The following is a 57,671-nucleotide window of genomic DNA, read 5'->3' as shown; positions in this document are numbered from 1 at the left end:
TAATGGGCATTGACATAGCTGATAATCAGTGCCTTGATATTCTCAGGAATGTCGTTTTCGTAGGCATCATCGTCGTAGTCGAAGTCATCTTCACCATCATCGATATATGTATTGATCCACTCACCCTTGTAGGAGAAGATCAGAACACGGTGTGCCGTGCCGTCGAGGATATCCACTTCGATGTAACCATCTTCCAGCTCATACTCCAAGACGATAGCATTGGGATAGTTGGCGTCAAGATAGGTTTTGATATTGGCCAGAGCGGTAGCCGATATGAGTGGACTCACGTACTGCGCTGTAGAGTTGTGATGTGGTTCCGTAATGGTTTTGATCAGTACACCGGCCGGAGTATAGTATAATTCCACGTCTAGTTCGCCTCTTTCCGCTTCGATCACGTAGAAGGTGGTGGTGCCGTCACGCTCTACCATATCGATATCTTCGACCACCCACTGAGCATAAGAACTTGCCTCGAACGCAGTGCGAACGGGTTGAGGTAAAGCACTATAGGGAATATCTATTTCGGTGTATCGCCACTTTGTGGCAAGGAACCATGCCTCTGACGGGGAGCCATTATTGATGAATTCAGCTACAAGATATTCGTCTTCTTTCTCCCACCTTACGTTTTGGGCATTGGGGTACATAGTCGCCAGTATGCGAGCCTCTTCTGCTTCGGGACTGAGCTGGCTGTTATCTTCTTTGTTACATGCAGTGAAAATACCTGCACAGAGTACCAGAGGTACAGACCATTTGAACAGTTTCATTTCTTTAAGTTTTTTGATTCTTACTTTATTATTAATCGTGGAAGCCTTTGAATACTCCTTTGAGGGAGAAGATCAGCTCCAAACCATTATTTAATTCTATCTCATAATCTCTGTTGTCGCGATCGATCTGAACAATGTAGGTGCCGGGATGTTGGGCCTCTACATGGTGTCGGATAGGAGTCGGTACGAGTTGTATGGGTACTCGGGAGTACTTGCAGTCGATCTCTTTCCACTCGCCTCGTCGGTCGAACTCGATCTTATTGCCGTCATTGAACACTACGTCATAGGACTTGCTGAACCAGTCGTTGTCCATCTTCACGTACGACACTTTGGCTCCCTCAAAGTGCTTGGCTATGATAGTCTGTGCTTTCTGTGGGATGCGGGTGAGTGCTACCACTTTGTCATTGCTGGCCCATGCACTTGAGAGTGTCAGCATGAGCATGAGCAGAAAAATTTTCGATTTGTTTGTCATCGTTATGTGCTATTTATGATTGTTTGCGTACAACAAATAACTGCACCGATGCTGAAATAAAACTGAAATTCTGATTTTTTTTCGGAATGTGAGAAAAAAAGAAGAATACTACAGCTCTCTACCCTTGCTTCCTGATGGAAAAGAGATGCAAACCTTCATCGAATGTATAAGAAAGATCGAGGGAGTAGGTTTGGCAAATGGATCGAGCAATGGATAGCCCGAGACCGGAAGAATGCTCTTGTGAGAAATCATGGTAGAAGCGTTCGAATATAACCCCTTCATCCAAAGGTGTATCCTTGCCCGTGTTGGCTATAGCGCAGACCTCAGCAGAGAGCGATATGCTGATTCGCCCCTCATGCGCAATGTTGTGTACATAGGCATTTTTCAGCAGATTGCTCAGCAACACTTTGGCCAACGTGGGATTCATCTCCAGCGTCATGGGGCCTTTTTCCTGCCATACCACGGTGACAGCACGATCGGCAAAGACCGTGTCGTATTCTTCTACGAGCGTATGCAATAGATCGCTTATGCTGATGGATTCTATCTCCGTAAACTGGCGGTTCTCGATCTTACTGAAGAGAAGCAGCGTTTTGTTGAGTTGTACGATGTGGTTGATGGACTGAATGGCCTTGTAGACGAGCTCGAGTTGCTGTTCACTGAGGTGAGGATCTTGCAGCAAGAGCTCGAGTTTGTTGCGGCTGATGGTCAATGGCGTTTGTAGTTCATGAGAAGCGTGGGAGATGAATTCCCGTTGACGCTCGAAGACTTCCACGTTATGGCGGGCGGTGTGCTGCATGACTTCATTGAGCCTGCGGAATTCGACTATGTCCGTTTTGCCGAGCGTGAGTTCGTTCAAGGGTTTATCTACGCGGAAGTGGCTTAACCAGTCCAATAGTTTATATAGCGAGCGGAAACTGCGTGATACGATCCAAGTGGTCACACCGATAGTGACGGCCAGCAGTAGCATGAAGAGATAGACGACAGATTGCAGGAGAGTCCCTTGCAAATCGGTTTTTTCGAATGTAGGAATGGATACTTTGAGTTCGTAAAAACTGCCATTGCCATCGCTGAACACGGTGCGCATTGTTCTGCACGGCTCCAATTCACGTCGTGCTTTCACATAGACCATTTCGTCGTAGTACTTGTCAGCTCCGAACTCCAATGCTTCCCGGAGGGTGATCTTACGGATGGAATAGGTGTTGTTGAGGTCGCTCTCGGGTGTAGGGAGCGGGTTGTCCGAAAGAAAATTGCGGATGATGTGCTCGGAGTAGTTTTCGAGCGAATCGTTGGTCTCGTCGTGGATCTCATCGACGATAACAAAGTAGAAGGCCACTACCCATACGGTAAAGACCGTCAGGAAGACAGCAGAGAGGCGCAGGATGATTCGCGTGGAGAGCTTCAACGGCTTTCCTCCTCTTTTTCTGTCAGTTTATAGCCAAACCCGTAGACGGATTTAATCTCTATAGAAGCACCCGCATCGTTCATCTGTTTACGAAGATTCTTGATCTGAGCATAGATAAAATCGTAATTATCGGCTTGGTCGATGTAGTCGCCCCACACAGCTTCGGCCAGGGCGGCTTTGTCGACCAGACGATCGGGGCGCGTCATCAGGTGATGCAGGATGTCATACTCTTTGCGCTTGAGCTCCAAAAGGCGATCCTCCACTCGTACTTCAAATTTATCCGGCGTCAGACACACGTTGCCCAAACGAATCTGCATGGCTCCGTTCGCCATCTTGCGCCGGATAAGCCCCTTGATGCGTGCGTTCAGTTCCAAGAGGTGAAAAGGCTTGGCCAGATAGTCGTCAGCTCCCAGTTCGATCCCCTGCACTTTGTCTTCGACGGCATCCTTGGCAGAGATGATAATGAGATTCTCTGTCTTGCCACACTTCTTCAGTTCTTCGAGGAGTGTGAGACCATTACCATCGGGCAACATGATGTCCAGCAGGATACAATCATAATCGTAGAGCATGATTTTTTCCAGCCCGTCATTCAACGTTCCGGCTACTTCTACGACATAACGCTCTTGCCGCAAAAACTCTTGTAGGGTCTCCCGCAATTCAAGCTCATCTTCGATAATCAGAATCTTCATCGTCTATAAAGTGCGAATTGATAGATCAAAGATAACACTCAGAAACTGAAATATTCTTGAAAAGTTCTTTTTATGATCATCGACATGCAATTCTTCTTTTTTAGGGGCCAAAAAAGTTTTCAACATCGAAGGTCTATGTGGATTTATTTAGATTCATTCCAAATAAGCGGTCTTTTGATGGTCGCTTGGGCTGTAAAACAAGATTGAAAATCGGCCTTCCCGTGCCGGATGACAATAATTGGAGAGTTAGGATATAACATTTATAAATATCACTTCTGATCTTTATAAAAATCGATTGTAACCTTTACGATATTGGAGTGCAAGATTATAAAGATGAGAAGTGAAAAAGCTAATTGTTTTGAGGGGTGAAAGCCCGGCTGAGAGTAATAAAAAAGAAGCACCCGTCGAGTTCGGCCACGAACTCGACGGGTGCCTGATGCTTTTTGCTACTTCTCTCGGGGGTGCTTATCTCATTCTATTCATAGTCAGAGAATGGGGTAAGGTCGGATACCGTGCCACTATATATCGAAAGAAAAAGGAGAAGAGCGGGAAGATTTCCGCTGTCCTTGTACATGAGTCTGTTGTTCATCATTGTTTTTGTTTACTGCATATTACTTTTAGCCCTTGTCTGTGCGCTCTGATATTCAGTCGTTTACATAGTGCAGAGCTCCTTGTCGATATGCAAAGGTAACAAAAAGGGGACTCGTCCTATCCTCCTTTGTGTGGTTGCTCCGATCCCGACCCATGATGTTTTTTGCTGTGGAAGGGAGATTGTGATGCTCTTTAGAGGAGCCTGGCTACATAATAGGAATTCAAGATACTAGCAAGATACTAGCAAGATACTAGTGAACAGTGTCTTCGCGTTAGGGTAAATATCAGCTATTTGCTGAAGTATGTGTATTTTAGCGAGCCATATTGGCGGTTAGACAATGGGGTGGAATGCCTTTTTCTGTCCCATGGCATACAAGAAAGACAGACTAGCATGACGATAAATAGATTGCGCTACATCCTTATTTCCCTATTCTTGTGCCTGGCTTGGTATGGACAGGCACAGGTGTCGTTTACGGTGCAAGCTCCGACAAGCGTGGCGATGGGAGAGCAGTTCCGAGTGAGCTTCACGCTCAAGAATGCCACCGGTACCGACTTCAAAGCTCCGGCGATGAGCGACTTCGATGTCCTCTTTGGCCCCGCCACTGCGAGGAGCTCCTCTACCTCGGTCATCAATGGCAAAACGACTTCGACGACCGCCGTCACCTACACTTATACACTTATGCCCAAGGGGACGGGCTCTTTCCGCATCGGGGAAGCTTCGATCCGAGCCAATGATCGTAACTATACGACCAAATCTGCTACCATCAAGGTGTTGCCTGCCGATAAGAAGGCTTCCGGGAAGGGGCAGGGAGCCTCTCCAACGACACGAGTGGATGCTAATAGCCTCTTCGTTCGCGCCATCATCAACAAAACAAGGGTGTACGAGCAGGAAGCCGTTTTGGTCACTTACAAACTCTATACGTTGCATCCCAATCTGCAATTCGAGCAGGTTAAATTCCCCGAATACGAAGGTTTTATTTCGCAAGATGTGGAAGATGATGCGGAGAAACAATACGCTCTGGAGAATTACAACGGGCGGAACTATCAGACGGCAGTCCTCCGGCAGTCACTTCTCTTCCCACAGAAGAGCGGTCGGCTGACGATACCCTCGGGGCACTTCCAAGTAGTCGTAGCCGTGCGTAGGGAGATTGCCGACATAGACGACTTTTTCAACCTGCAGCCCTACGAGAATGTGCGACGTACACTCACGACCAGTCCCGTTAACATTGATGTTACACCTCTGCCCGATCCCAAACCGGAAGGATTCGACGGAGCTGTCGGGAGTTATCGCATCTCGGCCTCTTTCGGCGCGCAACAAGCCAAGACCAATGAGGCTCTCACGCTCAAAGTAACCATCCATGGCAGCGGTAATATCAAGTTGATGGGCGACCCCAAGGTGCGTTTCCCCGACAGCTTCGAACAGTACGATCCCAAGGCTGAGAGCAGTCTGCGGGTGACGACTTCGGGAGCGGATGGCGAACGCACCATCGAGTTCTATGTAGTGCCGCGGCAGACGGGGCGCTTCTCCATTCCCGCATTTGGCATCACTTATTTCGATCCTGCTTCTCGTTCCTATAAGACTGCTTCCACACAAGCCTTTACCGTACAAGTGGCCAAGGGCAAAGGCGAATCGGCTACGATGAGCGGCAGCGGTCCTGACGGAATCAGGATGTTGGGGCAGGATATAAACTATCTGAAGACTGCTCACACGCATGCTACAACGGGTGTTGCCTCCTTTGCATTCTCGTTTCTTTATTGGGGCATTTATTTGCTACTCTTCCTCCTTGCCATTCTGCTACTCTTCCTCTATCGTCGTCGTATGAAGATGATAGCCGACGAAGCCGGTATGCGTTGGCGGAAGGCCAATCGGGTGGCGACCAAGCGTCTGCGACAGGCAGCCGCATATAAACAATCGAGCCGAGGCGACTTGTTCTACGAAGAAGTGCTGCGAGCCGTATGGGGTTATTTGGGCGACAAGCTGGGAATTGCAGTCTCGGAACTGAACAAAAACAATGTGGCAGACCGCTTGATGCAGATGGACGGCATCGCTCAGCCGTTGGTGGATGAGTTGCTCGGTGTGATAGAAACTTGTGAGTTTGCCCGCTATGCGCCCGACAGTAACGAACATGCTGCCATGGACGCTGTCTATGAGCGCGTATGCAGTATTATCGAACAGATTGATAACTCAAAATCACCGAAACGATGAAGGTACTTACACGACAGTTGATATCCGTTTGGACGCTCGTCCTGCTGTTGCCCTTGGGCGAGACCTTGTCTACACAGGCGCAGCAACCCGACACATCCGTTCGCCGTTCGGTATTCCTGCCCGTTGATTCGTCCGCGGCGCGATCCGAGGGAGGAGAAATTACTGTAGCCGATTCACTCCCTGCTGTACCGAAGCTGTCCGAGGAAGAGATTCGCAAACTGTACGGAGCCAAGCAATACGGCCGAGCCGCTGCTGCCTACGAACGTCTCTTAGAGGAGACGGCCGAGCCGGATGCTTCGTTGCTATACAATCTGGGCTGCTGTTATTATAAGAGTGGAGAGGTGGCTTCGTCCATTCTTATGTTCGAGCGGGCGCACCGATTAGCTCCTGACGACAGAGACATTCGTGCCAATCTGGAGATGGCACGCCTGAAGACCATCGACAAGATAACTGATAACGAAAGCATCGCCGCCAAGCTGTGGCGACAGGTGTGCTATGCCTTGTCGTTGAAGATGCTGGTGGTGCTGGGCATACTCAGCTTCTTACTTCTGCTGGGCAATGTGCTGCTCTTCCTGCTCGGTGGCAATAGGACGCTCAGGCGAGGAGGCTTCTATGCAGCCTGGGTGGGGCTTTTTCTTGCCATCCTCTTCAATCTGGCTGCTTATAACCGCAAGGCCGATTTCCAAGACGATAGCTATTGTATTATGATGGCGGCGCAAGCCAACGTGAAGAGCTCTCCCGACGAAGACGGGACGACGCTATTTGAACTTCACGAGGGCACGCGTGTTAAGATTACAGGGGAGGCCATCGGCGACTGGTATCCCATTGAGCTGGCCGATGGCAAGGAGGGGTGGCTGCCTGCGGCCGTCCTTACACGCATTAATGCGCCCGTGTCGCAGGTCGATTATTGTAGCTGAGTATATGTTTTTGGAACACCTATTGGTCGTAGAGAGGGAGCTTTTCCTTGCGCTCAACGGCATACATCATCCTTTTCTCGATGCCTTTTTCTTCCTGATCTCCGCCAAGTGGCCGTGGGTCATCATGGCCGTGGTTTTTCTCTTCTTCCTCTTTTATAAAAAGCCGCCGAAGGAAGCTGCTTTTATTCTCGGGGCGGTACTACTGAGCGTTCTCATCTGTGATCAGCTCTCTTCATCCTTTTTCAAACCCGTCTTTACGCGTTTTCGTCCCACGCATCATCCGGAGTTTATGGACTACGTGAAGACGGTCTATGGCTATCGGGGAGGAAAATATGGATTTATCTCGGGGCATACGATCAACTACGTGTCGTTGGCTGTCCTCACTTCACTCATATTCCGCAATAAATTCTATACTTGGACAATCTTTAGTACAGTAGCCCTCGTGATGTATAGCCGCATTTATATAGGCGTGCACTTCATTACCGATGTGATACCGGCTCTTGTATTCGGCCTATTGATCGGTTATCTTGTCTATCGGGTCTATATATGGGCGCGAGTCAAATGGATGAAACCTCCGTTTGCTGCCGATCCGGCAGCTGTGTATGCCGGTGATTCGATTCGGTTGTGGACGTATAGCCTGATCGGCTTTGTTGTGGCTTTGCTTATCTCCTCTCGTCAGATGATGGAGATCCTGTACCACTACGTTTTTCTCAACTTCTGAGAAAAACGCTCTCGACTAATTTTCGAGGAAGTGCTGTAGTGCGTCCGTGGTGATATCCTGATGGATCTCTCCGCGGAAAGCGAAGGATATCTTGCCGCGCTCTTCGCTGATGATGATAACCTTGGCATCTGTCTCCTGTGAGAGACCGAGTGCTGAGCGATGCCGTAGCCCCAAATCCTTATTCAAATCTGTATTGTTTGCCACCGGTAGGATGCAGCCGGCAGCAATGATGTTGTTGTCGGCGATGATCATGGCACCGTCATGAAGCGGACTATTCTTGAAGAAGATGTTCTCGATCAGTCGGGCATTCACCTCGGAACGAAACACCTCGCCCGTATGTGCAAAGGTGGTCAGATCCATCCCCTGCTGGATAACAATGAGGGCGCCGCTCTTCTTGCGCGCCATGTTCATGCAAGCGAGCATCAGAGGAGCGATGATGCGGCGTTCGTTTTGCAGTTCTTGTTCGCGCTTTCCCTTGTTGATGAGGCGTGCGATCGAACGCCACCTGCGAGTGGAGCCGATGGCGGTGAGCATCTTACGCAGCTCGCCTTGGAAGAGAATCACCAAGACGAAGAATCCTAAGCTGACAAACTGATTGAGAATAGCCCCCATCAGACGTAGCTGGAATATCTGCGAAACGACAACCCAGAGGACAAAGAAAGTGAGGATACCGGAGAATAGTGCCTTGCTGCCCGAGTGCTTGAACGTGGTATAAATCGTATAGATCAGCGTGGCGACGAGCAAGATGTCGATTATATCCTTTAGGGTAAATTGTAGGAACATACGCTTGTTTGGATTGAGGGGTGAATGAATCTGATACTGTATCTGTCTATCCTTTCTCTATCTGAAGGCCCCGAGCTTCTCGGCTATGCTGCATACTTCCACGGCAGCACGGACGTCGTGTACTCGCAGTATGTCCGCTCCGTGCAGGACGCTGTACATATTTAATGCAGTGGTACCGTTGAGTGCTTCTTCGGGTGTGGTGCCGAAGAGTTTGTATATCATGCTTTTGCGTGAGATGCCAACCAAGATGGGGAACTCTAACTCTCCGAATGCCTCTTCTTGACGGGAGAGTAGCTCGTAGTTCTGCTCCAATGTCTTACTGAAGCCATAGCCCGGATCGAGAATAATGTCGTGCAGCCCCAGTTCTCTCAATTGCCCCACGCGCTCCACGAAGTAGTCCAGAATATCCACGGCAATATCCGTGTAAGACGTAAGGCTCTGCATCGTGGCGGGTGTGCCTCGCATATGCATCAGGATATAGGGCACCTGCAGGGCGGCAACCGTCTGGTACATATCGGCATCAAGTTGCCCGCCCGAAATGTCGTTGATGATGGCCACGCCGTATTCTTCTACGCACATCTTGGCTACATCGGCACGGAAGGTGTCGATAGAGACGGGTACTTCGGCAAACTCATCTCGCAGTAATTGCAGTGCAGGACGCAGTCGTTCCATCTCCTCTTGGGCAGATATGTTCTCCGCGTTTGGACGTGATGAATAGGCCCCTACATCGATCAGAGTCCCTCCTTCTTCCACGATCTCTCGGGCGCGTGTTCGTATGCTGTCCGTGTCGGATAGGCGGCTGCCGGAATAGAAAGAGTCGGGCGTGATATTCATGATCCCCATAACGGCGGGTTTCTCCAGCGAGAAGAGCCTGCCACTGAGGTTGAGCGTCTTGCGTTTCATCAGTGTTGTAGACTGTATTTCTTCGATATTACCCCCCAAAAATAACCAATTCAGACCAAAACACCCTAAATGTGGACGCGTGCATCGTTAGAGATACCTCCTTAAGTCCTCTCCCTGCTACCAAATATGCAGATGCTGTTTATGTCACACACTCTCCCTCATGGACGAATGATCAGAATAATTTTCATCGAATTTTCATTGAATTTGCATAGAAAAGGGGCTAAAAAGGGGCTATTCGGGTTCCAAATGGTATAAAAAAGAGAATGAAAAAAGGGAGCCAGACGTATCTAACTCCCTGATTTTCAGTTTGTCGGGGTAGCGGGATTCGAACCCACGACCCCCTGCTCCCAAAGCAGGTGCGCTAACCGGACTGCGCTACACCCCGTGAAATCTGCCCTTGGGCGATTCCGTCGGCAAAAGTAGCATTTTTTTATTATCACGCAAATGCTTCTGTTTTCTCTCTCGCTCGAAAGCCTCATGTAAGCTGACGAAAGGGTAGGGAACCTCTGTCAAGTAGGTAATGTATGGGCTGGGCCACTTTTGTGAGAATAGAGGGGTAAAAAGTTTGTCGGTATGGAAAAATGTCTTTTCTTTGCAGTCACAACCCGCAATGGTTCGTTGGCCGAGTGGTTAGGCAACGGTCTGCAAAACCGTCTACGGCGGTTCGAGTCCGCCACGAACCTCTATCATTTTTCACAGTGGAGTCTCCCCATGTCGCAAGGCGTGGGGAGATTTTTTTGCAACATGGGTAAATGGATAGCAATGTAGATATGATCTGATTTTGCAAGTGATGGAAGTCGGAGCAGAGATTAAGATCGTGCCATCTCCCTGACTACAGCTAAGATTCGCTAACTTTGCAGCCTAAAACAGAACAAAATAAGTATGAGTACCTATACGGACGAGATCAATTCGAGGCGCACCTTCGCCATCATCAGTCACCCCGACGCCGGTAAAACGACGTTGACCGAGAAGCTGCTCCTTTTCGGGGGGGCTATTCATGTGGCAGGAGCTGTCAAGAGCAATAAGATCAAGAAGACAGCGACGAGCGACTGGATGGAGATAGAGCGGCAGCGCGGTATCTCGGTGGCTACGTCTGTTATGGGATTCAATTACAGGGACTACAAGATCAATATCCTCGACACGCCCGGCCACCAGGATTTTGCCGAGGATACATTCCGCACACTTACGGCTGTCGATAGTGTTATCATCGTTATCGACAGTGCCAAAGGGGTGGAGGTGCAGACGCGTAAGCTGATGGAAGTGTGCCGTATGCGCAAGACTCCTGTCATTGTCTTCATCAATAAGTTGGACCGTGAGGGGCAGGACCCCTTCGACTTGCTGGATGAGGTGGAAGAGGAATTGCAGATTCGTGTGCGACCCCTCTCATGGCCCATTGATATGGGACAACGTTTCAAAGGGGTATATAATATATACGAACAGGGACTCAACCTCTTTACGCCCGATAAGCAACGTATCACGGAGAGCGTGGCTTTCGATGATCTCAGTTCGCCGGAGCTGGAGAACTATATGAGCAAGGCGCAGGCCGAGAAGCTACGTGCCGATATTGAATTGATAGACGGTGTGTACCAGCCCTTCGACAAGGAGGAGTATCTGGCAGGACAGCTTGCGCCGGTCTTCTTCGGATCGGCATTGAACAACTTCGGTGTACAGGAGCTGCTCAACTGTTTCGTGGAGATAGCCCCATCGCCTCGTCCCATAGCCGCTGTGGAGCGTGCGGTTGATCCGCATGAAGAGGGATTCACGGGCTTTGTCTTTAAGATACATGCCAATATGGATCCCAACCACCGCAGTTGTATTGCCTTTGTCAAGATCTGCTCCGGACGCTTCGAACGCAATGTCAACTATAAGCATATCCGTCTGGGCAAGCAGTTCCGCTTCAGCAGCCCTACGGCCTTCATGGCGCAGCGTAAGGAGACGGTGGACGAAGCCTTTGCGGGTGATATTATCGGTCTGCCAGACACGGGCAACTTCCGGATCGGTGACACGCTGACATCGGGAGAGGAACTCCACTTCCGCGGCCTGCCGAGTTTCTCGCCGGAGCTCTTCAAATACATAGAAAATCAGGATCCGATGAAAGCCAAGCAGCTGGCCAAGGGCATCGACCAACTCATGGGAGAGGGTGTCGCTCAGCTCTTCACCAATCAGTTCAACGGACGTAAGATCATCGGTACGGTGGGGCAGCTCCAGTTCGAAGTGATTCAGTACCGTCTTTTGCATGAGTATGGGGCTCAGTGTCGTTGGGAGCCTATCAGCTTGTACAAAGCTTGCTGGATAGAGAGCGACAAACCCGAGGCTTTGGAGGCCTTCAAGAAGCGCAAGTCGCAGTATATTGCCAAGGATATTGAAGGGCGGGATGTCTATCTGGCCGATTCGGGCTATGTGCTCAGCATGGCGCAGCAGGATTTCCCCGACATCCGCTTCCACTTCACTTCCGAGTTTTGACACATATAAATAAAGCCCCCGATGGAATCCACTACACGACGCAAACTTTTGGCTCATGCCATATCGTCCTTTATCTTAGGACTCATCGTCTATCTCTTGCTCAGCCTGCTGTATTGGGTGGATGTACTGCCTCATCAGAAATATGCCCTTTGGATGGCCGTGGCTTTCGGAGGGGTCGCCTTTGCCCGCGGACTCCTCTCAATGAGCAAAGGGAAATCCGATAAGTCGGACCAAGGTTGAGCCTATCGAGGGTGGGCAGTGGTCATGAAGTAGAAGAAGATGACGGGACTACCTTTCTGGACAGGACAGATCATTTACGACGTATTGGTCAGTCTCATTCTCCTGCAGTTCGGAGCATTGGGGGTGGTCGCTGCGCGTATTCCGCACTTCTTTGCTCGTCTGCTTAGCGCAGTCTTCTATGGGCGGGAGCGCGTCTTCCTTGTGCGCATGCCTCGTTACATCGGTCGGCGCCTTTTTGTCCTCATCGGTCGCATCCAAAGTATGCTCCTTCTTTCCATTTCCTGCTACCTTGTCTTGGATGATGAGGGGCAGCTGATGACACTGGGGCTGTGGGAGAGTTTGTTCTTTCTCGCCCTCTTGTTCCTCTTCTTCTGTTTCTTCTTTTGGCTGTGGCGGCTCTTCTACGCGCTGTGGGGCTATCTCTTCTCGGATTATGACACGAGACGATTGTGGCGAGGTAGTTATACGTTGTTAGAATGGTTATGGGGTATTGCTCTCTTTCCCGTTGCAGTCATATATCTTTATGCCCCACAACTTTCGTGGTTCATGTACCTGTTGCCCGTGATATTTGTCCTTTGGCGATTGATCATTATTATCAAAACGCTACGTCCGTTGCCTGTCAAAAAAATAGGTTTTTTCCACGTTTCTTTATACCTTTGCGCCCACGAAATTTTGCCGTTGGTTTACATGATGGCATTATTGGAATGGTCTGTAAACAATAAAGAAATAATGGCTATATGGCAGTAAAAGTAAAGAAGATACTCATCTCGCAGCCACAACCCGTAGCGGGTAAGTCGCCTTATTATGATATTGCACAGAAGCATGGCGTTGAAGTCGTGTTCCGTCCTTTTATTCAAGTGGAGTCGGTCAGTACACGAGAATTTCGCAATCAGAAAGTAAACATCCTGGATCATACGGCCATCATCTTTACCGCTCGTACGGCCATCGATCATTTTTTCAGTCTGTGTGAAGAGTTGCGGGTAGCTGTGCCCGAGACGATGAAATACTTTTGTGTGAGCGAATCTGTGGCAGTCTATTTGCAAAAGCATATTGTCTATCGCAAGCGCAAGATCTTCTTCGGTGCCACCGGTAAGTTAGAGGATCTCATGACTGTTATCACCAAGCATAATAAAGAAACTTATTTCGTCCCGTTGGCAGAGGAGCACAAGCACGATCTGCTGGATATGCTTGAAGCTAAAAAAGTCAACCACAGTCCTGCTATCATGTATCGCACGGTCAGCAATGACTTTGGACCCGATGAGAAGCTCGATCACGATATGATCATCTTCTTCAGCCCTGCAGGTATAGCCGCTTTGTGCAAGAACTTCCCCAAATTTGAGCAGGGAACAATTAAGATAGGCGCCTTCGGTCCCACGACTGCTAAGGCGGTAGAGGAAGCCGGCCTGCGTCTCGATTTGGCTGCACCGACTGAGCAATATCCTTCCATGGCGATGGCTTTGGAGGGTTTCCTCAACGGGAAATGACGGCCTCGGCTACATACGGATTGACAAAAGGCGAACGCCTTCATCTTCGCGACGAGATCAGTCAGATCTTTAGTGAAGGGAAGGCGTTTGTCATTTATCCGCTGCGCGTTGTCTATCTGCTGCATGATGAAGAGCGTGAGGCGCAGTCTGCGATGCTGGTGAGTGTGGCCAAGAAGCGATTCCGCCGTGCTGTACGTCGCAATAGGGTCAAGCGTCTCGTACGAGAGTCCTTTCGCTTGCATAAACATATGCTCAACGATGTCCTCCGCGAGCATCAATTCCATGCTTCCATTGCCTTCATGGTCGTTACCGATGAACTGCCGGATTACCGTGCCGTGGAGAAAGCTATGATCCGAAGTCTGATGAGGATTGCGGAGCGTGTGGCGCTCATTGTGAAAGAGAAAGGAGCGGAGACATGCGTCTGATCAGATCTTTTTTTGTGCAGCTTCTGCTACTCCCCATTCATTTCTACAGACGGTTTATCTCTCCGATGCTGCCACCCTCCTGCAGATATACTCCCACTTGTTCCGCTTATGCCGTAGAGGCCATACGCAAGCATGGCCCGATCCGGGGACTGTGGCTGAGTATCAAACGTATTCTTAAATGCCATCCGTGGGGAGGAAGTGGTTACGATCCTGTTCCATAAGCGGTGATACAATTCCTAAAAGCATACCCAATAACATGATTTTTCTGGATATACATGCGCATACCGAAGCGCGAAACGACGAAAGTGTTTTGCGTGTTCAGAATTTGAATCCGGGCGAAGCCATACGCCCCGATACCTATGTGTCTATGGGCTTACATCCGTGGTACGTGGACGAGAATTACGGTGAGCAATTGACCTTACTGCGCGAGAGCCTTTCCCGACAGGAGGTGGTGGCATTAGGCGAGTGTGGATTGGACAAGGCGTGTCGCACTCCTTATGAGCTGCAACGCGTAGCCTTTGCCGAGCAGATAGCCCTGAGCGAATCGCAAGAGCTGCCGCTGATGCTGCACGTGGTGCGTGCATGGGATGATCTATTGGCTATGAGGAAGGAGGCAAAGCCTGCTCAGCCGTGGATCGTGCATGGATTTCGTGGCGGAAAAGAGTTGGCGGAGCAGTTGATTCGAGCCGGACTCTTCCTGAGCTTTGGCTGCCGATTCGAGCCGGATGCCCTCCGATTGGCCTACCGCTTGGGAGCTGCGTTGATCGAAACAGACGAGAGCGTGATTGACATTCGCGTGCACTATTATGAGGTTGCCCAAATAATCGGTTGCCCGCTACAGGAGTTGCAGCGACATGCAGTCGCGTTGGGGATAGGATTATTCCCCCGTTTGAGTCTCCGCAGGCACTTCGCTTCCGTCGGCTAAGGGGTCAGGGCCGAAGCGATTGTCGCCCTTCGTGCCTCTCTCGGCGAGCCAAATAATGAGAAGAATGGAGGCGCAGATATTGAAGAAGCCGAGAAAAAGAATGATCTGTAATGTGACGGGAAGTTCCCCGTCGCCCATCTCCACCATCCATTGTTCCCCGAATGCCATGAGGATTCCTTGAGTCAGGATTGTAGGAATGACGCTAATTAGGATCCAAAGCCCGCTGCGATTGGTGTCATGCAGTCTGCGTACGCTTGAGGAAAGGTTCGGCAGGAAGAAAAAGACGGCCAATAGATAGAATGCTATTGTCGACACTCGTATGGCTGTCGGGAAGGATTGGCCGAAGGCCTGGTTGACGCTATAATAGCTTAATGCTATTGTCGGGATAAGAGAGATGAGAAGTTGGAAAAGGACAAAATACCAGTATTCTTTGCGGCGACTGCGACCACGAAAATCTACATACTTACGGAGACAGAGCAAAAACCAGCGCATAGCTTCATCGTTAGGGGAGTTATTGTGTTTATACCGGCAAAAATATATCATTTTGCTCATTAACCCTCTTGCCGATTCCCTTTCCGGAGCCGATCCATTACAGAAAAATCCCCCAAAACATGTGCGTGCAGAAAGGACTAATGCTGCATCACCTTTTTTAACCCTCGACAGTGCGTTGAAAGCGATGGAGCGCATTTCTCGGAATCACGAGCTGAAAATCAAGAGAGTATGGCGCCATAATACTCCCATGACACGCGCCAAAAATTTTTCGATTTGGTGCCAATTTTTTCTCGAAATGGCGCCAAAATAAATTCCTTTTGGCGCGAGTTTTTTCGACCCTTTACGCTGATGGGAGATTATTACATATCTGCATATTTTTTTACACGAGTGTATTTGGTACGAATCATGAGGCCGCAGTCTGCTTCGTCTGGGGCTCCCGTTCGCAGAAGATTATTCCTCCATCTTTGCCTGACTGAGCCTCTCCCGTAGGACATATAAACGGCATTGATACAACATTTTCCCTACTTTTGCGTTACTTTCCTATAGTTATTGAATTAGCAGCAAGCGATGATAGAGTACCTCAAGGGGGCGATAGTGAGCCTGACGCCTACAAACCTTGTAATAGAATGTGGTGGAGTGGGATATGATGTGAACGTTTCGCTCACCACCTACTCAGCTTATCAGGGCAAGTCGGAAGGACTTATTTGGATCACCCAGCTTATTCGCGAGGATGCTCATCTGCTGTATGGCTTCTCCACGAAGGAAGAGCGAACGCTCTTTGGTCAGCTTACTTCTGTGAGCGGGGTAGGCCCTACCACAGCTCGGCTCATTCTCTCGTCCTACGGACCGCAGGAATTGGCCGCACTGATCACGATGGGGCAGACCGATGCGCTCAAAGCGGTGAAAGGCATAGGCCTGAAGACAGCGCAACGTATCATTGTGGACCTGAAAGGAAAGATCCAGCTGGAGACTGCTGTCGAGGATATGCCGGCGGCACGTACTGCAGCCGGTACAGCAGCACTTGGCACCCTTGCGATAGGCGAGGAGGCCGTGAGCGCATTGAAGATGCTCGGATTTGCCGATCCTGCCGTGCGCAAGGTGGTCAAGAGCATACTGTCAGAGGACTCCACATTGGCTGTGGAGGATATTATCAAGCGGGCATTGCGGATGCTATAATGACCCACTGAGAGAAGAAAGAAGATATCGGTTATTCTCGATAATGGCGAAGAAGAACAATCCCATTCGGCTGCTTGCAGCTCTATTGCCGGTTCTGATCGGTCTCGCTTTGGCTACATGGCGCCCTGCCAATGGAGCAGTTCCTCATTTGTCTTCATATACCGATTATGCCGAGGTGCCGGCGCCTGCCGATACCACTCTCTTCCCCGTTCGCAAGACACAACCCAAGGACTATCGCTATCTCGACGGCAAATATCCTCTTGACCTCAAGACACCGGAGAATATCCGTACCGAGTTTGTCTATGACGAAAAGACCAATACCTACCTGCTGATCACCAAACTCGGTGACAAACAGCTGGGTAGCCCCATTCCCTATACGCCTGCCGAGTATGTGCGCTATATGCAGCGCGACTCGATCCGTCGCTACTTCATTGAGAAGGAAAGAGCCGAAGCTCGTCAAGGCGGGGCCAAGCGTTTCGATCCTCTGGAGATGACTTTCGACCTCGGACCGGCCGAGAAGCTTTTCGGCCCGGGCGGAGTCAAGTTGCGCACGCAGGGTTCGGCCGAAGTGGCTATGGGGGCCAAGAGTAACGCCACCGACAATCCCTCTCTGCCGGAGAACGCTCGCAGACACTCCTACTTCGACTTCAGCGAGAAGATACAGACCAATGTGCAGGCCACAGTGGGCTCGAAGCTCAACTTCGGGATGAACTATAATACGGAGAGTACGTTCGACTTCGACTCCAAGAAGCTGAAGCTGGCCTACGAAGGAGAGGAGGACGACATCGTTAAGCTGATCGAAGCCGGAAATGTGTCCATGAGCACGCGCAATTCTTTGATACGTGGAGGCTCGAGCCTCTTCGGGGTGCATACGAAGATGCAGTTCGGCAAACTGGATGTGGATATGGTCATCAGTCAGCAAGAAGCTGAATCCAGAAGTGTCAATGCCAAAGGAGGTGCACAGACGACACCGTTCGAAATCTCGGCAGGACAGTACGATGAGAACCGACATTTCTTCTTCGGTCACTACTTCCGCGACCATTACAATAGCTCAATCCAGACACTCCCTTATATAAGCTCGGGCGTGAAAATCAATCGCATCGAAGTGTGGGTAACCAATAAGAAGGGCAACTTCGACAATACGCAGACCCGAAATATTGTGGCATTTACGGATCTGAGCGAACCGGAAAAGACCACGCTCCCGTCTGTCTCGCTTACGATGGCTACAGCCGGATTGCCTGCCAATCAGGCCAATACGCTCTATCAGACCTTGCTCTCAATGCCCAATCTGCGCTATATAGACCAGGTGACCCAGCAGCTCAGCGGTATCATGCTCGGAGGTAGAGACTATGAAAAGGTGGAAAGTGCTCGATTGCTGAACGAATCGGACTATACAGTCAATACGATTCTGGGCTATATCAGCTTGAATATGCGTCTGTCTGCCGATGAGGTGTTGGCAGTAGCTTTCGAATATACCTACAACGGACAGGTTTTCCAGGTGGGCGAATTTTCCACGGATCGGCCGGATAATTCGACAGAGAACTTATATGTCAAGCTGCTGAAGGGGACGGCCATGAGCTCAACTTCTCCCTATTGGAACTTCATGATGAAGAATGCTTACCAATTGGGCGGAGGCGTGTACAATGTACAGAAGGAAAAGTTCAAGCTCAATGTCTTCTACCAGAGCGATAGCGCAGGTACTTATCAGCCCTATATTAACGAAGGCAAAATCAAGGGACAGTTGTTGCTGCGTGTCTTAGGCATGGATAGACTGGATAGCAAGCAGGAACCTTATCCCGATGGTACATTCGACTTCGTGGACGGGTACACGATTCTTTCGCAGAAAGGTGTGGTTATCCTGCCTACGGTGGAGCCTTTCGGGAAGACGTTGGCCGATGCTTTCGATGATCCTGTACTAGCCGCTAAGTATTGCTTCCAAGAGTTGTATGATACGACTGCCGTAGCTGCACAGCAAGTGGCTGAGAAGAACAAATTTGTCTTCCGAGGGGAATACAAAGCATCTTCGGGTGGGGATATTTCTTTGGGGGCTATCAACGTGACACCGGGTTCGGTGGTTGTGACAGCCGGTGGTGTGAAGTTGACAGAGAACGTGGATTATACGGTGGATTATCTGTCCGGTAATGTGACGATTATCAACGATGCCATTCTTTCTTCCGGCACGCCCATCAACGTCTCTCTGGAGAACCGCGGGCTGATGAATATGCAGCGAAAAACCATGCTGGGACTGGACTTGAATTACAACTTCTCCAAAGACTTCTCCCTCGGTGGTACTTTCATGCACTTGAGCGAGATGCCGCTGACGACTAAGTCTGTGATCGGAGAAGAATCTCTCAAGAATACGCTTTGGGGACTTAACCTCAACTATCGCACGCAGGCACAATGGCTCACGAATGCCTTAGACCTCTTGCCTTTCTTGGAGCTGACCAAGCCGAGTGAGATCACCGTCAATGCGGAATTTGCGCATCTGATCCCCGGTCACTATCAGAGCAAATATGCACAGGGCAATAGCTATTTGGACGACTTCGAGAGCTCTCAGAGCTATATCGACTTGATGAATCCGTATGCTTGGATGCTCTCCAGTACGCCCTTCCAAGACGGGCTGGGCCCGATATTCTTCCCCGAAGCGTCTCTGACGAATAATATCGATTATGGCAGACACCGTGCCAAGCTCGCTTGGTTCTACATCGACCCTATATTTACTCGAGAGAACTCCGCGGCCATGCCTGCTCACTTGAAGAATGACCTCGAGCAGCTCTCCAATCACTATGTGCGCGAAGTGAGGACTTCCGAGCTCTTCCCATATCGCGACCAGACCTATAACATGAACAGCTATCTGCATACGTTGCTCATGTCGTACTATCCTGCTGAGAGAGGACCGTACAACCTGAATACGGTGGATATGCTTCAGACCGGTCGCTTGGGCAACCCGCAAACCAATTGGGGAGGTATCATGCGTAAGATCGATCAGAGCGACTTTGAGTCTGCCAATATCGAATACATCGAGTTTTGGCTGCTTGATCCATTCATATATAATAAGGGTACGGCTAAGGGTGGCTCCATGTACATCAACTTGGGAGAGATATCCGAGGAGGTGTTGAAGGATGAAAAGAAATTTTTCGAGAACGGTTTGCCCATATTCGATGATCCCACAGCAATCGAAACCACCGTATGGGGTAAGGTTCCTAAGATACAAGGAACAGGCTATGCCTTCGACAATACTGCCGGTGCGCGCCAGAAGCAAGATGTCGGTTTCAACGGACTATCCACAGAAGAGGAAAAAGCATTCCCCACATACGCAGAGTATATCGCACGTTTGACCTCTATTGTATCTCCCGATACGCTTGCCCGTTGGAGTCAGGACCCGTTTAGTCCCATAAATGACCCGGGCGGAGACGACTTCCACCACTATCGCGGAACTGATTATGACGAGCAACGCAAATCGATCCTCGACCGTTACAAGCAGTACAACGGTGTAGAGGGTAACTCTGCAGAGGCATCTAACGATGTAACCGGCTATAGTGTGGCCAGTCGTTTGGTCCCCGATGTGGAAGACATCAATCAAGATTATACGCTGACGGAGATCGAGAAGTATTTTCAGTACCGCGTGGAGTTACATCCTACGAAGATGGTTGTGGGACAGAACTACATCGTTGATTCGCGAACACGTGAAGTTGAATTGCGAAATGGCAAGAAGGAGTCCGTCACGTGGTACCAGTTCAAAGTGCCCGTGCGCGAGTTTGAGCGTAAGATCGGCGGCATCACGGACTTCAAGACGATCCGTTTCATGCGTGTTTACCTGACAGATTTTTCCGAAGAGGTCGTATTGCGTTTCGGTACTTTCAAGTTGGTGAGAGGAGATTGGCGTCAGTACGAACGAGAATTACATGCCCCCAACCTCACCCCCGTGTCTGACGCGAAGTTGGAAGTGAGTACAGTCAATATTGAAGAGAATGGAGACCGCAAGCCGGTGAACTACGTATTGCCTCCCGGTGTCCTTCGTTCGCTCGATCCTCAGCAAGCACAGAGCACGCAGCAGAACGAGCAGTCTATGAGCCTCAAAGTGCGCATGCTCGCTCCCGGTGACGCTCGCGCCGTTTATAAGAACACAGGCTATGATCTTAGACGCTACCGCAAGTTGCAGATGTTTACGCATGCCGAGCGTCTTTTGGAGGAAGATGGCACTTTGACCGGCAATGGCGATCTCTCCGTCTTTATTCGTTTGGGTACGGACTACCGTAACAACTATTACGAATACTCTATCCCTCTGCGTCTGACTCCCTTCGGGACGTACACGACCAATAGTGATAATGACAGAGAAACGGTTTGGCCCAAATCGAATATGTTTGACTTTCGTCTTTCAGCTCTGACAGACATCAAGACCAAACGTAACCGCGAGAAGGCTGCCGGCAACCCCGCTGCAGACTTCTATCGGCTCTTTTCCGAGCCTGATCCTGAGAATACGAGCAATACTGTGAGTGTGATGGGTAATCCGACTCTTAGTGACGTCAAGACCATCATGATCGGTATTCGCAATAATAGTACGGAGATCAAAAGTGCCGAGATCTGGGTCAATGAACTCCGACTCACCGACTATGACGAAGATGGTGGTTGGGCAGCCAATACTACTATCAATATGCAATTGAGCGATTTGGGCTCGATCAATATGCGTGGTCAGATGATCACAGCTGGTTTTGGAGCCTTGGACGAATCACTCTCACAGCGTGCCATCGAGGATACGCGTACGATCAATGTTTCCACCAATTTGGAGTTGGGCAAATTCTTCCCCGAGAAAGCGCAGATCAGCATCCCCTTCTACTATTCAGTATCCGATGAGAAGATATCGCCCCAGTACAATCCTTTCGATCAAGACATCTTGTTCAAAGACGCATTGGATGCCCTGCCTAATAAAGCTGCACGAGACTCACTCAGTCGATTGAGCGAAAATCGTCTGACGTCGCGTAGTCTGGCGTTGAACAACATCCGTGTAAACGTAAAGAGCAAGCGTCCGATGCCCTATGATCCTGCCAACTTCTCCTTCAGCTACGCATATAATAAGAATGAACGCTCCAATCCTGATATGGAGTATAATACCGATCTGAACTGGAATGCGGGGATGATCTATGACTATTCTCCTATTCTCAAACCGATCAAACCCTTTGCCAAGATTAAGAATGCCGGAGCCTATCTGAAGGGCTTTAGTATCAATCCGCTTCCCTCTAAGATTACCTTCCAGACCTCTATGGCGCGTACATATTCGGAAGAGCAGGTACGCAACTTCACCTATGGTGTGGGAGAAGGGGATAAGTTGCCTGTGACTTTCATGCAGAACTTCTTGTGGAATCGCAGTCTTGCCGTTAATTGGAATCCAATTCATAGCGTAAAGGTCAATTTCCGCAGCGGCACCAACGCCCGCATCGAAGAGCCTCATGTGCAGGTGAATAAGGAGTTGGCACCGGACGAATATAAGATCTGGCGAGATTCGGTGCGCCGCAGTATTGCCGAGCTGGGTACTCCTATCGCATACGATCAGTTGGCAAATGTCGCGTACACCCTCCCGACTGCCGTCATACCTATGCTCAATTGGATCAACGGAACGCTCAGCTACAACGCTACATACAATTGGGATCGCGGGGCGAAGACTTTCTCCAATCAGATTATCGGTAATACGATTCGCAATCAGATGACGCTCGACATTCCGTTGCAGTTCAATCTGACTACCCTCTATCGCAAGTTTGATTATCTCAAACGTCTCGAGCAGCGGATTACCAACCCCGACAAGAAAGAACCCACTCGGAACGCACCTAAACCACTGACCAGAAAGATTCGCCTCTTCCCTGACTCTACGGTTACGCTCAAGCACACATTTGCATCCAAGAAAGTACGTGTCACAGCGCTTAGTCCTAACGGCAAGACTTATCCCATCAAGACCAAGTTCAAAGACAAGAACACGATTATCATTCTCAACAAGGATAGCATCGAGATCAACGTCACTGTTACGCCTCCTCGTCGGAGTGGTTCCGACCGGACCCTCGGCGTTGTTGGCGATCGAATGATCTATGCGCTGATGATGCTCAAGAACGTCAATATCAACTATAAGCAAACCTCCGGACTCAATCTGCCCGGCTTCCTGCCGAATATCAAAGCAGCGGGCGGACAAGGCTCTGTCGATGGTGTCATGGCTCCGGGTTTGGGCTTTGCATTTGGCTTCGCAGGAGAAGATTTTGTAGAGAAGGCTGCCCATAATGGTTGGCTGATCGGAGGACAAGAAAATGTGTCGCCTGCCGTCTATGCCGAGAGCAATACTTTCGAGGTGAGGATGACGCTTGAGCCGATTCGCGACTTGCGCATCAACCTCACGGCCAATCGTACCGACACACGACAGACCCAGACACAATATGTTTATGAAGGCATGCCGCGTACCTATGGCGGTAACTTTGTGATGACGACTATTGGTCTCAAGGGCATGTTTAGCAGTTCGTCCGGGTCCACCGGCTATGCTTCCGATGCTTTCAATCAGTTCCTCAACAATCGTGCCATCATTGCCGCACGCATCATGGCGCAGTACGGAGGAGCCACCTATCCCAATGCCGGATTCCTGGCGGGCAGCAGCTTGGCTGGACAGCCCGTTTCGCTCGACGGTAGTGCTGTGTCGCTCAATTCGGCCGATGTCCTCATTCCCGCTTTCCTCAGTGCCTATTCGCAGAAGTCCGTAGGCAAGATCGGTCTGTCGCCCTTCCCGTCTCTTTCTTCTCTCCTGCCCAATTGGAATATCTCTTATACGGGTCTCAATAAGCTGGAGCTCTTCAAGAAACTCTTCCGCTCAGTTCGTATCAACCATGCTTATCGCGGGATATACAATGTGGACAGTTATAGCTCTTACCTCGGTTGGGTAGGGATGGGAGATGGCAGCAGCTTAGGTTTTCTGGCCGATGCTTCCGATCCCCTTTCGATGACCCCTGTTGCCTCTATGCCTTACGACATCCCGTTTGTGCGTATGGAGGACAGTTTCGCTCCACTGCTCGGCGTAGAACTCACCTTTATGAGTGGGCTGGGCGTGAATACGGACTACAGAAAGACACGCCGACTGAACCTGAATCTCTTGGCCTATCAGCTTGTCGAGTCCAATGAAGATCAGATCACGCTGGGAATGAGCTACAAGGCTGACAATTTTGCTAAGCTCGTCGGTTGGCAACGTACTCGTCCGGCGCGCAAAAAAGGAGGAAAGTCTTCCGACAACAATGCGACCAATCAGGCCACTCCGCGCACCGGAGGTGCTCTGACCGTGCGTGTGAATTATGCTTATAGCCGCACGCTCACACTTATTCGCAAGATACAAGAAAACTATACGCAGGCGACCAATGGCAATATCAGCCATAAGATCAACGTCAGTGCCGACTACGACATCAGCCGTATGCTCACACTGCGAGCTTACTATGACTGGGATATGAATCATCCGCTCGTAAGCTCGGCCTCCTTCCCCATCCGAAACAGCAACTTCGGTGTGAGCTTCCGTTTCAATCTCACCCAGTAAATTCACAGTTACATGGCTTAACGCGCTCGTTCTCTACGCCATACTCCGATAAGGGTGTGACGTAGAGAGCCTTTGCGTTGATGCACGCTTCGAAAAAATACCCACTCTTCAGCTTCCGGCCAATAAGCCTCTCATGGAAAAAGACGTGCCGGAAACGACCGAAATATGGCACCTGATTTCGTGAAAATACGCGCCAAATAATTTGGGAAATGGCGCCAAAATAAAATGGAAATGGCGCGTAATCGAAAAAAATTATGCGCCATGTTTTTTTGCACCATATGCAGAATTTTTCCGGCGCGTAGTTCTGTTTGTGGTTTTAGTCGCCCGGCGGAGTCTTTTGCATCACCTCGGATTTGTTTTGCCTTCGATGAAATTATCTCGCTATTGGTGTGGGAGACAGCGAAATAGAAAGATTCTCTGTGATTTTTGGCGCGTAATTGTAGGGAAATGTTATCTTTGCGGTCGAAATTCCTATGTATGGTTATAGAAGTGTGCGGCGCACAAACCGTTCCACCATACGGGGCTAACAAGTTTAGTAGTATAAAGTAATGTACGTTATCGTAGACATTCAGGGACAACAGATGAAGGTCGAGCAAGGCCGTCGGTTGTTCGTACACCACATCAAAGATGTAGAAAGTGGTGCGAAAGTAGAGTTCGACAAGGTTCTCCTCGTCGACAACAATGGTGCTGTTACAGTTGGTTCGCCACTGGTATCGGGTGCTAAGGTGGTATGTGAAGTGCTGACTCCTCTTGTAAAGGGAGACAAGGTGCTCATCTTCCACAAGAAGAGAAGAAAAGGATACCGCAAGCTGAATGGCCATCGCCAGCAGTTTACGGAAGTTCTGGTGAAGGAAGTAGTTGCATAAGTTTAACCCGCAAAGTAGAAAGAATCATGGCACATAAAAAAGGTGTTGGTAGTTCCAAGAACGGTCGTGAGTCGGCCAGCAAGCGTCTTGGCGTGAAAGTATACGGTGGAGAAACGGCCAAAGCCGGCAACATTCTGGTTCGTCAGCGTGGTACGGTACACCATCCGGGTGAGAACGTAGGCATCGGTAAGGATCATACCTTGTATGCTCTGAAGTCTGGTGTGGTAGTATTTACCCGCAAGAAGAACGACCGTTCGTACGTTTCGATTAAGGCCGAAGCATAAGGAAAGCGAATACGCTATAGGTTAATCACAACAAGGGGCGAATCTCTATAGGCTGTAACCGCCTTGGAGATTTGCCTTTTGTTTTTTAGGATATTATATGCTGACACTCAAGCAAATCATCGAGGACAGAGACGAAGTGATCCGCCGCTTGGCGATCAAACACTTCGATGCGACCGCCATCCTCGACGAGGTTATCTACCTCGACAAGCAGCGTCGCGAGACCCAGCAGAGTTTGGATGCTTCTTTGGCGGAGCAGAACGCTATCGCCAAGGAGATCGGTGCTTTGATGAAAGCGGGCAAGAAGGATGAGGCTGAGGCCATCCGTGTCCGAGTGGCGGATATGAAAGCCGCCAGTCACGAGCTGGAAGAGAAGAAAGCTGAGCTGGAGAATGAAATCCGCACCCACCTGTTGCTCATCCCCAATCTGCCTCACCCCTCGGTGCCTGAGGGTAATGGAGCAGAAGACAACATCTGCATTTCGTCAGGCGGATCCGTGCCCGATCTTAGCGAACAGAAGCTGCCGCATTGGGAACTGGCCAAGAAATACGATCTCATTGACTTCGAATTGGGTGTCAAGATCACGGGTGCCGGCTTCCCTGTTTACAAGGGTAAGGGGGCGCGCCTGCAGCGTGCGCTCATCAATTTCTTCTTGGACGAGGCTCGCAATGCCGGCTTCACTGAGATAGAACCTCCCTACCTTGTCAATGAAGACTCCGGTTATGGAACCGGACAACTCCCCGACAAGGAAGGGCAGATGTACCATGCCACTGCGGACAACCTCTATCTGATTCCTACGGCTGAGGTCCCCGTGACCAATATCTTCCGCGATGTTATCCTCTCCGAGGACGAATTGCCCGTGCGTCTGACCGCCTATTCGGCTTGCTTCCGTCGCGAAGCCGGTTCGTATGGCAAGGATGTGCGTGGTTTGAATCGTCTGCACCAGTTCAATAAGGTAGAGATCGTCTGCGTCGATAAGCCCGAGCATTCTTATAAGCAGCTCGATCGTATGGTTGACTATGTGGAGAGTCTGGTTGATAAGCTCGGCCTTCCGTGGCGCATCCTGCGCCTCTGCGGAGGTGACATCAGCTTCACTTCGGCACTTACTTACGACTTCGAGGTTTATTCAGCAGCCCAAGAACGTTGGTTGGAGGTTAGCTCCGTGTCCAATTTCGAGAGCTTCCAGGCCAATCGTCTGAAGTGTCGCTACCGCAATGCCGACAAGAAAGTAGAGCTTTGCCACACCCTCAACGGTAGTGCATTGGCTCTGCCGCGTATAGTGGCTGCACTCCTCGAAAACAATCAGACAGCCGAAGGCATCCGCATCCCCGACTGTCTGGTACCCTATACGGGCTTTACGATGATAGATTAGTGACTGCGCTTTCTGCGCATTACTCGCTATAGAAATCGAGCTCGAAGCGAATGTCTTTGCAGAGTTCGTGCAGTACAGGTGCTGTATCTTGGCTCACTTCGGGCAGGAGATGCAGCACCTTCTGTTTTCTTTCCGCTGTGTTGCGGCCGTAGCGTTTGAGCGTGAGTGCGGCAGCACGACGGAGCTCTGTCGTTTCTTTTTCGTCCGTCAGGTATGCGATAGCGCGCATGATGAGCATCTCCTCTGTACCCGCTTCCGGTAGTACGCCTCGCGTCAGCAGTCGGGCCGCGAGCATGAATGCGCCGGTTATCATGGCAGGTGTGGCGGACGGATCCCCCATCCAGCGCCCGATGCTTTGCATGGCGTGGGGCATTTTCTCCAGCAAATTGGCTGTCAGTTGCTCGCGAAGTTCGATGTTCTCAGCTTCTCGGAGCAGCTGCGTGGCCCGCTCATGCGTCAGCTCCCGGGGTGGATAGATCATCGTCGCCAGTATCTTTGTTTCGCGCACGTTGCGTCTCCATAGATAGTCGGCGAGCTGAGCCGTGGCATCGGCCGTGCGTGCCAGCCGTAGCAGATGCTCACGGGTGACACCGAAGTTGATCCCGTACTCCAATCCTTTCTCGCGCATACTGGCGGATAGTACTCCGTCCATCGCTCGTCGTAGGAGTGTGCGCAGTCGGCGAGCTTCTTGTTTGAGCGGACTTTCTGTGGAGAGATAGCCGTACACTTCACCGTAGCGGAGCATTTGCTCGGCATAACCCTCGGTATAAGCTATCTCCACATCCGTCATCACTCCCTCCGTGTTGTAGATCGGTGTCAGCACCGGATTGACGAAACCTTTGTATGGCGCTATCTCCAATGCGGCATAACGCTCCAAAACCTCTCTGTGCAGTGCCGCATCTATGTGTATGGCGTAGCGTTCCACCAAGGCTTTTGCTGCCGGATAGTCCCCTTCGCTCTTGATGCGTTGCACCTCGGCGAGCAATTCGGCGATGATGTTGCGCACGCCTGTGTAGTCGTTGATAGAGAGAACTGTCTTGCCTGTTTCGGCACTAAGGGACATATAGCCCCGAGGTTCCGCCTGTTCCAGAACGTAGCGTGCGATGAGCGCGCGATTGCGCATGTGCGCTTCCTCTATTTTCTCGCCTCGTTTGATGCGCACGAGCTGAGTCATCAGTCCGTTGAGCATATACTTATAGTAGTTAGCCTTATAAGCATCCGGATCGCTCAGGAGCTGCAGCTCCAACATCTTGCTGTCGGCAAGAAAATAGAGAGCGAAGAGGTCGGCTCGCGTCTCTTCGATCGTAGAAGCATGCTCGCGTAGCGCATCGCCCGCGACACCCGGCAGGAGTTGTCCGCTGCCGTGTCCCAAGCATTCGTGCAGATCGGTGTGCAGGCTGTCCGTGAGGTCGGCATGCGCTTCCATAAGGCGGCGCATGGCGGCATCGGGGACGAACTCCTCGTACAATCCCGTGCCGCGGGCTGCATGGTTGTATGCGTCGGTGATATTGTCTATCGTGACAGACTTGGAGCCGTGGCAGGCGCGGATCCAATCAGCATTGGGCAGGTTGATCCCTATCGGCGTGGCCGGATAGCTGTCGCCGGCGATGGTCACCACATTGACCACGGTAGCCGATACGCCGCGCGCCTCTTGCTTGCGGAAGCGCGAGTCGATGGGTGAATGGGCTTCGAACCAACCGGCATGTTCGCTGATGATCCGCGTGCGTTCGCTCGCCTCCTCGTCCCGCATGTGGACGAGTCCTTCCCAACTGCCATGCAGACCGATGGGGTCGGCATATACCTCGGTGAAGCCGTTGATGTAGTCTATCCTCGTCTCTTTGTTTCCCACCCAGTCGATGCAGAAGCGATCGTATAGTCGCAAGTCTCCCGTACGGTAGTAGTCGCTGAGCAGTCGGAGGGCTGTCCGCTGCTGCTCGTTCTCGGCGTATGCCATGCTGTCGGCGAGGGCTGTGATGATATGATCGATAGCTTCGCCGTAGAGCCCGCCTGCGCGGCACACCTCTTCATGGAGTTCGCCCGAGACGGAGCGCGTCAGGCGCGTGTTCAGACCGAAGCTCGGCGGACATTCTTTTTCGCCTTCGGGGAGAGCCTCTTGCAGCGTCCGGTAATAGCTTTCGGCTTCGGCTTGGGTGATGCCCGGAGTGTAGAAATTGACAGCCGATGCAGCTATCAGATCCTTGTCGCCGCTCTGCTCGGTCCGTTTGGGGAGGAAGTCGGCATCGTATAGCACACGCTCCAGCAGTGTCAGCTCCTCAGGTTCCAGTTCTGTAGCCGTATCCCTGAGTGCCGTGCGCAGGTAGTCTGCACTGAAGCGGGCGATAAACTTGCTGCCGCTGTAGTGGTGATGGATACCATTGGCAAACCAAATGCAGAAGAGATACTCTTCCAGCAAGCCAAATTCGTCGGTGCGGGGCTGCTCTCTCAGATGACGGTAGATGCGCTCCATGAGCATACGCACCCATAGATTGTAGCGGCAGTTCTGTACCGTACTGATGTCGCGCCCTCGCAGAGCTGCCTCGGCAAGATGATAGCACAGTATCCTTTGCTCAGGACTCAGTTGCCCAAACCTATCTGCCCTGTAGCTGAGGATTTCTATATCGGCAAATCGGGCTACACGTTCGCCCGACTGAAATTCTTTTTTCTCCATTGTCAGTCTGTTTTGTAGGTCGCTCCGATGATTCGGTCGGTCGGCGTCCGTCACAAAAGTAGGACAAAGGGGCATAATATATTGTTCAGTTCGGAGACGATCGGGAGGCTACACCTTTTTTAACCCTTGGCGGTGCATTGAGTGGGTTGAAGTGTATTTCCCAAAATTATGAGCTGAAAACTCCGAGAATCCGGCGCCAAAAACGATGAGAAGTACGCGCCAAAAGTTTTCAGATCTTGCGCATAAATTTTTCCGAAATGGCGCCAAAATCATTTCATTTTGGCGCGAGTTTTCTCGACCATTCGCGCATGTCGGAGATCATAACACATCTGCACGCTTTTTTACACAAGCGTGTCCGTTTCTTCGGGGGTAGGGCGGTAGGATTGGTTGCGCGGGTGGTAGGTCTCGATTTCGTGTCGGAGGGTCTCTCTGTCGATGTGGGTATAGATCTCCGTCGTGGCTATGCTTTCGTGCCCGAGCATGAGCTGAATGGCTTGGAGATTGGCCCCGCCTTCGAGCAGATGTGTGGCGAAGCTGTGGCGGAAGGTGTGCGGGCTGATGCTCTTATTGATGCCTGCCGCCTCGGCCAGTTGCTTGATGAGGACGAAGACCATAATGCGCGATATGGCTTTGCCTCGATTGCTCAGGAAGACAAATTCCTCCTGTCCGCGTATCGGATCCGGGCGTTCGGGATCGGCCAGATAGCTCCGCAGTTCGGACACAGCTGCCTCACTCATCGGCACGAGACGCTGCTTGCGACCTTTGCCATCGACGCGCAAGAAAGATTCGTTGAGGAAGAGATTGCTGAACTTCAGCCCCGTGAGCTCGCTCACTCGCAGTCCGCAGCTGTAGAGTATCTCCAGCATGGCACGATTGCGCTGCCCTGCAGGGGCTGTCATGTCGATGGCACCGATGAGCCGATCGACCTCCTCGATGGTGAGTACCGTGGGCAGGTGGATGCCTATGCGAGGGCTTTCGAGCAACTCCGTGGGGTCGTTCTCGATATACTCCTCAAGCAGAAGGAAGCGGAAGAAGCTCTTGATGCCGCTGATGATACGCGCTATTGAGCGGGCACTGATGCCGAGATCGTAGAGTTGGGCTATGAGGTGTTGCAGGTCGTCGTAGGTGACTTCTCGGTAGGATTTGTTCTCGGATGTGAGATAAGAGGATAGTTTGTCCAGATCCTTCAGGTAGGCATCCACACTGTTGTGGGTGAGGTGAAGTTCGAGACTGAGGTAGGCTTTGTAGCGATTGTAGAGGCTGTCTTCTATCATTGTCAATTATCTGTACCTTTGTAAGGGGAAAAAACGCCCCAAAAATCCTTCTCCAAAGATAGTCAATCGTTATGAAGCTCATACACATTATCAACGGCCCCAATTTGGCTTCTCTGGGCATGCGAGAACCGGAGATATACGGCAGCCGTTCGTTCGAATCCTATCTCGAAGACCTGCGTCACCTCTATCCCGATGTCTCCATCGATTATTATCAGAGCAATCACGAGGGAGAGCTGATCGATGCACTCTATCGGGCCGAACAGGTGGGGGCTTCGGGCGTCGTGCTCAATGCGGGCGGATATACCCATACGTCGGTGGCTTTGCTGGACGCCATCCGTGCCGTCAGCATTCCCGTGGTGGAGGTGCACATCAGTTCTATCTTCGCTCGCGAAGACTATCGTAGGCAGTCGGTGATAGCACCCGCCTGTCGGGGAATCATATCAGGTTTCGGGCTGGAGAGTTACCGACTGGCCGTAGATTTTTTGGTAAGGGAATAAGCAAACAAATGGCGGCGACGTATAAAGATTAGCCCCCGATCCTACTGTAATTGAAATAGACGATGCTCAGGACAAATTGGACCAAAGAGGAAACCATCATTGCCTTTAATGTGTATTGCAAGGTACCCTTCAAGGCAAGTAGCAAGACCCATCCTATCATTATTGCGTATGCAAAGATACTTGGGCGTACGCCTTCGGCTCTGAATATGAAGATCGGTAATTTCGGACGTTTGGATCCTGAGTTGAAGAAACAAGGCATCACAGGACTAACTAATGGAAGCAAGCTGGAGGAAGAAGTGTGGAATGAGTTCAATGGTGATTGGGAGCGTCTTTCGTATGAGAGCGAAGAGCTTATCGCAAAGTTCCAGAATAGGAAAATAGAAGAAAGCAACGGTATTGTCCTGCAGGACTTACCCGAAGGTAAGGACCGAGAAGCCGTTGTGAAGACAAGGGTGAACCAAAGCTTTTTCCGAAGTGCAGTCTTGTCATCCTACAATCTCCGTTGTTGTATTACAGGTCTCTCTATTCCTGATCTCCTTGTTGCGAGTCATATCAAGCCTTGGGCAATAGATCAAGATAATAGAACAAATCCTCGTAATGGGTTATGCCTGAACGCTATCCACGACAAGGCTTTCGACTTGGGGTATATCACTGTCACGCCCGAATACAGAGTCTTAGTCTCCGATTACTTCAATGACTACGCGGATGATATTGCTGTCACAGAACTCTTCTATAAGTATCAGAGTCGGCCAATATTCTTGCCTGATAAATTTTTGCCAGCCAAGGAGTTTCTTGATTGGCACATGAACAGTGTGTTTAAGAAATAGCACTATATACGATCCAGTAATTACTCAATATGAGCAATGAAACAAAAATAATAACGGCTATCTCTGACCTTTGGTGTGATGCGGACTTTCTTCATACCATCAATGAGATGGGTATTGATGTACTGCAAATTACTTCGGCTTGCATGGATAAAGATGGCTCTGATTGTGTGATAAAGAATACACATTCAGAGTTGTCGCGCATGAGCATGCTGATGGATACGAACGCATCTATGTTGCAAACAGCGATTTCTGATGAGTCTCTTCCTCCTGTAGAGGGGCAAGACCTGAAAAGGATAACAGATTTGTTCTATCCGATTGTTGAAATCCTCCAAAGAGAAAAAGAAGGAGTATGTAGTAAGAGAATAGAAGATAAGAGTATTGTGATTCTATCTTCTCTAAGCAAGGTTTTGTTTAGGATTCCCGCGACAGAATTTCTTGAAGAGGTCTCGAAGCTATTTGAAACAATCAACAGAGGTAAGAGTGCTGATTTTGTCCTTACCGCTGAGACTTTTGCTATTAAGATTCACTGCCGTCCAAACAAGACAGAGTCTTCAGACAAAACAGATATTCGTATAGTCTTGCATGATAGACGCACGAAGATCAACTCAGAGTTGGGTTTTAGTATAAAATCTCAACTGGGAGGTGATTCTACTCTCTTGAATGCGAGTAAAACAACGAACTTCACATTTAAAATAGTTGGAGCTAATCTGTCTGACGAAGATATCGAACGAATCAATGCGATAAACCCGAAGCAAAATAAGGTTATCAAACGCTTTGATGCGATAAGACGGCATGGAGGAGGCTTGATCTTTGACGGAATAGACAATCAGACCTTTAATGATAATCTCCTTTTGCTTGATGGTGATTTGCCACTAATCATGGCAAGTCTTCTCGTCGAACAGTTGAATACCCGTAAGTCTATGTTGCATGATTTGGTAGATGTATTGGCCGATAAGAATCCACTGAAGTATAATTCTCGGGCATACTCCTTTTATGTGTACAAGATCAAACACCTGCTTACTTCGACAGCCTTGGGAATGATGCCCGGGACATTCTGGAACGGTCGTTATGATGCGAATGGGGGATATTTGGTCGTCAAGAAAGATGGTGATATCCTTTGCTATCATTTCTATGATCGTAACCGCTTCGAGGATTATCTTTTTGCTAATGCCTACTTAGAGAGAGCCAGTACGACACGTCATAACTATGCCTCGATTGTTAAAGAATCGGATGGTTCTCTATCTTTTAAACTCAATCTCCAGATTCGATTACAGTAATTACCAAACAACAACAATGAAACAAACAAAAATAGTAGCGACGATCTCCGGCTTGCGGTGCGATGTGGACTTTCTCCGCTCGCTGTACGAGGCGGGGGTGAATGTACTCCGACTCAATTCGGCTCACATGGATGAGGAGGGCTTCGACCGTGTGATAGACAATGCGCGTGCAGTGTCGCCACACTTGGCCGTGTTGATGGATACGAAAGGTCCTGAGGTGCGGACGACAATCTGTGACGAACCGGTCTCTTTCTCTGCCGGCGATCATGTGCTCATCAAGCCCGATCCCGACCAAAAGACGACGAACAAATGCATAGGCGTTTCCTATCCGCTATTCGTACAAGATGTAGCGGTGGGCAGTCGGATTCTGGTGGACGACGGCGATTTGGAGTTGGAAGTCGTGTCCAAAGGACAGGACAGCCTCGGATGTGTCGTGTTCAACGACTCGGTGCTCGGCAGCAGGAAGAGCGTGAACGTCCCCGGCGTGCGCATCAATCTGCCTTCGCTGACGGAGAAGGACAAGAAGAACATTCAGTATTCTATACGTAAGGGAGTGGACTTCATCGCCCACTCGTTTGTGCGCACCAAGCAGGACGTGCTGGACATTCAGCAGATACTCGATGCCGAGGGTAGCGACATTAAGATCATTGCCAAGATCGAGAACCAAGAAGGGGTGGACAACATTGACGAAATTCTCGATGTGGCCTATGGCGTGATGATCGCTCGCGGCGATCTCGGCATAGAAGTGCCGCAGGAGAAGATACCGGCCATCCAACGTATGCTGATACGCAAGTGTGTGGAGCGCAAGAGTCCGGTGATTGTGGCTACTCAGATGCTCCACTCGATGATCAAGAACCCGCGTCCCACACGTGCCGAAGTGACCGATGTGGCCAATGCGATCTATTATCGCACCGACGCGGTGATGCTCAGCGGCGAAACGGCTTATGGCAAATACCCGTTGGAGGCGGTGCAGACAATGAGCCGCATTATCGAAGAAGCCGAAAAAAGCAAGATAGCTGCCAACGACATCCGCATCTCTTACGATGCCGATGACCTGACGACAACGGCATTCCTCGCCAAACAAGCGGTGAAGAGCGTGGGGAAATTGGGCGTGAAAGCGATCATTACGGATTCTTATACGGGTGCGACGGCTCGTTCGTTGGCGGCGTTTCGCGGACGAGTTCCCGTCTATGCCATCTGTTACGAGGAGTCAGTGATTCGGAAGTTGGCCCTTTCTTATGGTGTGATCACCTCTTACGAACAAGTGCCGGAGGGGCATACGGACGGCCTGAAGGCAGCTTTGCTCCATCTGATAGATGCACAATTCCTGACACCGGAGGATAAGGTGGCCTATATGCGTGGCCTGCGTGGTAAGGATGGTTCTACGACTGCGCTCGAAATAGACCTGGTGAAATATCTGATCTCACGCGAATAAATGACGATAGAAGAGTATATCGAGGGGCATACTTCGCCCGAGCCGCCTTTGCTACAGCGCCTACACCGAGATGCTCATCTGCATCTGATGCGTCCGCGTATGCTTTCGGGGCATTTGCAAGGACGCTTCTTGTCGATGATCGCCCGGCTGATGCGTCCCCGACGCATTCTGGAAATCGGCACCTATACGGGCTATGCGGCTTTGTGTCTGGCGGAGGGCTTGTCCGATGACGGCGTGCTGCACACGCTGGAGCATGACGATGAGATGGAGGACTTCATCCGTACCTATTTGGACGCTTCCGAACTGGGTGCGAAGATCAGACTGCATATCGGTGAGGCGTTAGACCTCTTGCCCGATTTGGTTCGTGCCGAGCAGTTCGATCTGGTCTATATCGATGCGGATAAGAGGCAGTACGTCAGCTATTACGAAGCGATAATCGATCACCTTCCTGCCGGCGCTCTCATCCTGGCCGACAATACCCTTTGGGACGGAAAGGTGGTGGCCGATCCTCTCCCTACCGATGCACAGACGCAGGCGATCCTGCGCTTCAATGATACGATAGCCCGAGACGAACGGGTGGAGAATCTGATCGTGCCCATGCGCGACGGGCTGAGTATGATACGTGTGCGCTGAACAATACGATTGCCTTCTTGTTTTAGGAGTACAAGTGAGACAATTCACAAATGAGTATAAAATATTTCTAACAGGATTATTCAGTTATGGCAACAGTAACATTGCAAGGTAAAATCAACATCAATACGAACGGCCAGCTGCCGAACGTAGGTTCAGTAGCTCCCGACTTTACAGCCGTTAAGGCTGATCTGAGCGAAGTGTCACTTTCGGACTTCAAAGGCCAGAGAGTGGTCATCAATATATTCCCCAGCATTGATACGGGCGTTTGCGCCGCCAGCGTGCGCCGCTTCAACCAAGAGGCTTCTTCGCTCGAGAACACGGTAGTGCTCTGCTTGTCTAAGGACCTGCCGTTTGCACAGGCTCGTTTCTGCGGTGCTGAAGGTCTGGACAAGGTGATAACGGCTTCTGCTTTCCGTTGCGATTGCTTCGAGAAGGGTTATGGCTTGCTCATGACCGACGGTCCTCTCAAGGGTTTGCTCGCTCGTGCCGTGGTTGTAGTGGACGAGAATGGCAAGGTAATCTATCAGGAGTTAGTTCCCGAGATCGCTCAGGAGCCTAATTACGAAGCCGTGATCGCTGCGCTGAAGTAATCGGCCAATAACATAAAACTACAAAGGGCTGTATCGTCAATATCGTTTGCGATGCAGCCCTTTTTCTCTCTCATTTTTTTCAGTATTAACGCTAAATAAAACAACAAATGGATTCAATAATGAAACGAAATACAGATCTCGGCTTGCTGATCCTCCGCGTGGGGGTGAGCGTGCTGATGCTTCTTCACGGCATTGCCAAGCTATTCTCAGGCCTCGGCGGCATCAAATATTTATTGGCTCAGGCCGGATTGCCGGATTTCATGGCCTACGGCGTATTGGTCGGCGAGGTGGTAGCACCTCTTCTGATCCTGATCGGATGGCGTACGCGCCCTGCAGCTTTGGTGTTGGCCGGCAATTGTCTCGTGGCGATGCTCTTGGCTCATAGCGGTCAAATCTTCACGCTGAGCGAACAAGGCGGTTGGGCAGTCGAATTGCTCGGACTCTACTTGATTCCCTCGTTGGCACTTATGTTCACAGGTGCCGGCAAATATGCTCTTTCGTCCACGCATAAGTGGGATTAAGCACTAACTGATCATCCTAATACACGAGGCCGCGCTATAACCCGAGTTATGGCGCGGCCTTGTCGTTTATTGTCGAAAGGAGAGGGCGGCTAACGTCTTGTGTCATCCGATCCCTAAGGCATCCCTCCGGACATCCCCAGGGGGTCCCATCAGACATCCCTAAGGGGTCCCACCAGAGACTCCTTAGGGGTCTCTTCGGACGTCATATTACCGAGTCCGGACAGATAGATGTTAGTTGTAATGATACCGAAAAGGAGGATTATTTCCCTTTCTTCCCATCGGAGAGGGCGATGGTGGTGGGTGTGATGCAGAGAAGACGCTGGCGATAGAGTGCTCCGACGGCCATCTTGAAGGTTTTCTTGCTCATACCCGTGTACTCCTGTATCTCTTCGGGCGAACTTTTATCTCCGATGGGTAGTCGGCCGCCTGCTTTCTGTAATAGGTGCATCAGTCGGTCGCTCTCCGTGTCGATGCGTCCGTAGCCCACACGGTCGAGCGAGAGATCCACCTTGCCGTCGTCACGCAGTCGGACTACGTAGGCTTTGAGCGTGGCTCCTATGGCCAAAGGCATGGGCAGCGTGTCGGCATAGATCAATCCCCAATGTGTGTGATCGACGATCGTGCGGTAGCCCGGGTCGATGCGTTCGTACACCAGTGCCGACACCTCATCACCCGGATTATAGCGCGGAGGCACGTTGCCGAGATGTTTGGAGAGCTTGGCCGAGCCGACGATCTTGCCGCTCACGTGGTCGATGTAGGCATAGATGAAGTACCGACCTCCCTCGCGAATGAGCTGCATCTGCTCGCGGAAGGGTACGAAGAGATCCTTATGAATGCCCCATTCCATATAGGCTCCGCTTTCGGTCGTGGAGACAGCCTGCAGAAGTGCGATCTGACCGACCTCCACATACGGCTGCATGGTCGTGGCGATGAGCCTGCCCTCGTTGTCGTGGTAGATGAAAACCTCCACCTCCATGCCTGCGGCGGCATCCGCGGGGAGGTAACGATTGGGCAATAAAATGTCCGTATCGCCTCCGTCGAGGTAGGCTCCGATGGAGACGATACGGTCAATGGTGAGACGATTGGTCTGTCCTATCCGGAATTTGCGTTTGTTCATCCCGAGCTTATTACTCAAGCGTGATAAACGACTCGTCGCGCAAGACGGGTTGGACGATGATAGATTCGGCTACGCCATTGCGCTGTATTTGGAAGACGCAGGAAGTGATCTCCTGGTCGTTGACGTACGGGCGGAAGAAGAAGAGGTAGGCGAAAGTGGGTTTGTACTTGAGCTGTGTCATCGCACGAACAATTTTCTTGTTGTTCTTCGGCAGCCAATAGCGACAGCCTGCAAGTCCGTTGGCATCGGTGAAGATGTCTTGCTCGGTGCGGTACTTCATCGTGTTCTTAATGAATTCTTTATAGGCTGTTGAATACTCGTCCGAACCCGAGAGGGCGGGGACGCCGTTGATGCTGATGATGCGGTCGCCTGTGCGCAGGCCGGCTTGGGCTGCGGGCGAATTGGGATCCACGGCAGCTACGAGCGAGAGGTCATTGGCTTGGTAGTAGAGGCCCGTATAGAAGTAGCGTTGTGAGCGCATGCGGTAAGTGGGATTCTCACGATAGCGGATGAAGGGGAATTCCATCATCATCAAGGGTACATTGTAGCGAGCATACTCCTGCACGCTGAAGGGGGCAGAGAGGAAATCGTTCGACTCGCACTGCCAGAATATCTGCAGATTATTCTTCGCATTGATCAGACGCACGCCCAACTGAATGACGTAAGGGGCATTGATCTCTTGTGTGCCGGCCGGCATGATGGGGAGCGATACCATCTTCTTTTCTCGGGGCGAATACTGCCAGGAAGACTGGGGCACGCTGCTCTTGAAGGTGGTGAACAGTTTGTTGTTGTCGAAGAGATAGTAAGTATCAACGATAACGTCAGGATTGGTCACGGTCTCTTTCATGCCGAGGGCATTCAGGTAACGTCCTACTTCCTTGTAAACAACATCATCTATTTCAGCAGTCTCGGCCGTCGATGCTGCAAATGAGTAGGTGCGGAGATTGGTGAAGTCTGCCTTCGTGGTCTTCACCTTATAGGGGCGGACGATGCGGCGTTCGCTGGCATCCTCCAGACTGTAGAAGCTGAAAGAGCGAGCCAGTTGTCGCTCGGATAAGATATAACGTGACTGACAGTCGCGGCCCAAGGTGATTGTCTTCGTTCCGCCGAGGTTTGATACTTCTATCTGGGTCGTTTTTCCTTCGGTGAGGAGTCGTTGGAAGTCAGTCTCGTCCAATGATGCCGTGGACTTGCCGGCCACCTTCTCTATTACATCTCCAGGCTTCAGCCCTGCTGCATCTGCAGCACTACCCGGATCTACGGTGATGATCACCGGCCTGTTTGCTCCCCAGTGTTCGTTATAGCTGATTTGGTACTGCATCCCGATGCGGCACACCTGTTCGCTCTGGGTCGCTGATTGAGCCGAAGCGATTGTTGCTGACAGCAATACAGCCGTTGCAAAAGTGAAAAAACGATTCATCTTCATCTCTGCCAATTATTTATTTGTGAGTGATTAGCGATTGTAATTTGTTCTTACAGAGGTCAAATATAGTCAAAAGCGCTTGATGCCCCGCCTCTGCAATGACCTCGGCCCTTGTGCCGCTGATTTGCAAGCAATGCGCCGAAGAACCATCTGCCGTGGCCCAACCTATCCATACCGTCCCCACGGGTATTTCTGTCGAACCTCCGCTCGGTCCGGCAACACCTGTCGTGGAGATACCTATGTCTGCACCGAGCAGACGTCGTACACCCTCGGCCATGGCAAGAGCTACAGGCTCGCACACGGCGGTATATCGTTCTATGTCGGTGGATGAAACGCTGAGGAGCTTTTTCTTGATGTCGTTCTGGTAGGCTACCACTGCGCCGCGGAAGAAAGCCGATGCACCAGCTTGGTGCGTCAGTGCAGCGGCGACGGATCCTCCCGTACAACTCTCAGCTGTGGCAACGGTGAGGCCGGAGGAGGCGAGAAGCGATGTCAGTTCGCTAAGAAACGAAGTGTCCATCAGATCGTGATGCGAGAGAATGGAACGGCATCGATGGAGCAGAAGTCGCCTTGCAGATACTTATAGTAACCCGATATGGCCACCATGGCAGCGTTGTCCGTCGTGTAGGCAAACTTCGGTATGTACACCTTCCATCCATAGCGTCGGGCATGATCGTGGAAGGCATCGCGCAGTCCCGTATTGGCCGACACTCCTCCCGCCACGGCTACCTCTTTAATGCCGTGATCTTTGGCTGCCTGTCGCAGCTTTTTCATTAGGATGTCTATGACAGTATGCTGTAGAGAGGCGCAGAGATCGGCCTTGTTCTTCTCAATGAAGTCGGGATCCAAAGCCAATTCGTCGCGCAGGGTATAGAGGAAGGAGGTCTTCAGTCCGCTGAAGCTGTAGTCATAGCCTCCCACATGAGGACGGGCAAACTGAAATGCTTTGGGATTGCCTTCATTTGCCAGCTTATTGACGATCGGTCCGCCCGGATACCCCAGCCCCATCACTTTGGCGCATTTGTCGAAAGCTTCGCCTGCAGCATCGTCTATCGTCTGGCCTATCACCTTCATGTCGTAGTGCGAACGCACCAAGATGATTTGGGAGTTGCCCCCCGAGACTAATAGGCAGAGGAAGGGGAAGCTCGGGTGTTGCACCTCCTCATCCGGTTCACGCAGGAAGTTGGCCAAGACGTGAGCGTGGAGGTGATTGACCTCCAGCATCGGCACCCCGAGCGAGAGGGACAATCCCTTGGCAAAGCTCGTGCCTACCAATAGCGAACCCAATAGTCCGGGTCCACGAGTGAAAGCGATGGCGTCTATGTCCTCTTTCCGGATGCCGGCACGCTTGATGGCTTCGCTGACGACAGGGACGATATTCTGCTGATGGGCGCGCGATGCCAATTCCGGCACCACACCGCCATAGGCATTGTGCACAGCTTGTCCGGCGATCACATTGCTAAGAATGGTCTCGTTGCGAATTACGGCTGCCGATGTGTCGTCGCAGGAGCTCTCGATCCCCAATATGATGACTTCCTTTTTCATTTCTGCTTTTTGGTCTCTCGGTTTCTTTTTACAAAAGAACGAATATTCCCTGAGAATGCCGTTTGCTACTGAATATATAATATTCTTGCAACAGAAAAGAGCAAGTCCCAAATGAGGGACTTGCTCTTTTCTGGTTGGTTGTGACTCGGTTCTTGAGAACAGAGTATAAAACCTTCGAGAGGTTACTTGCCTTCTTCGATCACAGCCTGTGCTGCAGCCAAGCGAGCGATGGGCACGCGGAAAGGTGAGCAGGACACGTAGTTCAAGCCAACCTGATGGCAGAATTTCACAGATGAAGGTTCTCCACCGTGTTCGCCACAGATGCCGCACTTGAGGTTGGGACGAGCCTTGCGGCCGTTCTCCGTCGCCATTCTTACGAGCTGGCCCACACCCTTTTGGTCGAGTACCTGGAAAGGATCCACCTTGAGTATCTTCTTTTCGAGGTAGATGGGGAGGAACGAGGCGATGTCGTCACGTGAGTAACCGAAGGTCATTTGCGTGAGGTCATTTGTGCCGAATGAGAAGAATTCTGCCGATGAGGCAATTCTGTCGGCAGTCAACGCTGCACGCGGTACTTCGATCATTGTACCTACTTGGAATTCTACGCTGTCTCCCTTCTCTTCGAAGAGCTTGGCAGCAGTTGAGCGGATTACCTCTTCCTGTTGCTTGAACTCGTGGAGGATACCTGTGAGCGGCACCATGATTTCAGGCAGACACACTACGCCTTCTTTCTTCAGTTCCAGACAAGCACCGAGGATGGCACGCGTCTGCATCTCTGTGATTTCGGGATAAGTGTTACCCAGACGGCAACCGCGGTGGCCCAACATGGGATTATGCTCCATCAGGTCTTCTACCCGTTTTTGGATGACCTTTACATCCACACCCATCATCTGAGCCATTTCTTCCTGACCCTTCAGATCGTGAGGAACGAACTCATGCAGAGGGGGGTCGAGCAGACGCACATTAACGGGGAAGCCGTTCATGGCTCGGAAGATACCCTTGAAGTCTTCTTGCTGGTAGGGCAAGATCTTAGCCAGGGCGCGTACACGGCCTTCAGTTGTTTCACTCAAGATCATTTCGCGCATAGCCTTGATCTTCTCGCCTTCGAAGAACATATGCTCCGTACGGCAGAGGCCGATACCTACTGCGCCGAAGCTGCGAGCCATCATGGCATCGTGAGGCGTATCTGCATTCGTGCGCACTTTCAGTTTGGCGTATTTGTCTGACAAGGCCATCAGGTCAGCAAAGTCCTGATCCATCTCAGCAGCCTTGGTCTCTACTTCTCCTTCATAGATTTCGCCGGTAGATCCGTTGATAGAGATGTAGTCGCCTTCTTTGAAGAGCGTACCGTCAATCTCTACAGTGCGAGCTTTGTAGTCTATATTGAGCGCACCGGCACCCGATACGCAGCATTTACCCATACCGCGAGCCACTACGGCAGCGTGCGAAGTCATCCCTCCTCGAGCAGTCAGGATACCTTCAGCAGCAGACATGCCGGCCAAGTCCTCAGGTGAAGTTTCCACACGTACCATTACTACGCGTTTGCCGTCTTCCTTCCACTGAGCAGCATCGTCGGCGAAGAATACGATCTGGCCCGTAGCAGCACCCGGAGATGCCGGCAGACCTTTGGTCAGAACGCGTGCTCTGAGTAGAGCAGTCTTATCAAAGACGGGGTGAAGCAGTTCATCCAGTTTGTTAGGCTCTATACGCATCAGAGCTTCTTCTTCCTTGATAACGCCTTGGCGCAGAAGGTCCATGGCGATCTTCACCATAGCAGCACCGGTACGCTTGCCGTTACGGGTCTGGAGGAACCAAAGTTTTCCTTCTTGTACGGTGAACTCCATATCTTGCATATCACGATAGTGATCTTCGAGCTTCTGCTGGAGCATATCGAGTTCCTTATATATCTCAGGCATCACCTCTTCCATAGAAGGATACTTGGCCGCGCGCTCTTCTTCCGAGATGCCTGCTCTTTCGGCCCATCGCTGTGAGCCGATTTTGGTGATCTGCTGTGGTGTACGGATACCGGCTACCACGTCTTCGCCCTGTGCATTGATGAGGTACTCTCCATTGAAGAGATCTTCGCCATTACCGGCATCACGGGAGAAGCAAACACCTGTTGCCGAAGTGTCGCCCATATTACCGAATACCATTGCCTGTACGTTTACAGCTGTTCCCCACTCTGAGGGAATACCTTCCATACGACGATAGAGGATGGCACGCTCGTTCATCCAAGAGTCGAAAACCGACATAATGGCTCCCCACAACTGCTCCTCGGCAGAGAACGGGAAGTCCTTTCCTGTTTGTGCCTTCACGGCAGCCTTGAATCGGCTCACGAGGTCTTTGAGGTTCTCTACAGATAGCTCGTTGTCCAAGTGTACACCATTCTCTTCCTTGACCTTCTCGATTATTTCTTCGAACGGGTCGATGTCTTCTTTATTGGTGGGCTTCATGCCGAGCACTACGTCGCCGTACATCTGCACGAAGCGGCGATAAGAGTCCCAAGCGAAGCGCTCATTGCCGGTCTTGCGCACGATACCGTCCACAACGTCATCGTTGAGGCCGAGGTTGAGGATCGTGTCCATCATACCCGGCATAGAAGCGCGAGCACCTGAACGAACGGATACCAACAGCGGATTCTCCGTGTCGCCAAATTTGGACTTCATCAGTCCTTCGATGTTTTTGATTGCCTCATTCACCTCATCGCGGAGCAGTTCCACCACTTGGTCGCGCCCCAAAGTATAGTATTCCTGACAGACCTCTGTCGTGATTGTAAAACCAGGAGGTACCGGCACGCCGATCAGATTCATTTCGGCCAAGTTGGCCCCTTTACCTCCGAGCAGGTTTTTCATCCCTGCTTCTCCTTCGGCCTTCCCATTGCCGAAGGTATAGACTCTTTTCTTTTCCATTTAGTCCGTTCGTTTGTTGTTATTTTTTGATATTGGTAGTTCTTGTCCTGACACGAAAAGCAACCTTCCCTCATCTTTGTTGTGCTACTGATGCCATTCAGAAACTGCAAATTAACGAAAAAAGAGCAAGATACACTACTTTCTACCACCCCCTCAAACCCATGAACCTCTAAGGAGTATGGGGCAGAATAGTAGGCGAAACATGCTATATCAAAGGAGAAAAAGACTTCCTCCTCCTCGTTATGCCCTCTGTCCCGAGCGGTTTACTTCAATCATGAGTAACCCAGTTATGGAACAAGGATGACCGCGTTTTGTTCCGACGGGGTAAACAGCGAATGGAAATGCAGTCAAAAGCCTGCTATGCTTTTTCCGTCAATTTCTTGGCAAAGGCTTCCAGCTGCTCTATATGCGGATGCCGGTTTTTCCGAGCCAGCTCTATATCCGGAGCCAAGTTCCATCCGATGGATTTCGCTCCGGCATTCAGCAAGGCCGCCAGTTCTTTTTCCGCCTCGGCTCCCCATTCCTCATAGTAGTGCGCATATCTGTAGAACCACAATTCCGCCAGCAAGGGTTTCGTTCCTTCATTTTCATCAGTATTCTCAAATGCCTGACGAATCAAACTATCAGCACGTTTGAGATCCCCCCGACACGTAATAAGAAAATGAGCATAATTACCAAGCGTATTGGCATCCTTCGGCTCAGCCTCTAACGCACGCTTGTAATACGCTTCGGCTTGGTCGTACTCGTGACGGATATCCTTTAAGAATACAGCATAATTGCCAAGCGTATTGGCATGATTCGGCTCAGCCTCTAACGCACGCTTGTAATACGCTTCGGCTTGGTCGTAATCGTGGCGAATATCTTTTAAGAATACAGCGTAATTACCAAGCGTATTGGCATGATTCGGCTCTACCTCTAACGCACGCTTGTAATACGCTTCGGCTTGGTCGTAATCGTGGCGGATCGTATGTAAGAATGAGGCATAATCCCCCAATAGATCTGCGTCTTGAGGATACTTGGCAATACCTTCCTGATAGATCTTGTCTTTCTTGTCTATATCTGTCTCTTGATTGGCGTCAAACAAATAGCCCAAAGAACCGGACAAAACATTACGATATGATGCTGAGGTTTCCTGTGACAAACTTCTTTTTATCTCTGAGATTTCTTTTCTTTGTACATTAATATTCTCAAGACGTCGATAAGTCGCCTCTAATAGTTCATGCATTGGATTAGGTCTTTTTATTTTCTCTATTTCATCAAGAAATTTATACCCTAATGCAGCATAACAATCATACATAAATATATCAAATCCATTTATTGCTATCAGAAAATCATTAGCATTCAGTATGTTTTGCGCTTTTGAAGAGAGTTTACTCCAAAGATGCTCTCGCCAAGAAAGATCGTTTTCTGAATCTGGATTAGATGGCTCTTCTCCTGGATTGTATACACACCAATAAATTTGTTTCCGATTTTTGAGCGATGTGAAATAGTCCATTAAGCTTTCGTCATTTCCCCCATAGCCAAGCACAATCAGAAAATAATCCGAAAGGAATCTATCTAATATGCCTACCCAGGCTGTTTGTATGGTTCTGGTATGTTCCTGATCAGAAAAGGGATGGAAGAACAAATCCCGATGGACCTTCAGAATAATAGGTCTATCGCTGCGTTTGGGGACATAATCGGCCAAAGCCTCGTGACCTGCGATGAATGGTTTTTCTTGGGTATAGGTACGAATGGCATCCTCCAAAAGGTTATCAAAATTGGTCGTAATCACCACATTGTGCTTTTCTTTCACCATGATATTAGCCAGAATAAGGTAGCCAAGGGATGGCTCTTTACCCTCCATATAATGTCTAATACAATCGTACCCTGATTCAGGGATATGGCCAAAACGTTTTTCATAGATTTTCGGATAGAACTCTCCCACATTGTCCTCTGAAATTCCAACCTTATTCTTCCATCTCGCAAAATCGCCCTTACTGCAATCCTCTTCTATCTCACGGATCCATTCCCTTGCCAAATCTGCTCCGGTGGGAATACCGGAAGAAATGGAGGCTCCCGCTCCTATCAGGAAACAGAATTTCTTCCCTTTGGATTCTCCGGAAGCATCTTTCAGCATCCTGACAAGTTGTCTTGAGGTGATAGTTTTTGGTAGCTCCTTATTCATAATAAGTGCAGAGTCTTAATGTCTACTATTAATAGATTGGTTTTCACAAGTGCAAATATGCAAAGAAAGCCTTAGTCGCACAAAGGATTTTTTATGTTTTTCGATCTCATAACAGGCAAAACAGCCTTCCGGCAAGCATTAAAACTTGTGCAAAAAAATTTTTCAACAACGAAGAGAAGTTTGGAATGATTCTAAATAAGTGACTGAAAGGAAGAGGAGAAGCCGCTAAAAGAGATCGGAAGACAGCCGAAAAGAGGTCGGGAAACGATTTATATACAGAGCAAATTCGATTTATATAATTATCATTTTCGATTTATATAATTATTGCTTTCAATTTATATAATTATCGTTTCCATTATATATAAAGATTGCAAAGCATTATATGTATAAAATGAGAGGCCGAAAAGGCCTCTTCGACAGATGAAACAAAAAGAAGCACCCACCCAAGTTCGCGACCGAACTCGGGCGGGTGCCTTAGTCTCTGACAGAAATGTCGGGATCTTATTCGCGCTTGTACATCACATATTCGGCACAAGCGTCCTCGCTCGACCGATTACTTCATGTAGTCTTCCCAGCGTACATTGCGCATGTCGCCACTCTTGGCCAGCTCTTGATGGAAGGCAAAGCAACAATCGAGATTCTGAGGTGTCTGTCCCTTGACGCCCAACTCCAGATATTCGCGCAGGATGGGACGATAATCGGGATGTACGCATTTGTCGATGATCTCGCGAGCACGTTCACGAGGATTCTTGCCACGCAAATCGGCTACACCCCATTCGGAGATGATCACCTTCACCGAGTGCTCGCTATGGTCGTGGTGTGCTACCATGGGAACGAATGAGCTGATCTTGCCGTCCTTCATCGTAGAAGGTGTGGTAAAGATGGAAACGTAACCGTTGCGAGTGAAGTCGCCCGATCCTCCGATACCGTTCATCATACGTGTTCCGCCCACGTGGGTAGAATTGATGTTGCCGAAAATATCTGCTTCGAGAGCCGTATTGATGGTGATAACTCCTAAGCGACGTACAATCTCGGGATTGTTGGAGTATTCCTGCGGACGGAGCAGGATCTTGTCTTTGAAGAAGTCCAGATTGGCATAGATGTCTTGTATTACAGAACGACTCACAGAGAGCGAACAACCGCTGGCAAACTTGACGCGCCCTTTCTTCATCAGATCAATCACGGCATCTTGTATCACCTCCGTATAGACATTGAATGCGGGGATGTCGGGATTGTCTCCGAGTGCTCCGAGCACAGCATTGGCCACATTGCCCACACCGCTTTGCAAGGGGAGGAACTCTTTGGGCATTCGTCCGGCTTTCATTTCACTTACGAGGAAGGCAGCAACGTTGTCACCGATAGCTTTTGTCACAGGATCAAGGGGGGCGAAGTCGCTATCGTCATTCGGTTCGCTTGTGCGCACGACGCCTACGATCTTAGAGGGATCTACTTGTACGTAGGGCTTGCCGATGCGGTCAGAGGGGCTATAGATAGGCAGATCGCGACGAGCAGGAGGATCGAGCGGCTCGCACAAGTCGTGCATACCCATGATTTCTTTCGGATGCTTGTCGTTCAGTTCCACGATGATTTTGTCGGCCAGGCGACAAATGGTGGGGAGGATCCCTACACCCGTGGTGGGCAATATCTTACCGTCTTCGGTAACGTCTGCAGCTTCTACGATAGCCACGTCCACCTTGCCGTAGAAACCATAACGCAGATCCTGTGCCAATGTGGAGAGATGCAGGTCGAAATAGGAAGTTGCTCCTCCGTTGATGAGGTTACGCAGGTCAGTATTCGATTGGTAGGGCGTACGGAACTTCACCGCTTCAGCTTTCGCCAGCGCGCCATCCAAGCGGGCACCCGTGCTCGCTCCCGTAAACATACCGATTTGGAAGGGATTGCCTTTTTCGTGTTCTGCTATTGCACGCTTGGCGATAGCGCCCGGCACCACTTTGGGGTTACCCGCAGGGGTAAAACCACTGAAGCCGACATTGTCATTGTGCTGCACAAACTCAGCTGCCTCTTCGGCAGTGATAAATCTTAGAGCCATAGTACCGTTATTTTTGTTACTTAAATAGTTGTTATCGAAATAGCTTAACTTTGCCGCCTGCGAAAGTACTGAAACTCTACGACATAGTGTCGTATATGCCTGCCCAATTATATTCATCTGATCATGTTGTGTCTTTCCCTGATTTATTCGGCAGGCATTTCTGCACTCCTTTGAGGAGGTAGGATAGTAGAAAAAAGGAGCGAGTCTCACGACCCACTCCTCCCAAATTAACCAAAACCTTAACTATGAAAAATCTTACTTTTCCACCGCAAACATAACGAACGGGAAGGAAAAATGCAACTTTCTGTGAAAAGAAAGAAGCGAAATACGACAAATAGATATAACATACAAGTATGATCGAACAAATCGGAGCGGACTCTAAATCCGCCGAGAACAAACAAGAGCGAAAGCTCTACATCGAAACCTACGGCTGCCAAATGAATGTGGCCGATAGTGAAGTCGTGGCATCCATCATGCAAATGGACGGCTACAGCCTGGCTGATAGCGCGGACGATGCCGATACTGTCCTCATCAATACCTGCTCCGTGCGCGACAATGCCGAGCAGAAAGTACTCAACCGCCTGGCCTATTACCACTCGCTCCGGAAAAAGAGACGTAGCGATTCACCTCTCGTCCTCGGTGTGCTGGGGTGTATGGCCGAACGCGTCAGGGAAGAACTCATCCGTGACCACCACGTCGATGTCGTGGCGGGGCCAGACTCCTACCTTGATCTCCCCAATCTCATCGGTGCTGCCGAACAGGGCGAGAAAGCCATCAATGTGGAGCTGTCCACCCAAGAGACTTACAAGGATGTCATGCCTCTGAAGATAGGTGGTGTACATATCAACGGCTTTGTCTCCATCATGCGTGGCTGCAACAATTTCTGCAGCTACTGTATCGTACCCTATACCCGAGGAAGAGAGCGAAGTCGAGAGTTAGAAAGCATCCTCAACGAAGTGAGGGATTTGAAAACCAAAAATTTCCGCGAGGTGACCCTCCTTGGCCAAAACGTCAATTCCTATCGTTACGAACACGATGGGCGCATCGTTCGATTCCCCGATTTATTGGCAGCAGTGGCTGAGGCCGTGCCTGATATGCGCATCCGCTTCACTTCTCCGCATCCCAAGGATATGGACGATGAAGCCATTGCTGTGATGGCTCAATACCATAATATATGTAACCACATACACCTCCCTGCCCAGAGCGGAAGCGACAAGATGTTGCGCCTCATGAAGCGTGGCTATACACGGGCATGGTACCTTGACCGCGTGCAGGCCATCCGTCATGCCATTCCGGACTGCGCTATCAGTAGCGATCTCTTCTGTGGCTTCCACTCCGAGACCGAAGCAGACTTCGTTGACACCCTCAGTCTGATGGAAGAGGTGGGCTATGACTCCGCTTTCATGTTTAAGTACTCCGAGCGACCGGGTACCTATGCCGCCCGTCATCTGGCCGACGACGTTCCCGAAGAGGTTAAGCTTGAGAGACTTGACCGCATGATAGCCCTCCAAAATAAACTAAGTGAGGAAAGCAACAAACGGGACATCGGCAAGACCTTCGAGGTGCTGATAGAGGGCTTTAGCAAGCGTTCGCGTGAGCAGCTTTTCGGCCGCACTCAGCAGAACAAAGTGGTGATCTTCAACAAGCAGAACCACCGCGTCGGCCAATACGTCCACGTGCGCATTACCGACGCCACTTCTGCGACTCTCTTCGGTGAAGTCACTGCTCCGCCTTCTGCTGGCGACTGATACCGCCCCTACGATCACCTTATTATACTGTAGAGAGTGCGTCAGGATTATTCCGGCGCACTCTTTTTTTGTCCTATAAGGTTGTCGAAGAAGGGAAAGAAGCATACGTCACTCTCTTTCAGCCTTCAATCCCTTGAGCGAAAAGGCAACGACAGTCTTATGTATCTAAAAAACTGTGTGCGAAATCCCAAAAACTCCCGTTTTTACCCTTACGTATATATCCTCGAACATGAAAACTGCATTTTTTGCGTCTGCGTACATGTCCGCAAACCCCAAAACAGCCGTTTTTCTCTCTCCGTACATGTCCGCGAACATGAAAACTTCGTTTTTTACCTCTGTGTACGTGTACGCAAACCCCAATACCTGACGAAAAAGCAAAGTGTTTTACAGAAAATGAGCATGGCCTTTTTATAGTCTATGGAGTCAACCGTGCGGAAACTCAGTGGACAATAGCCGTTGGCTATCAGAATAGCATTACTGGTGATACGAGCTGTGCGCTTGTTCCCATCAGAGAATGCCTGGATATAGGACAACAGTATAAGTGTAAGAAGCGCCTTGTCGAAGATGTTTTGTCGAAGGAAGTGCCACTTGCAATCTCATCACGCGAAGAAAGTGGATGATAGCGCAGATACTGTAGTGTTTCTCTTGAGATATCCATATTTATCAACTTCAATTGGCTCGAATATAGCAATAAACAATTTATTATTGGCTCAATGTGGCCTTGAAAAACGAATAATAAACCTGATTTTTTTGAGCCGATTCGACCTAAATGACGATGTTTTGGGGTGAATCTCCTTATATACAAGGGAGACTGATAACGAATCTTTTTATCTCGATACTTTCGGGCATAGAAAAAGGGTGTAAATCGCATCAACTGTTGATTTACACCCTTATGTTGCGGAGAGAGAGGATTATGAACTAAATCCATCAACTCCTTGTATCATAATCTTTTATACGCCTCCATTATTTCTCTGTAGCCAAATTGTAGCCACAAGAGAGTATTTTGAGCGTACTCATAAATGCCATCATCAAAAACACACACCTGTGTTTCTTGGGAACAAAAGTCCTAAAAAAACGAACGATCGCCAAATGTCTGACTGAAAATCTTTTGAGAATCCTCTTGGCTACAATTTTCAGTGCACGGTGCAAGTCTCTATATATAGATAGATCTTGCACCGTGCACTGACAGTCTCCATGCTGTAAATTCTGTTTTTTACTTGACGATTTGAAGCTTTTATCCCTCAGAATGCAAGAATGGTATTATATTACCCAATAAAGGTGTTTCAATATTCCTAAAATTACGCTCTCCCATAGGAACTTTGTAGGCGTAGACTCCTTAAGTTCAAGATATATGGCAAATAAACAACGTAATTCAGCAAGAAAAGGGCGCATTTTTATCGTGCATCCTACTCTTGAGAGGATGCTCTTATCTTGTGATAACAGGAAGAGCGTTGCATTCAAGGTCAATGTGGACAAATCCAACTTCGCGGATTCATGCAAGCTGAAGAAAGACCTGCATCTGAGCACCTATGCCAGATGTGCCGCAGCATTCGGGAAAGAAGTGCTCGTATTGCAAGTTCCACAGGGTCTTATCGAAAAAATTGTCGAGGTAAAACCTCATATAAGCGGTCGTTGCTACACCATTCAGGAGGAGAGTCTGACACAGCTCCTGAACGAACTCTTCGATTTGGAAGCCACGCAACTATGCAAGTGTGTTACCGATTTGTTCTCGGAAATCAAGAATGTGGGAAAAACAACAGAAATGAAACTTCTGCTCCGACATCTGGCAGGAGCTTTGATCAAAGCGAGCGAAGAGTATGCAGAGTAACATGACACCACCGGACTTGCTGTTAGAAATCCGAGAGCTTCGTGCAGAGATCAGACAAATCTCAGGCTTTATCCTCGAATTGAAAAAGGACTACTCGGTCTTGGAAGAGAAGATCGAATTGAACTCGTCCGATGTCTTGCGACTTCTCGGCATTTCCAAGGCATCGTTGGCTCGTTGGCGGGAATCGCATGCCGTTCCCTATCGCTATGTCTCGTGCAATCATGTAGTCTACCCTTTCAAAGGTCTGTATATAGCGATCAAGACCGGCCGTGCATCCTTTAAGGGTTTTCGGAGAGTGGAAGCCCTGCAGCGGCTAAACGCCTACAAGGATGGCATTCTGAAAGGCTATATGGGAGAAGACGCTCAAACCTTATTTGAAGAACTATGAGTTTGAAAGAAGAGATTTTGTCGAAGACTAATCGGGGCTTGGAGGTGTTTTGCTTCTATATGCCGATCGATTTTGTACTCAAACGGAATTTTCGGAATCCACTATATGATGATAAGCGAGCTTCCTGCAATATCTACTACGATAAGAAGGGTGACTGCTATCGCATGAAAGATTTCGGGAATGAACTTTACTCTGGTGACTGCTTTTGGTTTGTAGCTGCCATGCTTGGACTCGATATCCGGATGGATTTTCAAAAGGTCTTGACAGCCATTATCCGGGATTTGAATCTCAATATTCCTGTATTGGACAAAGGTAGTCGGTATTGCGATCTATATCTGCGGAATCGTGCTTCAATTCCGCATAAGAAGCCCGAGCAGGAACATCCGGCAGAGAACAAGAAATGGTTCAACCTTTATGAACAACCATTCAAACCCGATGAGATTGCCTATTGGCAGCAATACGGCATTACCGCAAAGACCTTGCAACGATTTGCCGTAAAATCGTTGCTTCGATACGAGTCTGTATCCAACCAAGGAAAAGTCTATACACTCTCCTCTACGGAAAAAGAGCCTGTCTTCTGCTATATGATGGGAGACTTCGTAAAAATCTACCGTCCTTTCAGTAAAATGCGATTCTTATACGGAGGAGAAAAGGATGAACACTACATCTTCGGCTTGGAACAGCTCCCAAGCAAAGGAGATATTCTTTTCATTACCGGAGGAGAAAAAGATGTACTTTCCCTTTCCGCCCATCACTTCAATGCCATTTGTTTCAACAGTGAGACAGCGTCTATACCGGAGAATATCATTGAGAGTCTGCAACTTCGCTTTCGGCATATCATTTTGCTCTATGACACCGATGAAACCGGGCTGCGAGAAACACGCCGTCAAGCAGAGGCGTTGGCTCGGTACAACATACTGACTTTAACCTTACCTCTTCAGGGGATCAAAAGCGAGAAGGATATTTCCGATTTCTTCGCCTTGGGACGAACCGAAAATGATTTGAAATCCTTGATTTCGGAGATGCTGTCGGGAATATACACGCAAACTATAATGATGCTCCGCTCGTGCGAGATCGATTACGATAATCCACCCGATGCCTCAAAATCGGTTGTGGCAGTCAATGGTGTTCCTCTTGGAACACAGGATAATCTCTTTTGTATCACAGGTGGAGAGGGAACGGGCAAGAGTAACTACATCTCGGCCATTCTCTCCGGGACATTGGGAAAAGAACAGATACCGTCGGAGCAAGCACTGGGATTGGAGATTATCGCAAACCCCAAAGGCTTAGCCGTCCTGCACTACGATACGGAGCAATCCGAGGCTCAATTACACAAGAACTTGGGACGGACGCTTCGTCGTGCTTCACTCACGGCTGTCCCCGATTTCTATCACTCTCTGTATCTTGCTTCTCTTTCCCGAAAAGACCGACTGAAGCTCATTCGCGAGAGCATGGACTTGTTTCATCACAAACACGGAGGAATCCATCTTGTAGTCATTGATGGAATCGCAGATTTGATACGCTCGGCCAATGACGAGACGGAGAGTATTGCTATTGTGGATGAACTTTACCGTTTGGCAGGTATCTACAATACCTGCATCATCTGTGTCTTGCACTTCGTGCCCAACGGCATCAAACTTCGTGGGCATATAGGTTCGGAATTACAGCGCAAGGCCGCAGGGATTCTTTCCATAGAAAAAGACGATTATCCCGAATGCTCGGTTGTCAAGGTGATAAAGGTGCGTGACGGCAGTCCTCTCGATGTGCCGATGATGCTTTTCGGATGGGACAAGGAGGCAGATATGCACGTTTATCGTGGTGAGAAATCGAAAGAGGACAAGGAAAAGCGCAAGACGGGTGAGTTGATTGCCGTTGTCAAGGAAACATTCCGAAATACCTCCAAACTCTCTTATCAAGATCTTTGTAATATGCTGATGCGTGAAATGGGAATCAAGGATCGTACAGCAAAAAAATATATCGCATACATGAAAGAACAGCGTATCTTATTGCAAGATGCGAGTGGTAACTACCAAAAGGGAGAGCTATGCCATACTTAGACAACAATCCCGATGACATCTGGCAGAGACGGCTGTTCGACAAACTGATGTGTGTAGATGATAAGCTCGACCGCTTACTCTTCTTACAAGAGCAAGCGGTCGATACGACCGTCCATCCACCTCTCAAACCTGAGTACTTGGACATTATAGATGTATCGAAACTGCTGAAAGTGGAGCAAAAGACTATCTATAACTGGGTTTGGGCCGGAAAGATTCCTTACCTCAAAGCCAACGGACGTCTCCTCTTTCTGCGTGAGAAGATCGATGAAATGCTGCGAAAGCGAGAGGAATGGTAGTAATCTGTTCATTATTTCCCTGCTGTTCAATTTTTCTGAATAAGAAAGAAATAATGAACAAAAGTTTTTTTGCAGTTTGAATTTTGTTCAGTATATTTGCAATGTTCAATTCCGTTGAACGGGTATAAAACAATGAACAAGATATGGACGGAATACAGATTATAGATCAAGTGATCAGTGCTGTGAGGAATCAGTGGGAGGATGCACTGGATGTCATAACCCATGCTTTCCAGCCGGAAACACCCTTGATGGAAAAATACATCAAAATTATGGGCATAGGGTTTCGATGCCTTATTGAGAATGAGATAAATGGAAGAAACTTCCTGCGTATAGAGGAGAAAGCAAAGAATCTTATGGATACCTGCAAGGAACCTATTATCCTGATTGCAAGATATGTGCAACCATCTGTCTATGGTGCCTTGCGTAAAATGGGACTCAACTTTGCCGATACGGCAGGTAACTATAATATACAGTACACGAAGGGTAAGAAGATGATATTCTATTTTTCACACACAGGAGAAAAAGCTCCTGTGAATAATAAGAAGAACTATCCTGTATTCCAAGAAGCCGGCTTGAAAGTAATCTTTTATCTCTTGCAAGCTCCAGAGAATGTGAGCAAACCTTTTCGAGAAATTAAGGAGTATAGTGGAGTTTCCATAGGTACCGTCAAAAATGTGATTGATGAATTGGAAAATCGTAAATTCATTCTCTCTACTCAAAAAAAAAGAGTTCTGAAAGAACGTCGTCTTTTGCTTGATTTGTGGTCTGAAAATTATAATCAGGTATTAAAGCCCAAATTACTATTGAAGCAGTTGGACTTCCGCACACCGGAACAAAAAGAAAAATGGAAAGAGATGGCGTTACCCGATGGGATGTTATGGGGCGGAGAGTGTGCGTCTAATTTATTGAATGGTTACCTTACTCCGGAATTCTTTGAACTCTATACGGAGATTCCTTTCTCCAATCTGATGAAGACAGGAGCGATCCGTACTACCGAAGGAGTTATTAATGTATATCAGAAATTTTGGAAAGGCAGTACGATGCCTTACGTTTTGATATATGCCGATTTGGTAAGCAAAGGGGACGGTCGTTGCATCGAAGCAGCAAATAAATTATTAAAAGATGAACTTTCAGATTTCGAGTGATAAGATTGCCAACCCTTTGTTGGTTGACCTGCTTAGAAAAATCAGTCGTTGTTTTGCTGAAATTGAGCAGGATTTCTTTGTTATCGGGGCTACTGCCCGGGACATCTTGATTCGGCAATTGGTAGGTATAAGTTCCGGGAGAAAGACTCGGGATTTAGATCTTGCCATAGCCATTCCCGATTGGGACGCATTCGAAGAAGTCAAGCAGACTTTATTGGCACATGGGTTTCAAAAGGACAAACAAATGTACCAGCGGTTCTATGATGGTGACTACGAAATGGATATTGTCCCTTACGGAGATATAGAAAGAGAAGATGGTTACATATATTGGCCTCCAGAGGAAGATATTGCCATGTCTGTCAAAGGTTTTGCCGATGTACTGAGTGATGCATCACCGTAACTATTGACGATGAATTCGATATAAAGATTGCATCGTTGCATGGTTTGTTTGTATTGAAGTTCAATGCTTGGTTAGACCGGAATATCCAAACGAATAAGGATGCCGTAGATATGGCATTCATTCTTGAGAACTACTTTATTGCTAATTTGGACAGGAATTTACATCCTGAAGTCTATGATTGGGATGACTTTGACGAGGTGATTGTTGGAGCTTATTGGCTTGCTTATGACATTACCGGATTCCTATCTGAAGAGCATCTTTGCCACTATGAACACTGTCTGCAGAATGAGATAGAAAAAGAAGAAAATAGTAGGCTTATACGGCAGATTATAGATACCGGCAATGTTTTTTCTTACGAGAAAACACTTCTCGCATTTCAAAAGATGATTGTCGTATTTGATAAGGTTTTGCACGATGAGAATCCGGATTGAAAGCATAAGTATCTCAGCAGGCAAGGAAAATGGGGATTATATTCTTCATCAAGAATTGCCGAATGGAGCAACACTCATTCTACTCGCAGATGGAATAGGCGGCTTGTCGTTGCCGTGGATGGCTTCAAAAATTATTTGCGAAGCTATCTCTGAGTATTTCGTAAATACAGATGTAACTGATTGCACAGAGCATATCCGCAGGAGCATAACGTATGCGGATAACCGATTGGCTGATTCTTGCAAGGAGAAGAAATGCAAAATGGGTGTAGCTCTACTTCTTGCGTACATCAGTGACGACATGCTCTTTTATACATCTTTGGGAAATGTGCGCTTATACTATCGGGACGAACAAGGGGACGTAATTCAACTAACTAACGATAATGTAATTGTGCAAGGAATAGATACCTATCTGATAACTCGTATTGCCGGAAGAGGTTTTAGAACTCCCATTCAAGTTCAATATTTGCCATTAAACGTAGGTGATTCATTACTGCTTTGTAGTGATGGATATTACACAGTACAGAATATCTTCGACTGTTTTTCTTGTAAAGATCTGCCAATATCACCATTGATAGAAGACGATAGCTCTGTTGTTAGAATTAAGGTTATATAAATCCGTCTTATTTGTAAAAATGATTTTGCAGAAGCATCAAGTGCTTTATTACTTGATGCCTCTCTCGTTAATCAATGTGCTCTATATTTTCCATTTCGGTTTCGATATAACTCGGCTCATTATGTCCCGGTTGTTTTGAGGAGTTTGAGCGACTCGCTCTGAGGAATGAATCCCTTCAGTTTGCCGCTGGGAAATAGATTCCGCCGGGTGTCTTGTTTCTTGTGTTAGCTCTTTTCCCGAAACACAATGTTCTTGCTCCTGCTGCTCCTCTTCCGTTTCTTTCTCTTCCTCAGGCGGAGCAAGGGTGAGTGCAATTTTTCTATCCAGTTCTGCCGCCTGCCCTTTGAGCGTACGAAGCTCATCCTCTTTCTTCCACGAACCACTCGCAATGGTCGCATAGATCTCTTTATTTGCAGCAACCTTTTCCATTTCCTTTTCGTGTGATTCGATTACTTTGGGGATGCGTTCCAAGGCGTTGATAAAGTTCTGGCAAGCAAGTTTAGAGTCAGAAGCCAACTTACCGTTGTTGTAGGTATAATAGATACTTTCTTGCCCTTTCACAAAGAAGCGGTTCACGGAGCAATCAAACAGACTCTTTGACGACTCCGTCTTGACCATGATGGAAAAGTCGTAAATCTCACCGATTTTGTTATACTCACCATTGGTACGAGCCTTTTCCTCTATCTCCTGCAAGCGCGCGGCAATAACCTTGATGTCCGTACTTCCTTCGACACCCTTAATGGTGAGTTTATTGATGGGATTACCCTCCGTGTCACGCTCCACACGCTGCTCGAAAAGAGCCAAGTCTGCTTTTGCTTCCTTGATTTTGTCCGAATGGAAAGCAACCGAGTTTTCTATTTCTGCCAACTTGCCCGTTGCCGAATCACGTTCCCGTAGAAAATTCTTACGCTCCGATTCCAAGGAAGCAATCTTCTTGTCGAGCTTGGCTTTCTCCAGAAGGTCTGTGTTACCCGAGAGGACGGCTACATAGTCGTCCCTTAAAATTCGTTTTAATTTCTGATATTCAGCAAATTAGTTTGCGAATATCTTTGCTAAATCTGCAAGTTTTCTTATCTTCATAGCAGAAAACTTGCAGATTTTATGATTAAAA

Annotated in this window: 45 protein-coding genes, 2 tRNA genes and 3 pseudogenes (1 of these 50 running past the window's edge); 31 read left to right on the top strand and 19 right to left on the bottom strand. The window is 49.3% G+C overall.

Annotation, left to right across the window (positions count from 1 at the left end; genetic code table 11):
• From C7382_RS04450 to C7382_RS04435, 4 genes are all read right to left on the bottom strand, one after another.
• Positions 1 to 761 carry the 5' portion of a PepSY-like domain-containing protein gene (locus C7382_RS04450; RefSeq protein WP_116679114.1) on the bottom strand. It extends 139 nt beyond the left edge of the window, so 761 of the gene's 900 nt are visible here — the first part of the coding sequence; it begins with the start codon at positions 759 to 761; the stop codon falls past the left edge of the window.
• 31 nt (positions 762 to 792) lie between these two features.
• Positions 793 to 1,233, bottom strand: coding sequence for a PepSY-like domain-containing protein (locus C7382_RS04445; RefSeq protein WP_116679113.1), 441 nt, complete (start codon positions 1,231 to 1,233; stop codon positions 793 to 795).
• Between the two features lie 118 nt (positions 1,234 to 1,351).
• Positions 1,352 to 2,635 (bottom strand): sensor histidine kinase, encoded by a 1,284-nt coding sequence (locus C7382_RS04440; RefSeq protein ID WP_116679112.1) that lies wholly within the window; start codon positions 2,633 to 2,635, stop codon positions 1,352 to 1,354.
• Positions 2,632 to 3,324, bottom strand: a complete 693-nt coding sequence (locus C7382_RS04435; RefSeq protein ID WP_116679111.1) for a response regulator transcription factor — start codon at positions 3,322 to 3,324, stop codon at positions 2,632 to 2,634. Before C7382_RS04435 ends, C7382_RS04440 begins: the two co-directional genes overlap by 4 nt.
• 982 nt (positions 3,325 to 4,306) lie before the next feature.
• Between C7382_RS04435 and C7382_RS04425 the strand changes: the two genes are divergently transcribed.
• The 3 genes from C7382_RS04425 to C7382_RS04415 are packed head-to-tail and all read left to right on the top strand — an operon-like array spanning position 4,307 to position 7,759.
• Positions 4,307 to 6,121 carry a BatD family protein gene (locus C7382_RS04425; protein WP_116679109.1) on the top strand — a complete coding sequence of 605 codons (1,815 nt, stop codon included), beginning with the start codon at positions 4,307 to 4,309 and terminating at the stop codon, positions 6,119 to 6,121.
• The gene (locus tag C7382_RS04420) at positions 6,118 to 7,038 is read left to right on the top strand and encodes an SH3 domain-containing protein (protein ID WP_116679108.1); all 921 of its coding nucleotides are present in this window, start codon (positions 6,118 to 6,120) and stop codon (positions 7,036 to 7,038) included. Before C7382_RS04425 ends, C7382_RS04420 begins: the two co-directional genes overlap by 4 nt.
• A 4-nt stretch (positions 7,039 to 7,042) precedes the next feature.
• A complete protein-coding gene (locus tag C7382_RS04415) occupies positions 7,043 to 7,759 on the top strand; it encodes a phosphatase PAP2 family protein (protein WP_116679107.1) in 717 nt (238 codons plus the stop codon).
• Between the two features lie 15 nt (positions 7,760 to 7,774).
• On the opposite strand, the gene cdaA is transcribed toward C7382_RS04415, so the two are convergent.
• From cdaA to C7382_RS04400, 3 genes are all read right to left on the bottom strand, one after another.
• Positions 7,775 to 8,542 carry a diadenylate cyclase CdaA gene (gene cdaA, locus C7382_RS04410; RefSeq protein WP_116679106.1) on the bottom strand — a complete coding sequence of 256 codons (768 nt, stop codon included), beginning with the start codon at positions 8,540 to 8,542 and terminating at the stop codon, positions 7,775 to 7,777.
• A gap of 57 nt (positions 8,543 to 8,599) precedes the next feature.
• Positions 8,600 to 9,445: a dihydropteroate synthase gene (folP, locus tag C7382_RS04405; RefSeq protein WP_116679105.1), complete on the bottom strand. Its 846-nt coding sequence runs from the start codon at positions 9,443 to 9,445 to the stop codon at positions 8,600 to 8,602.
• Between the two features lie 310 nt (positions 9,446 to 9,755).
• Positions 9,756 to 9,830 (bottom strand) — tRNA-Pro (locus C7382_RS04400).
• A gap of 227 nt (positions 9,831 to 10,057) precedes the next feature.
• Between C7382_RS04400 and C7382_RS04395 the strand changes: the two genes are divergently transcribed.
• From C7382_RS04395 to C7382_RS04360, 8 genes are all read left to right on the top strand, one after another.
• A tRNA-Cys gene (locus tag C7382_RS04395) sits at positions 10,058 to 10,128 on the top strand.
• A 199-nt stretch (positions 10,129 to 10,327) separates the two neighbouring features.
• Entirely contained in the window at positions 10,328 to 11,908 is a 1,581-nt protein-coding gene (locus tag C7382_RS04390) for a peptide chain release factor 3 (protein WP_116679104.1), read from the top strand.
• Positions 11,909 to 11,929: 21 nt separating this feature from the next.
• Positions 11,930 to 12,148 carry a hypothetical protein gene (locus C7382_RS04385; protein WP_116679103.1) on the top strand — a complete coding sequence of 73 codons (219 nt, stop codon included), beginning with the start codon at positions 11,930 to 11,932 and terminating at the stop codon, positions 12,146 to 12,148.
• Between the two features lie 39 nt (positions 12,149 to 12,187).
• Positions 12,188 to 12,895, top strand: a complete 708-nt coding sequence (locus C7382_RS04380; RefSeq protein WP_116679102.1) for a DUF4271 domain-containing protein — start codon at positions 12,188 to 12,190, stop codon at positions 12,893 to 12,895.
• Positions 12,886 to 13,632: a uroporphyrinogen-III synthase gene (locus C7382_RS04375; RefSeq protein ID WP_116679101.1), complete on the top strand. Its 747-nt coding sequence runs from the start codon at positions 12,886 to 12,888 to the stop codon at positions 13,630 to 13,632. The genes C7382_RS04380 and C7382_RS04375 overlap by 10 nt, the downstream gene beginning before the upstream one ends.
• Positions 13,629 to 14,057, top strand: coding sequence for a ribonuclease P protein component (rnpA, locus tag C7382_RS04370; RefSeq protein WP_116679100.1), 429 nt, complete (start codon positions 13,629 to 13,631; stop codon positions 14,055 to 14,057). The genes C7382_RS04375 and rnpA overlap by 4 nt, the downstream gene beginning before the upstream one ends.
• The gene (gene yidD / locus C7382_RS04365) at positions 14,048 to 14,278 is read left to right on the top strand and encodes a membrane protein insertion efficiency factor YidD (RefSeq protein ID WP_116679099.1); all 231 of its coding nucleotides are present in this window, start codon (positions 14,048 to 14,050) and stop codon (positions 14,276 to 14,278) included. Before rnpA ends, yidD begins: the two co-directional genes overlap by 10 nt.
• A 35-nt stretch (positions 14,279 to 14,313) precedes the next feature.
• Positions 14,314 to 14,982: a TatD family hydrolase gene (locus tag C7382_RS04360; RefSeq protein WP_116679098.1), complete on the top strand. Its 669-nt coding sequence runs from the start codon at positions 14,314 to 14,316 to the stop codon at positions 14,980 to 14,982.
• On the opposite strand, the gene C7382_RS04355 is transcribed toward C7382_RS04360, so the two are convergent.
• Entirely contained in the window at positions 14,935 to 15,474 is a 540-nt protein-coding gene (locus C7382_RS04355) for a DUF805 domain-containing protein (protein ID WP_116679097.1), read from the bottom strand. The genes C7382_RS04360 and C7382_RS04355 overlap by 48 nt on opposite strands.
• A 567-nt stretch (positions 15,475 to 16,041) precedes the next feature.
• Here C7382_RS04355 and ruvA point away from each other — a divergent pair.
• The 5 genes from ruvA to serS all read left to right on the top strand — a co-directional run bounded on the left by ruvA (position 16,042) and on the right by serS (position 26,721).
• Positions 16,042 to 16,650 carry a Holliday junction branch migration protein RuvA gene (gene ruvA / locus C7382_RS04350; protein WP_116679096.1) on the top strand — a complete coding sequence of 203 codons (609 nt, stop codon included), beginning with the start codon at positions 16,042 to 16,044 and terminating at the stop codon, positions 16,648 to 16,650.
• Positions 16,651 to 16,693: 43 nt separating this feature from the next.
• Complete coding sequence (sov, locus tag C7382_RS04345; RefSeq protein ID WP_116679095.1) at positions 16,694 to 24,202, top strand: T9SS outer membrane translocon Sov/SprA; 7,509 nt, start codon at positions 16,694 to 16,696, stop codon at positions 24,200 to 24,202.
• A gap of 548 nt (positions 24,203 to 24,750) precedes the next feature.
• Complete coding sequence (rplU, locus tag C7382_RS04340; RefSeq protein ID WP_116679094.1) at positions 24,751 to 25,068, top strand: 50S ribosomal protein L21; 318 nt, start codon at positions 24,751 to 24,753, stop codon at positions 25,066 to 25,068.
• A 26-nt stretch (positions 25,069 to 25,094) separates the two neighbouring features.
• Entirely contained in the window at positions 25,095 to 25,352 is a 258-nt protein-coding gene (gene rpmA / locus C7382_RS04335) for a 50S ribosomal protein L27 (protein ID WP_116679093.1), read from the top strand.
• Between the two features lie 97 nt (positions 25,353 to 25,449).
• Complete coding sequence (gene serS, locus C7382_RS04330) at positions 25,450 to 26,721, top strand: serine--tRNA ligase (RefSeq protein ID WP_116679092.1); 1,272 nt, start codon at positions 25,450 to 25,452, stop codon at positions 26,719 to 26,721.
• A gap of 19 nt (positions 26,722 to 26,740) precedes the next feature.
• Here the strand turns inward: serS and C7382_RS04325 are convergent, their stop codons facing one another.
• The gene (locus C7382_RS04325) at positions 26,741 to 29,389 is read right to left on the bottom strand and encodes a dipeptidyl-peptidase 3 family protein (protein ID WP_394342044.1); all 2,649 of its coding nucleotides are present in this window, start codon (positions 29,387 to 29,389) and stop codon (positions 26,741 to 26,743) included.
• 341 nt (positions 29,390 to 29,730) lie between these two features.
• Complete coding sequence (gene xerD, locus C7382_RS04320) at positions 29,731 to 30,663, bottom strand: site-specific tyrosine recombinase XerD (protein ID WP_116679091.1); 933 nt, start codon at positions 30,661 to 30,663, stop codon at positions 29,731 to 29,733.
• A gap of 71 nt (positions 30,664 to 30,734) precedes the next feature.
• Between xerD and C7382_RS04315 the strand changes: the two genes are divergently transcribed.
• The 7 genes from C7382_RS04315 (at position 30,735) to C7382_RS04285 (ending at position 36,443) form a co-directional block, all read left to right on the top strand.
• Positions 30,735 to 31,160 (top strand): type II 3-dehydroquinate dehydratase, encoded by a 426-nt coding sequence (locus C7382_RS04315; protein ID WP_116679090.1) that lies wholly within the window; start codon positions 30,735 to 30,737, stop codon positions 31,158 to 31,160.
• Positions 31,161 to 31,222: 62 nt separating this feature from the next.
• Positions 31,223 to 31,987 (top strand): HNH endonuclease, encoded by a 765-nt coding sequence (locus C7382_RS04310; RefSeq protein ID WP_116679089.1) that lies wholly within the window; start codon positions 31,223 to 31,225, stop codon positions 31,985 to 31,987.
• 29 nt (positions 31,988 to 32,016) lie between these two features.
• On the top strand, positions 32,017 to 33,264 hold the full coding sequence (locus C7382_RS04305) for an HpaII family restriction endonuclease (RefSeq protein ID WP_116679088.1): 1,248 nt from the start codon (positions 32,017 to 32,019) through the stop codon (positions 33,262 to 33,264).
• A 16-nt stretch (positions 33,265 to 33,280) separates the two neighbouring features.
• Positions 33,281 to 34,699, top strand: a complete 1,419-nt coding sequence (gene pyk, locus C7382_RS04300; RefSeq protein ID WP_116679087.1) for a pyruvate kinase — start codon at positions 33,281 to 33,283, stop codon at positions 34,697 to 34,699.
• Complete coding sequence (locus C7382_RS04295; RefSeq protein WP_116679086.1) at positions 34,700 to 35,332, top strand: O-methyltransferase; 633 nt, start codon at positions 34,700 to 34,702, stop codon at positions 35,330 to 35,332.
• An 86-nt stretch (positions 35,333 to 35,418) separates the two neighbouring features.
• The gene (gene tpx / locus C7382_RS04290) at positions 35,419 to 35,922 is read left to right on the top strand and encodes a thiol peroxidase (protein ID WP_116679085.1); all 504 of its coding nucleotides are present in this window, start codon (positions 35,419 to 35,421) and stop codon (positions 35,920 to 35,922) included.
• A 119-nt stretch (positions 35,923 to 36,041) separates the two neighbouring features.
• Complete coding sequence (locus C7382_RS04285) at positions 36,042 to 36,443, top strand: DoxX family protein (protein ID WP_116679084.1); 402 nt, start codon at positions 36,042 to 36,044, stop codon at positions 36,441 to 36,443.
• A 259-nt stretch (positions 36,444 to 36,702) separates the two neighbouring features.
• On the opposite strand, the gene C7382_RS04280 is transcribed toward C7382_RS04285, so the two are convergent.
• The 7 genes from C7382_RS04280 to C7382_RS04250 form a co-directional block, all read right to left on the bottom strand.
• A complete protein-coding gene (locus C7382_RS04280; RefSeq protein ID WP_116679083.1) occupies positions 36,703 to 37,560 on the bottom strand; it encodes a CvfB family protein in 858 nt (285 codons plus the stop codon).
• Between the two features lie 10 nt (positions 37,561 to 37,570).
• Positions 37,571 to 38,980: a PDZ domain-containing protein gene (locus C7382_RS04275; RefSeq protein WP_243405658.1), complete on the bottom strand. Its 1,410-nt coding sequence runs from the start codon at positions 38,978 to 38,980 to the stop codon at positions 37,571 to 37,573.
• A gap of 19 nt (positions 38,981 to 38,999) precedes the next feature.
• Positions 39,000 to 39,503 carry a CinA family protein gene (locus tag C7382_RS04270; RefSeq protein WP_116679081.1) on the bottom strand — a complete coding sequence of 168 codons (504 nt, stop codon included), beginning with the start codon at positions 39,501 to 39,503 and terminating at the stop codon, positions 39,000 to 39,002.
• The gene (tsaD, locus tag C7382_RS04265; RefSeq protein ID WP_116679080.1) at positions 39,503 to 40,528 is read right to left on the bottom strand and encodes a tRNA (adenosine(37)-N6)-threonylcarbamoyltransferase complex transferase subunit TsaD; all 1,026 of its coding nucleotides are present in this window, start codon (positions 40,526 to 40,528) and stop codon (positions 39,503 to 39,505) included. The genes C7382_RS04270 and tsaD overlap by 1 nt, the downstream gene beginning before the upstream one ends.
• A gap of 182 nt (positions 40,529 to 40,710) precedes the next feature.
• Complete coding sequence (gene ppdK, locus C7382_RS04260; RefSeq protein WP_116679079.1) at positions 40,711 to 43,437, bottom strand: pyruvate, phosphate dikinase; 2,727 nt, start codon at positions 43,435 to 43,437, stop codon at positions 40,711 to 40,713.
• 358 nt (positions 43,438 to 43,795) lie between these two features.
• A complete protein-coding gene (locus C7382_RS04255; protein WP_116679078.1) occupies positions 43,796 to 45,604 on the bottom strand; it encodes an SIR2 family protein in 1,809 nt (602 codons plus the stop codon).
• A gap of 553 nt (positions 45,605 to 46,157) precedes the next feature.
• Positions 46,158 to 47,654 carry an acetyl-CoA hydrolase/transferase family protein gene (locus tag C7382_RS04250; RefSeq protein WP_116679077.1) on the bottom strand — a complete coding sequence of 499 codons (1,497 nt, stop codon included), beginning with the start codon at positions 47,652 to 47,654 and terminating at the stop codon, positions 46,158 to 46,160.
• 353 nt (positions 47,655 to 48,007) lie between these two features.
• On the opposite strand from C7382_RS04250, the gene miaB reads away from it, so the two are divergent.
• Positions 48,008 to 49,402 carry a tRNA (N6-isopentenyl adenosine(37)-C2)-methylthiotransferase MiaB gene (gene miaB / locus C7382_RS04245; RefSeq protein ID WP_116679076.1) on the top strand — a complete coding sequence of 465 codons (1,395 nt, stop codon included), beginning with the start codon at positions 48,008 to 48,010 and terminating at the stop codon, positions 49,400 to 49,402.
• 389 nt (positions 49,403 to 49,791) lie between these two features.
• On the opposite strand, the pseudogene C7382_RS04240 reads toward miaB, so the two are convergent.
• A pseudogene (locus C7382_RS04240) lies at positions 49,792 to 49,977 on the bottom strand (Fic family protein); the annotation flags it as partial.
• A gap of 776 nt (positions 49,978 to 50,753) precedes the next feature.
• Here C7382_RS04240 and C7382_RS04235 point away from each other — a divergent pair.
• The 7 genes and pseudogenes from C7382_RS04235 (at position 50,754) to C7382_RS04205 (ending at position 56,560) form a co-directional block, all read left to right on the top strand.
• Entirely contained in the window at positions 50,754 to 51,230 is a 477-nt protein-coding gene (locus C7382_RS04235; protein ID WP_133241530.1) for a hypothetical protein, read from the top strand.
• 1 nt (position 51,231) lies between these two features.
• Positions 51,232 to 51,618, top strand: coding sequence for a hypothetical protein (locus C7382_RS04230; RefSeq protein WP_394342046.1), 387 nt, complete (start codon positions 51,232 to 51,234; stop codon positions 51,616 to 51,618).
• Entirely contained in the window at positions 51,615 to 53,675 is a 2,061-nt protein-coding gene (locus tag C7382_RS04225) for a bifunctional DNA primase/helicase (RefSeq protein WP_116679073.1), read from the top strand. The genes C7382_RS04230 and C7382_RS04225 overlap by 4 nt, the downstream gene beginning before the upstream one ends.
• A complete protein-coding gene (locus C7382_RS04220; RefSeq protein ID WP_116679072.1) occupies positions 53,663 to 53,971 on the top strand; it encodes a helix-turn-helix domain-containing protein in 309 nt (102 codons plus the stop codon). The genes C7382_RS04225 and C7382_RS04220 overlap by 13 nt, the downstream gene beginning before the upstream one ends.
• 143 nt (positions 53,972 to 54,114) lie before the next feature.
• On the top strand, positions 54,115 to 55,116 hold the full coding sequence (locus C7382_RS04215) for a type IV toxin-antitoxin system AbiEi family antitoxin (protein ID WP_116679071.1): 1,002 nt from the start codon (positions 54,115 to 54,117) through the stop codon (positions 55,114 to 55,116).
• Positions 55,094 to 55,947 (top strand): annotated as a pseudogene (locus C7382_RS04210) (nucleotidyl transferase AbiEii/AbiGii toxin family protein). The gene C7382_RS04215 and the pseudogene C7382_RS04210 overlap by 23 nt, the downstream one beginning before the upstream one ends.
• The gene (locus tag C7382_RS04205) at positions 55,931 to 56,560 is read left to right on the top strand and encodes a PP2C family protein-serine/threonine phosphatase (protein WP_116679070.1); all 630 of its coding nucleotides are present in this window, start codon (positions 55,931 to 55,933) and stop codon (positions 56,558 to 56,560) included. The pseudogene C7382_RS04210 and the gene C7382_RS04205 overlap by 17 nt, the downstream one beginning before the upstream one ends.
• Before the next feature lie 81 nt (positions 56,561 to 56,641).
• Here the strand turns inward: C7382_RS04205 and C7382_RS04200 are convergent.
• Positions 56,642 to 57,553: pseudogene (locus C7382_RS04200) on the bottom strand (helicase); the annotation flags it as partial.
• Between the last annotated feature and the right edge of the window lie 118 nt (positions 57,554 to 57,671).

It is taken from the genome of Porphyromonas loveana (genome assembly GCF_003096695.1).
In the GTDB taxonomy this organism is placed as follows: domain Bacteria; phylum Bacteroidota; class Bacteroidia; order Bacteroidales; family Porphyromonadaceae; genus Porphyromonas; species Porphyromonas loveana.
This window is presented reverse-complemented; position numbering and strand designations above follow the sequence as displayed.

Excerpts from the sequence above, each read along its gene's own strand:
- C7382_RS04445 (WP_116679113.1), bottom strand. The coding sequence starts at position 1,233 with ATGACAAACAAATCGAAAATTTTTCTGCTCATGCTCATGCTGACACTC.
- C7382_RS04435 (WP_116679111.1), bottom strand. The coding sequence starts at position 3,324 with ATGAAGATTCTGATTATCGAAGATGAGCTTGAATTGCGGGAGACCCTA.
- C7382_RS04425 (WP_116679109.1), top strand. The coding sequence starts at position 4,307 with ATGACGATAAATAGATTGCGCTACATCCTTATTTCCCTATTCTTGTGC.
- C7382_RS04420 (WP_116679108.1), top strand. The coding sequence starts at position 6,118 with ATGAAGGTACTTACACGACAGTTGATATCCGTTTGGACGCTCGTCCTG.
- C7382_RS04415 (WP_116679107.1), top strand. The coding sequence starts at position 7,043 with ATGTTTTTGGAACACCTATTGGTCGTAGAGAGGGAGCTTTTCCTTGCG.
- cdaA (WP_116679106.1), bottom strand. The coding sequence starts at position 8,542 with ATGTTCCTACAATTTACCCTAAAGGATATAATCGACATCTTGCTCGTC.
- folP (WP_116679105.1), bottom strand. The coding sequence starts at position 9,445 with ATGAAACGCAAGACGCTCAACCTCAGTGGCAGGCTCTTCTCGCTGGAG.
- C7382_RS04390 (WP_116679104.1), top strand. The coding sequence starts at position 10,328 with ATGAGTACCTATACGGACGAGATCAATTCGAGGCGCACCTTCGCCATC.
- C7382_RS04385 (WP_116679103.1), top strand. The coding sequence starts at position 11,930 with ATGGAATCCACTACACGACGCAAACTTTTGGCTCATGCCATATCGTCC.
- C7382_RS04380 (WP_116679102.1), top strand. The coding sequence starts at position 12,188 with ATGACGGGACTACCTTTCTGGACAGGACAGATCATTTACGACGTATTG.
- C7382_RS04375 (WP_116679101.1), top strand. The coding sequence starts at position 12,886 with ATGGCAGTAAAAGTAAAGAAGATACTCATCTCGCAGCCACAACCCGTA.
- rnpA (WP_116679100.1), top strand. The coding sequence starts at position 13,629 with ATGACGGCCTCGGCTACATACGGATTGACAAAAGGCGAACGCCTTCAT.
- yidD (WP_116679099.1), top strand. The coding sequence starts at position 14,048 with ATGCGTCTGATCAGATCTTTTTTTGTGCAGCTTCTGCTACTCCCCATT.
- C7382_RS04360 (WP_116679098.1), top strand. The coding sequence starts at position 14,314 with ATGATTTTTCTGGATATACATGCGCATACCGAAGCGCGAAACGACGAA.
- C7382_RS04355 (WP_116679097.1), bottom strand. The coding sequence starts at position 15,474 with ATGCGCTGGTTTTTGCTCTGTCTCCGTAAGTATGTAGATTTTCGTGGT.
- ruvA (WP_116679096.1), top strand. The coding sequence starts at position 16,042 with ATGATAGAGTACCTCAAGGGGGCGATAGTGAGCCTGACGCCTACAAAC.
- sov (WP_116679095.1), top strand. The coding sequence starts at position 16,694 with ATGGCGAAGAAGAACAATCCCATTCGGCTGCTTGCAGCTCTATTGCCG.
- rplU (WP_116679094.1), top strand. The coding sequence starts at position 24,751 with ATGTACGTTATCGTAGACATTCAGGGACAACAGATGAAGGTCGAGCAA.
- rpmA (WP_116679093.1), top strand. The coding sequence starts at position 25,095 with ATGGCACATAAAAAAGGTGTTGGTAGTTCCAAGAACGGTCGTGAGTCG.
- serS (WP_116679092.1), top strand. The coding sequence starts at position 25,450 with ATGCTGACACTCAAGCAAATCATCGAGGACAGAGACGAAGTGATCCGC.
- C7382_RS04325 (WP_394342044.1), bottom strand. The coding sequence starts at position 29,389 with ATGGAGAAAAAAGAATTTCAGTCGGGCGAACGTGTAGCCCGATTTGCC.
- xerD (WP_116679091.1), bottom strand. The coding sequence starts at position 30,663 with ATGATAGAAGACAGCCTCTACAATCGCTACAAAGCCTACCTCAGTCTC.
- C7382_RS04315 (WP_116679090.1), top strand. The coding sequence starts at position 30,735 with ATGAAGCTCATACACATTATCAACGGCCCCAATTTGGCTTCTCTGGGC.
- C7382_RS04310 (WP_116679089.1), top strand. The coding sequence starts at position 31,223 with ATGCTCAGGACAAATTGGACCAAAGAGGAAACCATCATTGCCTTTAAT.
- C7382_RS04305 (WP_116679088.1), top strand. The coding sequence starts at position 32,017 with ATGAGCAATGAAACAAAAATAATAACGGCTATCTCTGACCTTTGGTGT.
- pyk (WP_116679087.1), top strand. The coding sequence starts at position 33,281 with ATGAAACAAACAAAAATAGTAGCGACGATCTCCGGCTTGCGGTGCGAT.
- C7382_RS04295 (WP_116679086.1), top strand. The coding sequence starts at position 34,700 with ATGACGATAGAAGAGTATATCGAGGGGCATACTTCGCCCGAGCCGCCT.
- tpx (WP_116679085.1), top strand. The coding sequence starts at position 35,419 with ATGGCAACAGTAACATTGCAAGGTAAAATCAACATCAATACGAACGGC.
- C7382_RS04285 (WP_116679084.1), top strand. The coding sequence starts at position 36,042 with ATGAAACGAAATACAGATCTCGGCTTGCTGATCCTCCGCGTGGGGGTG.
- C7382_RS04280 (WP_116679083.1), bottom strand. The coding sequence starts at position 37,560 with ATGAACAAACGCAAATTCCGGATAGGACAGACCAATCGTCTCACCATT.
- C7382_RS04275 (WP_243405658.1), bottom strand. The coding sequence starts at position 38,980 with ATGAATCGTTTTTTCACTTTTGCAACGGCTGTATTGCTGTCAGCAACA.
- C7382_RS04270 (WP_116679081.1), bottom strand. The coding sequence starts at position 39,503 with ATGGACACTTCGTTTCTTAGCGAACTGACATCGCTTCTCGCCTCCTCC.
- tsaD (WP_116679080.1), bottom strand. The coding sequence starts at position 40,528 with ATGAAAAAGGAAGTCATCATATTGGGGATCGAGAGCTCCTGCGACGAC.
- ppdK (WP_116679079.1), bottom strand. The coding sequence starts at position 43,437 with ATGGAAAAGAAAAGAGTCTATACCTTCGGCAATGGGAAGGCCGAAGGA.
- C7382_RS04255 (WP_116679078.1), bottom strand. The coding sequence starts at position 45,604 with ATGAATAAGGAGCTACCAAAAACTATCACCTCAAGACAACTTGTCAGG.
- C7382_RS04250 (WP_116679077.1), bottom strand. The coding sequence starts at position 47,654 with ATGGCTCTAAGATTTATCACTGCCGAAGAGGCAGCTGAGTTTGTGCAG.
- miaB (WP_116679076.1), top strand. The coding sequence starts at position 48,008 with ATGATCGAACAAATCGGAGCGGACTCTAAATCCGCCGAGAACAAACAA.
- C7382_RS04235 (WP_133241530.1), top strand. The coding sequence starts at position 50,754 with ATGGCAAATAAACAACGTAATTCAGCAAGAAAAGGGCGCATTTTTATC.
- C7382_RS04230 (WP_394342046.1), top strand. The coding sequence starts at position 51,232 with ATGACACCACCGGACTTGCTGTTAGAAATCCGAGAGCTTCGTGCAGAG.
- C7382_RS04225 (WP_116679073.1), top strand. The coding sequence starts at position 51,615 with ATGAGTTTGAAAGAAGAGATTTTGTCGAAGACTAATCGGGGCTTGGAG.
- C7382_RS04220 (WP_116679072.1), top strand. The coding sequence starts at position 53,663 with ATGCCATACTTAGACAACAATCCCGATGACATCTGGCAGAGACGGCTG.
- C7382_RS04215 (WP_116679071.1), top strand. The coding sequence starts at position 54,115 with ATGGACGGAATACAGATTATAGATCAAGTGATCAGTGCTGTGAGGAAT.
- C7382_RS04205 (WP_116679070.1), top strand. The coding sequence starts at position 55,931 with ATGAGAATCCGGATTGAAAGCATAAGTATCTCAGCAGGCAAGGAAAAT.